The organism is Streptomyces sp. NPDC058240, assembly GCF_042882135.1.
Classification (GTDB): Bacteria; Actinomycetota; Actinomycetes; order Streptomycetales; family Streptomycetaceae; genus Streptomyces.
Genome location: NZ_JBHVWT010000003.1, coordinates 396,040 through 453,710, shown reverse-complemented (window position 1 = coordinate 453,710; position 57,671 = coordinate 396,040). Strand labels below are relative to the sequence as shown.

The 57,671-nt window shown below is 71.2% G+C and carries 45 protein-coding genes; 22 read left to right on the top strand and 23 right to left on the bottom strand.

Annotated features, from left to right (window positions below; all coding sequences use genetic code 11):
• Positions 1-90: 90 nt before the first annotated feature.
• The 4 genes from ACFVX4_RS09855 to ACFVX4_RS09840 are packed head-to-tail and all read right to left on the bottom strand — an operon-like array spanning position 91 to position 4,750.
• Positions 91-1,146: a hypothetical protein gene (locus ACFVX4_RS09855; RefSeq protein ID WP_389973858.1), complete on the bottom strand. Its 1,056-nt coding sequence runs from the start codon at positions 1,144-1,146 to the stop codon at positions 91-93.
• An 11-nt stretch (positions 1,147-1,157) separates the two neighbouring features.
• Complete coding sequence (locus tag ACFVX4_RS09850; RefSeq protein ID WP_383764273.1) at positions 1,158-2,093, bottom strand: N-acetylneuraminate synthase family protein; 936 nt, start codon at positions 2,091-2,093, stop codon at positions 1,158-1,160.
• Positions 2,094-2,144: 51 nt separating this feature from the next.
• Complete coding sequence (locus tag ACFVX4_RS09845; protein WP_389973854.1) at positions 2,145-3,380, bottom strand: cytidylyltransferase domain-containing protein; 1,236 nt, start codon at positions 3,378-3,380, stop codon at positions 2,145-2,147.
• Between the two features lie 20 nt (positions 3,381-3,400).
• Complete coding sequence (locus tag ACFVX4_RS09840) at positions 3,401-4,750, bottom strand: DUF6716 putative glycosyltransferase (protein WP_389973851.1); 1,350 nt, start codon at positions 4,748-4,750, stop codon at positions 3,401-3,403.
• A gap of 209 nt (positions 4,751-4,959) precedes the next feature.
• On the opposite strand from ACFVX4_RS09840, the gene ACFVX4_RS09835 reads away from it, so the two are divergent.
• Complete coding sequence (locus ACFVX4_RS09835; protein WP_389973848.1) at positions 4,960-5,949, top strand: glycosyltransferase family 2 protein; 990 nt, start codon at positions 4,960-4,962, stop codon at positions 5,947-5,949.
• The gene (locus tag ACFVX4_RS09830; RefSeq protein WP_389973845.1) at positions 5,946-7,331 is read left to right on the top strand and encodes a polysialyltransferase family glycosyltransferase; all 1,386 of its coding nucleotides are present in this window, start codon (positions 5,946-5,948) and stop codon (positions 7,329-7,331) included. The genes ACFVX4_RS09835 and ACFVX4_RS09830 overlap by 4 nt, the downstream gene beginning before the upstream one ends.
• Positions 7,332-7,408: 77 nt before the next feature.
• On the opposite strand, the gene ACFVX4_RS09825 is transcribed toward ACFVX4_RS09830, so the two are convergent.
• From ACFVX4_RS09825 to ACFVX4_RS09805, 5 genes are all read right to left on the bottom strand, one after another.
• Positions 7,409-9,820 carry a glycosyltransferase gene (locus tag ACFVX4_RS09825; RefSeq protein ID WP_389973842.1) on the bottom strand — a complete coding sequence of 804 codons (2,412 nt, stop codon included), beginning with the start codon at positions 9,818-9,820 and terminating at the stop codon, positions 7,409-7,411.
• The gene (locus ACFVX4_RS09820) at positions 9,817-11,271 is read right to left on the bottom strand and encodes a hypothetical protein (protein ID WP_389973839.1); all 1,455 of its coding nucleotides are present in this window, start codon (positions 11,269-11,271) and stop codon (positions 9,817-9,819) included. The genes ACFVX4_RS09825 and ACFVX4_RS09820 overlap by 4 nt, the downstream gene beginning before the upstream one ends.
• A gap of 283 nt (positions 11,272-11,554) precedes the next feature.
• The gene (gene leuE, locus ACFVX4_RS09815) at positions 11,555-12,220 is read right to left on the bottom strand and encodes a leucine efflux protein LeuE (RefSeq protein WP_389973836.1); all 666 of its coding nucleotides are present in this window, start codon (positions 12,218-12,220) and stop codon (positions 11,555-11,557) included.
• A 60-nt stretch (positions 12,221-12,280) separates the two neighbouring features.
• Positions 12,281-12,418, bottom strand: coding sequence for a hypothetical protein (locus ACFVX4_RS09810; protein WP_389973833.1), 138 nt, complete (start codon positions 12,416-12,418; stop codon positions 12,281-12,283).
• Between the two features lie 253 nt (positions 12,419-12,671).
• Positions 12,672-14,252, bottom strand: coding sequence for a methylmalonyl-CoA mutase (locus ACFVX4_RS09805; protein ID WP_389973830.1), 1,581 nt, complete (start codon positions 14,250-14,252; stop codon positions 12,672-12,674).
• A gap of 231 nt (positions 14,253-14,483) precedes the next feature.
• Between ACFVX4_RS09805 and ACFVX4_RS09800 the strand changes: the two genes are divergently transcribed.
• A complete protein-coding gene (locus tag ACFVX4_RS09800) occupies positions 14,484-15,398 on the top strand; it encodes a L,D-transpeptidase family protein (protein ID WP_389973827.1) in 915 nt (304 codons plus the stop codon).
• Between the two features lie 273 nt (positions 15,399-15,671).
• On the opposite strand, the gene ACFVX4_RS09795 is transcribed toward ACFVX4_RS09800, so the two are convergent.
• Positions 15,672-16,784: a hypothetical protein gene (locus ACFVX4_RS09795; protein ID WP_389973824.1), complete on the bottom strand. Its 1,113-nt coding sequence runs from the start codon at positions 16,782-16,784 to the stop codon at positions 15,672-15,674.
• The gene (locus tag ACFVX4_RS09790; protein WP_389973822.1) at positions 16,763-17,530 is read right to left on the bottom strand and encodes an RNA polymerase sigma factor; all 768 of its coding nucleotides are present in this window, start codon (positions 17,528-17,530) and stop codon (positions 16,763-16,765) included. Before ACFVX4_RS09790 ends, ACFVX4_RS09795 begins: the two co-directional genes overlap by 22 nt.
• Positions 17,531-18,314: 784 nt before the next feature.
• Here ACFVX4_RS09790 and ACFVX4_RS09785 point away from each other — a divergent pair.
• Genes ACFVX4_RS09785 through ACFVX4_RS09775 form a run of 3 tightly spaced genes read left to right on the top strand, consistent with a single transcriptional unit; the run spans position 18,315 to position 30,321 of the window.
• Complete coding sequence (locus ACFVX4_RS09785) at positions 18,315-19,568, top strand: MFS transporter (protein ID WP_389973820.1); 1,254 nt, start codon at positions 18,315-18,317, stop codon at positions 19,566-19,568.
• A gap of 41 nt (positions 19,569-19,609) precedes the next feature.
• Positions 19,610-23,038 carry a type I polyketide synthase gene (locus ACFVX4_RS09780; RefSeq protein ID WP_389973817.1) on the top strand — a complete coding sequence of 1,143 codons (3,429 nt, stop codon included), beginning with the start codon at positions 19,610-19,612 and terminating at the stop codon, positions 23,036-23,038.
• Positions 23,035-30,321, top strand: coding sequence for a MupA/Atu3671 family FMN-dependent luciferase-like monooxygenase (locus ACFVX4_RS09775; protein WP_389973814.1), 7,287 nt, complete (start codon positions 23,035-23,037; stop codon positions 30,319-30,321). Before ACFVX4_RS09780 ends, ACFVX4_RS09775 begins: the two co-directional genes overlap by 4 nt.
• Before the next feature lie 254 nt (positions 30,322-30,575).
• On the opposite strand, the gene ACFVX4_RS09770 is transcribed toward ACFVX4_RS09775, so the two are convergent.
• The 3 genes from ACFVX4_RS09770 to ACFVX4_RS09760 all read right to left on the bottom strand — a co-directional run bounded on the left by ACFVX4_RS09770 (position 30,576) and on the right by ACFVX4_RS09760 (position 33,853).
• Positions 30,576-31,145 (bottom strand): hypothetical protein, encoded by a 570-nt coding sequence (locus ACFVX4_RS09770; RefSeq protein ID WP_389973811.1) that lies wholly within the window; start codon positions 31,143-31,145, stop codon positions 30,576-30,578.
• A 116-nt stretch (positions 31,146-31,261) separates the two neighbouring features.
• Positions 31,262-32,092 (bottom strand): DUF4328 domain-containing protein, encoded by an 831-nt coding sequence (locus tag ACFVX4_RS09765; RefSeq protein ID WP_389973808.1) that lies wholly within the window; start codon positions 32,090-32,092, stop codon positions 31,262-31,264.
• 153 nt (positions 32,093-32,245) lie between these two features.
• Positions 32,246-33,853, bottom strand: a complete 1,608-nt coding sequence (locus ACFVX4_RS09760) for a glycoside hydrolase family 20 protein (protein ID WP_389973805.1) — start codon at positions 33,851-33,853, stop codon at positions 32,246-32,248.
• A 298-nt stretch (positions 33,854-34,151) separates the two neighbouring features.
• Between ACFVX4_RS09760 and ACFVX4_RS09755 the strand changes: the two genes are divergently transcribed.
• The 6 genes from ACFVX4_RS09755 (at position 34,152) to ACFVX4_RS09730 (ending at position 39,058) form a co-directional block, all read left to right on the top strand.
• Positions 34,152-34,670: a 2-oxo-4-hydroxy-4-carboxy-5-ureidoimidazoline decarboxylase gene (locus ACFVX4_RS09755; protein WP_389974025.1), complete on the top strand. Its 519-nt coding sequence runs from the start codon at positions 34,152-34,154 to the stop codon at positions 34,668-34,670.
• Between the two features lie 206 nt (positions 34,671-34,876).
• Complete coding sequence (gene sdhC, locus ACFVX4_RS09750; protein ID WP_072486591.1) at positions 34,877-35,257, top strand: succinate dehydrogenase, cytochrome b556 subunit; 381 nt, start codon at positions 34,877-34,879, stop codon at positions 35,255-35,257.
• Positions 35,258-35,262: 5 nt separating this feature from the next.
• On the top strand, positions 35,263-35,739 hold the full coding sequence (locus tag ACFVX4_RS09745; RefSeq protein ID WP_389973803.1) for a succinate dehydrogenase hydrophobic membrane anchor subunit: 477 nt from the start codon (positions 35,263-35,265) through the stop codon (positions 35,737-35,739).
• 29 nt (positions 35,740-35,768) lie between these two features.
• Entirely contained in the window at positions 35,769-37,523 is a 1,755-nt protein-coding gene (sdhA, locus tag ACFVX4_RS09740) for a succinate dehydrogenase flavoprotein subunit (protein WP_389973800.1), read from the top strand.
• Entirely contained in the window at positions 37,523-38,281 is a 759-nt protein-coding gene (locus tag ACFVX4_RS09735) for a succinate dehydrogenase iron-sulfur subunit (protein WP_329818763.1), read from the top strand. Before sdhA ends, ACFVX4_RS09735 begins: the two co-directional genes overlap by 1 nt.
• A gap of 177 nt (positions 38,282-38,458) precedes the next feature.
• A complete protein-coding gene (locus tag ACFVX4_RS09730; RefSeq protein ID WP_389973796.1) occupies positions 38,459-39,058 on the top strand; it encodes a hypothetical protein in 600 nt (199 codons plus the stop codon).
• A gap of 233 nt (positions 39,059-39,291) precedes the next feature.
• Here ACFVX4_RS09730 and ACFVX4_RS09725 read toward each other — a convergent pair whose 3' ends face one another.
• Positions 39,292-39,801, bottom strand: a complete 510-nt coding sequence (locus ACFVX4_RS09725; protein ID WP_389973793.1) for a MarR family winged helix-turn-helix transcriptional regulator — start codon at positions 39,799-39,801, stop codon at positions 39,292-39,294.
• Positions 39,802-39,889: 88 nt separating this feature from the next.
• On the opposite strand from ACFVX4_RS09725, the gene ACFVX4_RS09720 reads away from it, so the two are divergent.
• The 4 genes from ACFVX4_RS09720 to ACFVX4_RS09705 all read left to right on the top strand — a co-directional run bounded on the left by ACFVX4_RS09720 (position 39,890) and on the right by ACFVX4_RS09705 (position 42,813).
• Entirely contained in the window at positions 39,890-41,116 is a 1,227-nt protein-coding gene (locus ACFVX4_RS09720; protein WP_389973790.1) for an MFS transporter, read from the top strand.
• Between the two features lie 67 nt (positions 41,117-41,183).
• A complete protein-coding gene (locus tag ACFVX4_RS09715; protein WP_389973787.1) occupies positions 41,184-41,615 on the top strand; it encodes a hypothetical protein in 432 nt (143 codons plus the stop codon).
• 5 nt (positions 41,616-41,620) lie between these two features.
• On the top strand, positions 41,621-42,055 hold the full coding sequence (locus ACFVX4_RS09710) for a thiol-disulfide oxidoreductase DCC family protein (RefSeq protein WP_389973784.1): 435 nt from the start codon (positions 41,621-41,623) through the stop codon (positions 42,053-42,055).
• A gap of 23 nt (positions 42,056-42,078) precedes the next feature.
• Positions 42,079-42,813, top strand: coding sequence for a TetR family transcriptional regulator (locus ACFVX4_RS09705; RefSeq protein ID WP_389973781.1), 735 nt, complete (start codon positions 42,079-42,081; stop codon positions 42,811-42,813).
• Between the two features lie 115 nt (positions 42,814-42,928).
• Here the strand turns inward: ACFVX4_RS09705 and ACFVX4_RS09700 are convergent, their stop codons facing one another.
• The 3 genes from ACFVX4_RS09700 to ACFVX4_RS09690 all read right to left on the bottom strand — a co-directional run bounded on the left by ACFVX4_RS09700 (position 42,929) and on the right by ACFVX4_RS09690 (position 46,270).
• A complete protein-coding gene (locus tag ACFVX4_RS09700; RefSeq protein ID WP_389973778.1) occupies positions 42,929-44,485 on the bottom strand; it encodes an ABC transporter substrate-binding protein in 1,557 nt (518 codons plus the stop codon).
• Positions 44,486-44,672: 187 nt separating this feature from the next.
• Positions 44,673-45,971 (bottom strand): metallophosphoesterase, encoded by a 1,299-nt coding sequence (locus tag ACFVX4_RS09695; RefSeq protein WP_389974022.1) that lies wholly within the window; start codon positions 45,969-45,971, stop codon positions 44,673-44,675.
• Between the two features lie 53 nt (positions 45,972-46,024).
• Positions 46,025-46,270 (bottom strand): SCO4848 family membrane protein, encoded by a 246-nt coding sequence (locus tag ACFVX4_RS09690; protein WP_093549020.1) that lies wholly within the window; start codon positions 46,268-46,270, stop codon positions 46,025-46,027.
• Between the two features lie 121 nt (positions 46,271-46,391).
• Between ACFVX4_RS09690 and ACFVX4_RS09685 the strand changes: the two genes are divergently transcribed.
• Positions 46,392-47,645, top strand: a complete 1,254-nt coding sequence (locus tag ACFVX4_RS09685) for a D-alanyl-D-alanine carboxypeptidase family protein (protein ID WP_389973775.1) — start codon at positions 46,392-46,394, stop codon at positions 47,643-47,645.
• On the opposite strand, the gene ACFVX4_RS09680 is transcribed toward ACFVX4_RS09685, so the two are convergent.
• Positions 47,593-48,522 carry a YihY/virulence factor BrkB family protein gene (locus tag ACFVX4_RS09680; protein ID WP_389973772.1) on the bottom strand — a complete coding sequence of 310 codons (930 nt, stop codon included), beginning with the start codon at positions 48,520-48,522 and terminating at the stop codon, positions 47,593-47,595. The genes ACFVX4_RS09685 and ACFVX4_RS09680 overlap by 53 nt on opposite strands.
• A 142-nt stretch (positions 48,523-48,664) precedes the next feature.
• Between ACFVX4_RS09680 and ACFVX4_RS09675 the strand changes: the two genes are divergently transcribed.
• Both ACFVX4_RS09675 and ACFVX4_RS09670 read left to right on the top strand, forming a co-directional pair.
• Complete coding sequence (locus ACFVX4_RS09675) at positions 48,665-50,014, top strand: FAD-binding protein (protein WP_389973770.1); 1,350 nt, start codon at positions 48,665-48,667, stop codon at positions 50,012-50,014.
• A gap of 64 nt (positions 50,015-50,078) precedes the next feature.
• On the top strand, positions 50,079-50,948 hold the full coding sequence (locus ACFVX4_RS09670) for an SDR family NAD(P)-dependent oxidoreductase (RefSeq protein ID WP_389973767.1): 870 nt from the start codon (positions 50,079-50,081) through the stop codon (positions 50,946-50,948).
• Between the two features lie 43 nt (positions 50,949-50,991).
• Here the strand turns inward: ACFVX4_RS09670 and ACFVX4_RS09665 are convergent, their stop codons facing one another.
• Positions 50,992-51,579 carry a 2'-5' RNA ligase family protein gene (locus ACFVX4_RS09665; RefSeq protein ID WP_389973765.1) on the bottom strand — a complete coding sequence of 196 codons (588 nt, stop codon included), beginning with the start codon at positions 51,577-51,579 and terminating at the stop codon, positions 50,992-50,994.
• A 112-nt stretch (positions 51,580-51,691) separates the two neighbouring features.
• Positions 51,692-52,705, bottom strand: coding sequence for a tryptophan--tRNA ligase (trpS, locus tag ACFVX4_RS09660; RefSeq protein WP_389973762.1), 1,014 nt, complete (start codon positions 52,703-52,705; stop codon positions 51,692-51,694).
• A gap of 140 nt (positions 52,706-52,845) precedes the next feature.
• Here trpS and rocD point away from each other — a divergent pair, with 140 nt between their 5' ends.
• Positions 52,846-54,051, top strand: coding sequence for an ornithine--oxo-acid transaminase (rocD, locus tag ACFVX4_RS09655; RefSeq protein WP_389973759.1), 1,206 nt, complete (start codon positions 52,846-52,848; stop codon positions 54,049-54,051).
• Between the two features lie 266 nt (positions 54,052-54,317).
• Here the strand turns inward: rocD and ACFVX4_RS09650 are convergent, their stop codons facing one another.
• Positions 54,318-54,593 carry a hypothetical protein gene (locus ACFVX4_RS09650; RefSeq protein ID WP_266415265.1) on the bottom strand — a complete coding sequence of 92 codons (276 nt, stop codon included), beginning with the start codon at positions 54,591-54,593 and terminating at the stop codon, positions 54,318-54,320.
• A gap of 126 nt (positions 54,594-54,719) precedes the next feature.
• Here ACFVX4_RS09650 and ACFVX4_RS09645 point away from each other — a divergent pair, with 126 nt between their 5' ends.
• Positions 54,720-55,583, top strand: a complete 864-nt coding sequence (locus ACFVX4_RS09645) for a hypothetical protein (RefSeq protein ID WP_389974019.1) — start codon at positions 54,720-54,722, stop codon at positions 55,581-55,583.
• 4 nt (positions 55,584-55,587) lie between these two features.
• On the opposite strand, the gene ACFVX4_RS09640 is transcribed toward ACFVX4_RS09645, so the two are convergent.
• Positions 55,588-56,991 (bottom strand): PLP-dependent aminotransferase family protein, encoded by a 1,404-nt coding sequence (locus ACFVX4_RS09640; protein WP_389973756.1) that lies wholly within the window; start codon positions 56,989-56,991, stop codon positions 55,588-55,590.
• A gap of 47 nt (positions 56,992-57,038) precedes the next feature.
• On the opposite strand from ACFVX4_RS09640, the gene ACFVX4_RS09635 reads away from it, so the two are divergent.
• Positions 57,039-57,554: a carboxymuconolactone decarboxylase family protein gene (locus ACFVX4_RS09635; RefSeq protein WP_389973753.1), complete on the top strand. Its 516-nt coding sequence runs from the start codon at positions 57,039-57,041 to the stop codon at positions 57,552-57,554.
• Positions 57,555-57,671 lie beyond the last annotated feature (117 nt).

The following is a 57,671-nucleotide window of genomic DNA, read 5'->3' as shown; positions in this document are numbered from 1 at the left end:
GGGATATGACCGAGCCCTCCCACGGGCTTTCCGCGTTCCGGGCGGGGTCTGGCGGGTGGGCGGGGCCAAGGGGTGTCCGCCTGATACGTCCTACGCCTCCGTCACCGCCGTAGCCCGCCAGGGGGCCAGGCGTTGGACGTTGCGGGCAGTCTCCGTGACGCCGCTCAGGAAGCCCTGGGCGCGGGGGGACGCCGTGTCGCGGAGCCATTCCGGGGCGATGTCGCAGACCGCGACCTTCACCTCGGTGCCGGCCAGGGCGAGGGGCAGGGTGTGGACGACCGTGGAGGGGAAGCTGAGGACCGTTCGGCCGATGGGGCCGCGGCGGGCGATGAGTTCCAGGGGGAGGTCGGGGCGGACGATCTCCAGGCCGGTGGCGGCCTCCAGGGCGTGGAGCTTCTCGGTGGACTCGCGGCGGTGTGCGAAGTAGCGGGTCGCGCCGTGGGTGCGGGACAGGGACGCGACGGCCTCCAGGTACTGGTCCCGGTCGACCACGCCCGTCTCGACCAGGGAGGTGCCGACCAGGTCCGCGCCCTTGGTGAGCAGCGGCGGGCCGAAGCGGGCGCGGGTCCAGGCGAAGGTGTTGGGGGTGACGGTCACACCGGGCGGAGCCTCGACCGGCATGGCCGTGAAGACCTCGACCGTACGGTCGGCGGACGGGGTGAAGCGGCTGCGGGCGCGGGCCGTGACCGGGGCCAGGACCAGTTCGCGCGGGCCCGAGCTGCCCTTGCGGTGCCAGCGCACCAGGCGTTCGCCGCGCGCGAGCTGGGCGACGAACTCCATGGTGGCCGTGCCGTCGTCGACCACGGTGAGGCGGCGGGCCCGGACCATGGTGAGCAGGAGTTGTACGTACCGGGAGAACGGGTCGCCGATGACGACGTGTTCCGCCCTGCGGACGAGTCCGGACAGGTCGCGCAGGCTCTTCAGGGGGGCGCCCGCGCCGCCGCGCGCCTCCTGCCAACGGACGTTGACGCCCTCGTCGCGGGCCAGCTCCGCCATCCGGCGCAGCTGACCGCGCGACATCGGGTCGACCGGGGGGAGGACGACGACCGTGATGTCCGTGAGGACCCGGTCGCCGCCTCCCTCTGTGTAGGCCCACTCCAGGACGTTCAGGAGCTGGACCGGGCTCTCGACGAAGGCGAGGTTCACCGGTCGGCCCGTCAGACCGCGACCGGCTCGGCGGCCGGGGCCGCCTCGGCGTTCTCGGCGACGACGCCCGCGACCCGGCGGAGCTTCTTCATCGGGCCGAGCTCGGACTCGTACACCTTCTTGACGCCGTCGCCGAGCGAGGCCTCGATGGTGCGGATGTCGCGGACGAGGCGGGTGAGGCCCTGCGGCTCGACGGAGGCGGCCTGGTCGGAGCCCCACATGGCGCGGTCGAGGGTGATGTGGCGCTCGACGAACGCGGCGCCGAGGGCGACGGCGGCGAGGGTCGTCTGGAGGCCGGTCTCGTGCCCGCTGTAGCCGATCGGGACGTTGGGGTACTCCTGCTGGAGGGTGTTGATGACCCGCAGGTTCAGTTCCTCGGCCTTGGCCGGGTACGTCGAAGTGGCGTGGCAGAGAAGGATGTTGTCCGAGCCGAGGACCTCGACCGCGTGGCGGATCTGGCGCGGGGTCGACATGCCGGTGGAGAGAATGACCGTGCGGCCGGTGGCACGCAGGGCGCGCAGCAGCTCGTCGTCGGTGAGGGAGGCGGAGGCGACCTTGTGGGCGGGGACATCGAACTTCTCCAGGAAGGCGACGGCCTCGGTGTCCCACGGGGAGGCGAACCAGTCGATGCCGCGCTTGGCGCAGTGCTCGGAGATGGCCTGGTACTCGGCCTCGCCGAACTCGACGCGGTGGCGGTAGTCGATGTACGTCATCCGGCCCCAGGGGGTGTCGCGCTCGATGTCCCACTGGTCGCGCGGGGTGCAGATCTCCGGGGTGCGCTTCTGGAACTTGACGGCGTCGCAGCCGGCTTCGGCGGCCACGTCGATCAGCGCGAGGGCGTTGTCGAGGTCGCCGTTGTGGTTGATGCCGATCTCGCCCGTGACGTAGACGGGGTTGCCGGGGCCGGCGGTGCGGGTGCCGAGGGTGCGCAGACGGGAGGTGCTCATGAGGTGTGTTTCCTTAGCTCGGATGACTTGGCGGGTTCGGGGGACCCGGGATCACTTGGGGGACTGTGTGGGATGCGTGGCCGTGAGGGTGGGGCCGAGCAGCCAGGCCGCGATCTCGCGGATGGCGCCGAAGCCGCCGGGGGTGGTCGTGACGGCGCGTGCGGCCGCCCGTACCGAGTCGTGGGCGCTGGCGACGGCGACGGGCCAGCCGGCGAGTGCGAAGCACGGCAGGTCGTTGACGTCGTTGCCGACGTAGAGGACACGTTCGGGAGCGATGGACTGTTCGTCGCACCACTGCTTGAGCGCCTGGTCCTTGCGGTCGATGCCGTGCAGGACCGGGATACGGAGCTTGTGGGCGCGGGCGGCGACGACCGGGTTCTGCTCGCTGGAGAGGATCAGCAGCGGCAGTCCGGTCTTGCGCAGGGCGGCGATGCCCAGGCCGTCGCCGCGGTGGACTGCGACGATCTCGCGTCCGTCGGCGTCGATGAGGACCCGGTCGTCGGTCTGCGTGCCGTCGAAGTCGAGGACGACCGCGTCGATGTCGTCGAGGGTGGGCAGCGGCGAGGGGTCGAGCAGCGGCGCGAGGGCGCGGGCGCGGGCCAGGTCGTGCGGGTCGTCGATTTCCAGGACCCGCGCGGCGTCGGTACGCACCAGGGCGGTGTGGCCGAAGAAGCGGTGGCGGTGGGTGCGGAAGCCCTCGGCGTTCATGGCGTACGCGGTGCCCGTTTCGAGGAGGTCCTCGGGGCGGTCCTGGCGCATCTGCCGTACGGACTTGTCGTGGTTGACGCCGTAGTTGTCCTCCTCGATCGCGCTGCCGTCGCGCCAGAGGAAGCCGTGGAAGGGGGCGACCGTGACCGCCGTGTCGGCGCCGTCGTGGGCGACCGCGGCGGCGACGCCGTCGATGTCCTCCCGTACGACGAAGGGGCTGGTGCACTGGACCAGCAGCACCACGTCGGCCGTCCGCTCGCGCATCGCCTCGTAGGCGTCCAGGGCGTGCAGCACCGCGTCCTCACTGCTGGACTTGTCCCCGGCGATGGCCGCGGGGCGCTGGACGATATGCAGCCGCTCGGGGGCACCCAGCGTGTCGCCCGCGGCGCGGGCCGCATCCGCGATGGCCACGTCGTCGGTCGTCACGACGACGTCCGTGACCTCGCGGGAGGCCAGGCAGGCGCGTACGGCGCGGGCGATCAGCGGTACGCCGCCGACCTGGGCGAGGTTCTTGGCCGGTACGCCCTTGGATCCGCCGCGGGCGGGGATCACGGCGAGCACGGTGGGGGTCGGGGTCATCTCTGCTCCTGAAGTGGTGTTCACAGCTCGCCCATCCGTCGGATCACCGGGGCGACCCGCTGGACGCCCTGCCGGTACGCGCCGCGCGCCGCCTCCCGGACCGCTTCGCGGACCGCGCCGCGCACTCCGCCGGTCTCGCGGGGCCGTTCGGCGCCCGGCAGCGGGTGCCCGTCGGGGGCGAGGTGGTGGCGGGCAAGGATGCCGGGGAGGTAGCCGGGGGCCGTGGCGGGCGTGTAGTAGGGGGCGAGGTCGGGCAGCCGGGCGGCGGCGAGCAGGGCGTCGACGCGGGCGCGGGCGTGGTCGTAGGCCGTGGCGTACGTGCCGTCGGCGGCGACGCCCTGGCCGGCCAGCCACCCCGGGTCGGGCTCCGGGCGGAAGCCGCCGTCCAGGTGGTCCCAGGAGGTGAGCAGGCCGGAGCCGATGAAGTGGTGGTTGCCCAGTGCCTCGCGGACGCCGAGGTCGCTGAGGACCGCGGTCGGAACGCGCCGGTGCAGGGACTCCAGCGCGGCGGTCGAGGAGACCGTGACCAGCAGGTCGGTGCGGTCCAGGACCTCGCCCATGTGCCCGTACACCAGGCGGAAGTTGGGCGGGAGGCCGCCGGGCAGCCTCTCGGCGAGCCGCTGGTACGGGAGTTCCTCGATGTGCGTGGTGTGCTCGCCGGGCTTGGAGCGCAGCTTCAGCAGCACCTCGCGCTCCGGGTGCAGCCTGGCGTGCTCGACCAGCCTGCGCAGCAGGTACATGCGGTCGTCGCGGGAGGCCGGTACGGAGGGCTGGGCGGCGAAGACGACGGTGTCGCGGCCCTCCTGCGGGCGGTGCGGCTCGCCGCCGAGGAACGGCAGGGCGGCCTCGGTGACGGCCGAGGCGTCGGCGCCCACTCCCTCGTACACCGCGCGGAAGCGCTCCGCGTCGTGGCGGGAGTTGGCGAGGACGATGTCGGCGCCGTGCCGCAGCAGCAGTCCGTCGGCGAGCTTCTCGTAGACGACGCCGACGTAGCCGGTGACGACGACGGGCCTGGCGGGCAGCCGCAGTGCGGCGAGTCCGTGCAGCATCGCCTGGACGGCTCCGCCGACCAGGGCGAGGACGACGACGTCGTACCCCTCGTCGCGCACGGTGTGCAGGAATTCGACGGCCGTCACCTCGCGCACCCGGCCGGCCTCGATACCGACGTCGCCGACCTCGGCGAGCTGGCGCGGGGTCGGGGTGGCCCGGCCGCGCAGCAGCAGTCCGCTGATCTCGACGCGCTGCGCCGACTCCCCGGACGCACCGGCGGTGAGGCGGCGCGCGGTGAGCGCGCCCCATTTCCACCGGGTGTCGGAGTCGGCGAGTACGGCTACCCGGAGGGCGGTCGTCTTTTCGGTACGTGGGGGCACGTCCCAGAACTTAGGAAGGCATTCCGATTCGCGGCCCAACGTGACGGCAACAGCTGGTTAACAGCCCGCCGACGCTTGGCGAATCGCCTTCACAAAGGGGACGCAATCGCCCACGATTCGGCCCGGTTCATCATTCCGACATTCGCCGTTCACCCACCGTCCCTCCCGGGGCCAAGGCAAATGACGGGCTCACGCCTAGCGTGAGACGGGTGGTTAAGCTCTCGGTCATCGTGCCGTTCTACAACGTGCAGACATACGCCCCCGACACCTTGAGAAGCCTGCGGGCCAACGCCCGCGAGGACTTCGAATTCATCCTCGTCGACGACTGTTCGACCGACGGGACCGCGGACATACTGCGCCGCGCCGAGGACGAGATTCCGGGGGTGGTCGTACGCAGACACAAGCAGAACGGCGGACTGGCCACCGCCCGTAACACCGGCCTGGACGCCGCGCGCGGCGAGTACCTCGCGTTTCTCGACGGGGACGACTGGCTCGCCCCCGGGTTCTATGCCGAACTCCTTGCCAGGACAGAGGAGTTGGGCTGCGACTTCATCCGTACCGACCATGTCCAGGTCGAGGGCAGGAACCGCAGCGTGCACCGCGTCCCGCACGGCCGGCGCGGCGAGGTGCTGGACCCGCGGGACGCGATCCTGCCCGCCGGGCGGTCCACCTCGGTCGACTATCCGTACGCCTGGGCCGGGCTGTACCACCGGCGGCTGCTGGACCGCGGGCTGCTGCATTTCACGGACGGGCTGCGCACCGCGGAGGACCGCCCGTGGATCTGGCGGCTCCATCGCGAGGCCGATTCCTTCGCGGTGCTGGGGCTTCTCGGAATTTTCTACCGGCGCGGGGTCGCCTCTTCGCTCACGCAGATCGGCGACGTACGCCAGCTCGATTTCATTCGCTCGTTCGACCAGGTCATTCGGGAAACCGCGGAAGATCGTGACGCGCAGGTACTGCTGCCGAAAGCGGTCCGTACCTATTGCGCGATCATTTTCCACCACATGAGCTCGATCGAAAGGTTCGAACCCGCCGTGGCCCGCACACTGAAGTCCATGAGTGGAGCCGCGCTCAAGCGAATGCCGCAGCAGGTGCTCGACGACGCCCTGGACTCGATGGACGTGCAGCGCGCCACCCTGCTGCGCCGGCTGCGCCGCCGTCCGGCCGCCGCGGGCACCAAGGAGGTGGCCGCCGCGTGAACACCGCCCGGTCCCGCACCACGCAGATCTTCCTCGCCTCCACGCTCTACGGCACCGCCACCCTCGCCGCCGCGCTCGACGCGGGCTGCTTCCCGGACGCGGACCGCCGCATCCTGCTCGTCTCGAACAACGCGGCCGTGCCGGAGACGACGGCCTCCCTCGACGCGATGCCCGGGTTCGACGCGCTGCGCGGCCGTTTCGACGACGTGGTGTCGTGGAACACGACGATCGCCCCCTTCCACCCGGGCGGCTGGGCGCCGCGCCCCGACGACGTACCCCTGTGGGAGCGGCATCTGCGCCTGGCCTGGGGGCTCGGCGACGACGACATCGAGCTCGCGGTCGAATCGATCCAGGTCAACCCCGCGCTGGCCGTCGCGCAGATCTTCACCGGTGCGCCGGTCGATGTGTACGCGGACGGGCTGATGAGCTACGGCCCCACCCGCAACAAGATCGACCCGCTGGTCGGTACGCGGGTGCGCCGGCTGCTCCACCTCGACCTGGTGCCGGGGCTGAAGCCGCTGCTGCTCACGGAGTTCGGGGTGGCGCCGCAGATCGTGCCGACCGAGGTGTTCCTGAAGGTGCTCGGTGAGCTGGCGGACGCGCCCGCGGCCCGGGACGGCGTGCCGGCCGTGGAGGCGCCCGCGCTGCTGCTCGGCCAGTACCTCTCGGCGCTCGGGCTGATCAGCGCGGCCGAGGAGGAGAATCTGCATCTGCGGATGATGCGCGGCGCGGTCGCGCTCGGCCACACCCGGATCGTCTTCAAACCGCATCCCACGGCCCCGGCGCAGTGGTCGAGGGCGATGCGCGAGGAGGCCGGGAGGCTCGGTGCCGAGCTGACGGTGCTGGACGAGGGGGTGCTCACCGCACCGGTCCTCGCCGAGGTGCTCTACCAGCGGATGCGGCCCGCGCTGGTCGTCGGCTGCTTCTCGACGGCGCTGCTCACCGCCTCGCAGTTCTACGGGCTGCCGGTGGCCCGGGTCGGCACCGAGGTGCTGCTGGACCGGCTCGCCCCGTACGAGAACAGCAACCGCGTCCCGGTCACGCTGGTGGACGCGCTGGTGCCGGAGGTGACGGACCGGGCGGCCGTCGAGCAGGCGGGGACGGCGCGGGGCGCGGAGCCGGTGGATCCGGCGGAACTGACCGGGCTGGTCACCGCGGTCGGGTTCGCGATGCAGCCGAGAATCTACCCGGAGCTGCGGCCGGCCGCCGAGCGGTATCTGGCCGCACACCTGGACACCACCACATGGCGCTATTTCAAGCGCAGGCGGCTGACCTCGCTGGCACTGCCGGGGGCGGTGCCGGCGCAACTCGCGTTCCTGCCGCGCAACGCGGTGGTACGCAGGGTGGCACGGTCGGTACGACGCCGGGTGGTACGGCAGTAGGCGCCGGGTGCGGGGCCGGTTCGGCGTCGGGTGCGGGGCCGGGCCCGGTTCGGCGCCCCGCCCCGCTCCCGGCGCCGTCAGACGGGCACGCCGCCCTGGATCACCCTCAGGTCCGCCGCGTTGGCCTCGGTGACCTTCCAGAGTTCCCGCTGCCGGCCGTGCACATCGGCGACCGTGGCCGCGTGGTCGTCGAGCAGCCCGGCCGCCCGCTCGGTGAGCCGGGCCCCGAGGTGCCGGTCGTGGACCGAGATGCCCCACTCCGGACGGTCGATGTCGGCCAGGAAGTACGCCATCTTCGGGTGCGAGATCAGGCTGATGATCGGCGTACCGCAGCCGAACGGGATCATCCCCGCGTGCCCGCGCATCCCGATGACCAGCTTGGTGCGGGCGTAGGTGTCCCGGATCTCGTCGTTGCCGAAGTCGTACATCGGGATCACCGGCAGCGCGATCCCGTGCTCGCGCCGCAGGTCGAAGGCGATCCGCTCGTCGTCCAGCGAGTGGGCGACGCACCGGACCTCGGCCCGCTCGCCGAGCTCCCGCACCGCGGTCGCCATCTCGCCCAGGAAGTGCCCGTAGTCGTGCCCGAAGCGGAGCCCGGAACGGTCGTACGCGGCATTGATCAGCACGGTGTCCTCGCGCCGCTCCGGGTCCGTCCAGCCATCCACCAGCTGCCTGGTGACCGTCGTCGGGCAGGGCTGGAAACGCACCTTGTCGTGGAGCGAGGCGGGCAGCAGGTCCCGGACCTTCTCGATGGAGCCGTGGTTGCGCAGCCCGAAGAACGAGGCCCGTTCGACGAGCTTGCGCAGGCTGGAGAGGAACCGGTCCCGCCCGTGCCCGTACGCCTGGCCGTCGAAGGCGTTGAAGCCGACCGCGTACACCATGACGGGGACGTCGATCCGGTCGAGCAGCTCGTCCGGGACGTTCCACTGCCAGCCGCTGTTGCCGTTGGGCGCGGTGTCCGGGATGAAGAGGCCGCCGCCGCCGATGACCAGGCCCCGGCGCTCGTTGACCCGCTCCAGCGCGGCCCCGTCGAAGAGCCGGTGGGCGTGGATGGAGTGCCACCGCCGAGGTCCGGTGTCCCGGCCGAAGGCCAGCCGTACGCTCTCGGGCAGCAGCTTGTCCCCGGCGTTGCCCTGGCGCTCCATGTAGAAGGCGACATGGGCGAGCTGACCGGAGGCGGGGCCCTCCACGGGGGCGGTCAGGTCCGTGGTGCGCTTGTGCATCAGCCGGTTGGCGCGGTGGGTGGGGTCGACCGCGAGACCCTTCAGGGCGTACTCGGCCGCCTCGTCGTCGTCGCCGTGGATCCAGGAGATCTGGGCGAGGCGGGCGAAGGCGGTCGCGGCCCGGTTGGGCGAGGCGGTGGCGAGCAGCAGCCGGGCGCGGGCCTCCTCGTAGCGGGAGACGCTCATCAGGGCGTGGCCGAGCACCTCGTGCGGCCAGGACTCGTCGACGGGGATCCGGACCCGGCCCAGCAGATCGGCCGCCTCCTGGTACTCGCCGGCCGCGATGTGGGCGGCGGCGACCTTGCGGGCGGCCTCCGGGGACCCGGTGCGCAGCACCTGCGGGGTGCCGTAGTGGACCAGCAGGTCGTGGTGCTTGGCGCCGGGCAGCGCCACGTACGCGGAGTGGAACTCGGCGTCGGACAGCTCGAATTCGTGCCAGCGGTTCTCGGCCTCGCGGTAGCCGGCCTCGCCGCCCTGCCAGGGCTTGTGCCGCCCGGTGAAGTGCAGGATCGCGGTGGAGTCGGGGACCGGGAGGTCGCCGGAGAGCCGCCGCTTGACGAAGTTGTAACGGGCGTCGAGCTGGACGAAGTCGCCGTCGAGCACGGCGTTGAGGATGCCCTGGTCGTGCTTGTCGAGCTCGTACGTGCCGGCCCGTCCGACCTCGTCGATCCTCGCGCAGAACGCGTCGCTCAGATACTCGCGCTGGATGACCAGGAGCCCGCTGTTGAGCTTGTGCTGCCCGTAGAAGAACTGCGGTACGGCGGCCAGTCCGTCGCGCAGCGCGAGCAGTTCACCCAGATCGTCGAGGACGACCATGTCGGTGTCCAGGGTGATCACGGTGTCGTAGTCGCGGACCCGGAAGATGTCGAGGATGAAGTAGGCCTTGCGCACCAGGTAGTTGTCCTGGTCACCCTTGGCGTACGAGTCGTAGTGCTCGGCGTCGACCCGGCGGAAGTCGACGCGCGGGTGCAGTGCCCGGATCTGCGCGACGGACGCGGGGCGCAGTCCGTCGTGCAGGACGAGGAAGTCCTCGCAGACGTTCGGGTTGGAGAGGGCAAGGCTGCGCAGCAGGGCGAGGAAACCGGGCAGGTAGTTCTCGTCGACGAAGCTCGCGAAGGCGACCCGGCGCTTGCCGGTGAGTGAATTCGCGGGCGCGGGCGGGACGGGAAGGTCCGTGGCGGGAAGGTCCGTGGCGGGGAGGACCGGGTCGGGAAGGTCCGTGCCGGGGAGGCCCGTGGCGGACGGGGTCGTGGCGGTCGTCGTCATCGCAGTCGGATCCTCATGTCGGTGACGCTCTGGGCGCGTTCCATGACCCACGCCTTTTCGCTGGTGTACTCGTGCACGGAGGTGATGGGCATCCGCATCGCGCCGGGCAGGCGGTAGGCGCCGCTCTCGTAGAAGTCGAAGCCGATCAGGTCGATCCGGCTGCTGACGTCCAGGTGGTCCAGGAGCCACAGCATGTTGAACCCGGTGGTGGGGATGGCCGGCCAGACGTCGGCGCCGACGCGCCCGATGTCGCGCAGCGGCCAGCGCAGCGTCTCGTCGCCCAGGTACTGCTGGGCGCCCGGGACGAGGCGGTTGCGCAGGGAGTGCTTCCAGTCGCCGGAGACCCCGCCGAAGACCAGCCGGGTGTGCACCTTCTGGTCCCAGTTGAAGCCGTGCTTGTGGATGGTGGCGTGGATGTCGGTGCGCCGTCCGGTCGCCGCCGGGTCGATCCGGTACGAGTTGAAGCGGACGACCAGGTCGTAGCCGTCGATCTCGGCGCCCATCGAACTGCTGCCGACGCGCTGGGAGTTGGCGATGAGGCAGATCGACCGGCCCGCGATCCGGTTGCGGAACTCGCCGACCGTGGTCCACTCGACGCCGCCGAAGGTGGGGTCCTCGACCGGGCCGCGCATCCGGCTCCTGCGCTGTTCGGCGTAGAGGCCGACGATCTCGGTGAGCCGGGCCACGGCGACGGGGTCCGTCCCGGCCGCCTCCATGGCCAGCCCGAGGTACTGGGAGGTGGCCTCCTGGAGCTCCGTCACCGGGGCTCCGGTGCGCTCCTGGGCGAGCAGGGCACCGACCAGCCGGGGCTCCGCCCGGTCCCGGTCGCCGCGCGCCTGGAGGGCCAGGCCCTCGGCCCAGGACTCGGTGACGGGGCGGGCGGCGTACTCGGCGGCGGCGGGGCAGTCCCGCTCCAGCCTCCGCAGCAGCTCGTCCTGGAGCCGCGCGCCCGCCCGCAGCCCGACCACCTTGGCCGCGATGCCGAAGCCGTCGTCCTCGGTGAACGAGAGGTAGCGCTCGTACGCCTCGATGGCCGCGGTCTCCGCACCCATCGCCTCCAGCGTCCTGGCCCGCAGCCGCCAGCCGGCCCGGGAACCCTTGCGCTGGGTCAGCACGGTGTCCCCGATGAGCATCGCGAGCTTCAGCTCGTCCTCGTAACCGCAGTCCAGCGCCTTGTTGCCGACCGCGAGCAGCGGGTCGAGCAGCTCTTCGGCGAGGGTCGCGGCGGAGGCCGCGCCCGCCTTGCCGGCGCGCCGCATCAGCGGGATCGAGGACCCGGCGGGCGCGGGTCCCGCTGGCTGCGCCGCGGCGTGCACGGCCAGCAGGTGCCGCAGCGCCTCCGCGAGTGCCGTACGCCGCCGGTCGAGCCCCGCCACCAGCTTGGTGCTGTGCGCGGCACAGGCCCGCAGGCACACATCCACGTCGGTCGGGGTGACGGAGGCGAGCGGCAAGGCGGCGCTCCCGGGCGGGGCCGCGTCACGTTGCCGTGGCCAACGGGTGCGGGCTTCTCTCATGGCGCTCCAAGCGTCTGGTGCCCGTGGGGGGAGGGGGCGTATCCGGATGTGCGGTCACCTGAGCGCGCACGGAGCCCCGCTCCGTCGAGGGGCGGATGCTCGGCGCGCGTGATCGGTTCCGCGACACGCTAAGAAACCTGAGCGGCCGCCGGATGAACTCGCCCTTTCGGTACGGAGAACTGCCACCGCCCCCGGGCCGATGCGCTGCCCGGCGCGACGGTCAGACGCTGCTGAACGAGAGCTTCGCCGCGAACCCGAGGAAGAGCAGACCGGCCGCCGAGGTGGCCCCCGCCGACAGCCGCTTGCGGCGGCGGAACGCGGCGGACAGCCGGGTGCCGCCGAATATCAGCATCGACAGATAGAGGAAGCTGGCGATCTGCAGCAGGGTGCCCAGCAACAGGAAGGACAGCGCCGGATAGGCGTAGGCGGGGTCCACGAACTGCACGAAGAACGAAATCAGAAAAAGAATCGCCTTCGGGTTGAAGAGGCTGACCACCAGCGCCCGCCGGTAGGGCCGTTCCATCGCCGCCGCGGCCGCGGGCCCGGCGTCCTCCTCGGTCAGCTCGGCCATCCGCCGGTGCCGCTCGCGCCACATGGTCACCGCGGCCCGCAGCATGCCGATCGCCAGCCAGGTCAGATAGCCCGCACCGGCGAACTTGACGACGGCGAAGAGCACCGGCGTCGTCTGCAGCAGCGACGAGGCCCCCAGCGCGGACAAGGTCATCAGGACGGTGTCCCCGGTCCACACCCCGGCCGCCGCCACATACCCGGTCCGCACCCCGCGCCGGGCGGCGACGGAGAGCACGTACAGCGAATTCGGTCCCGGCAGCAGGACGATCAGCACCAGGCCGGCGAGATAGGTCGGAAGATCGGTGACACCCAGCATGAAACGGAGTGTCGCACGCGGGTACGACACTCCGTCCGGGGGGTTCGGGAAGGCGCGGGGTCAGTCCTCGTCGCCGTCGAGGAGCCGGTCCACGGAGAGCTCCATCTCGACGCCGACCACGTCCGGCACGGCGAACGAGGTCCCGCGCTTGTGCTGTTCCTGCACGTGCACCTGCTCCTCGTGCTGAATTACGGCCACGGCATCCTCCTTTCGGGGACCACGGTTCATGAGCTTGTCCGCGGTCGCGGACATTCAGCGAGAGATCACCCGTGCGGGTACCCGCCGCCTCAGAGCCTGTCGGGTGACCTCCGACCGGGCGGCCACGCCCTGGCACGCACGCTTCCCGCGTTGTCGTCGGTCGCCAACGCTCCGCGTTGACTCCCTCCTCCGCCTTGGAACCGCACGCACCAGACCGCGTCCGCTATCCGATCCGAGGTCACCCGACAGGCTCTCAGAACGCGTCCGACGGCACATACCTCCCCCACACCTCGCGCAGCGCGTCGCACACCTCGCCCACCGTCGCCCGCGCCCTGAGCGCGTCCTTCATCGGGTAGAGGACGTTGTCCGTGCCCTCGGCGGCCTTCCGCAGCCGGGCCAGTGCGGTGTCCACCGCGTCCTGGTCGCGTCCGGCGCGGAGCTTCGCCAGCCGGGCCGCCTGCTCGGCCTCGATCGCGGGGTCGACGCGGAGCGGCTCGTACGGCTCCTCCTCGTCGAGCTGGAAGCGGTTCACGCCGACCACGACGCGCTCCGCGCTGTCGGTCTCCAGGGCGATGCGGTACGCGGAGCGCTCGATCTCGCCCTTCTGGAAGCCGCGCTCGATCGCGCTGACCGCGCCGCCCATGTCCTCGATCCTGGCCATCAGCTCCAGGGCCGCGGCCTCGACGTCGTCGGTCATCCTCTCGACGACGTACGACCCGGCGAACGGGTCGACGGTCGCGGTGACGTCCGTCTCGTACGCCAGGACCTGCTGGGTGCGCAGGGCCAGGCGGGCGGACTTGTCGGTGGGCAGGGCGATGGCCTCGTCGAAGGAGTTGGTGTGCAGCGACTGCGTGCCGCCGAGGACCGCGGCCAGGCCCTGCACGGCGACGCGCACCAGATTGACCTCGGGCTGCTGGGCGGTGAGCTGGACGCCCGCGGTCTGGGTGTGGAAGCGCAGCATCAGTGACTTGGGGTTCTTCGCGCCGAATTCCTCCCTCATCACCCGGGCCCAGATCCGGCGGGCCGCACGGAACTTGGCGACCTCTTCGAGGATCGTCGTGCGGGCGACGAAGAAGAAGGAGAGACGGGGCGCGAAGTCGTCGACGTCCATGCCGGCCGCGACGGCGGTACGGACGTACTCGATGCCGTCGGCGAGGGTGAACGCGATCTCCTGCGCGGGCGAGGCCCCGGCCTCGGCCATGTGGTACCCGGAGATCGAGATGGTGTTCCACTTCGGGATCTCGGTCCGGCAGTACTTGAAGATGTCGGCGATCAGCCGCAGCGAGGGCGCCGGCGGGAAGATGTACGTGCCGCGCGCGATGTACTCCTTCAGCACATCGTTCTGGATGGTGCCGGTGAGCCTGTCCGCCGGGACCCCCTGCTCCTCGCCGACCAGTTGGTACAGCAGCAGGAGCAGCGCCGCCGGGGCGTTGATCGTCATGGACGTGGAGACCTTGTCCAGCGGGATCCCGTCGAACAGGACCCGCATGTCGTCGATCGAGTCGATCGCGACCCCGACCTTGCCGACCTCGCCGGACGCGATCGGCGCGTCGGAGTCGTGGCCCATCTGGGTGGGCAGGTCGAAGGCGACGGACAGGCCCGTCGTCCCGTTGGCGATCAGCTGCTGGTAGCGGGCGTTGGATTCCGTGGCCGTACCGAAACCGGCGTACTGGCGCATCGTCCACGGCCGGCCGGTATACATCGAGGGGTAGACACCGCGCGTGAAGGGGTAGGCGCCCGGCTCTCCCAGCTTATCGCCGGGGTTCCAGCCGTCGAGTGCGTCCGGCCCGTAGACCGGTTCGATGGGCAGTCCCGACTCCGACTCGCGCGTCATCTGCTGTGCCTCCCGCTGAAGCTGCTCAGTAAAAGCTACTTGCTGGTAACCACGGTTCCCGCGACGGACTGTAGCGGCGGGCGCGAGACCGTTGGAGGGGCAGGGGCTGGGACCTTGCTCACAGCCCTCCCCCACGGCCCTCGCCGCCGCACTCCCCATCATGCGCGGGCTTTGGCAACCGGGCAGAGCGGGAATCCGTCCAAGGGGACACCGGACACACAGGGGGCCGAGATGATGGACAGCACCACCAGGAGCACATCGCGCACCTCGATACGGGGCACGGCACGGACCAGCAGGCGGGGTCGGGCGGGGGCCGCGGCGGTGCTCGCCGTCCTCACCGTCACCGCGGCGGCCGGCTGCAAGGCACAGGCCACCGGCAGCGCACCGGCGGCCCCGTCGGCACCGCCGCGGGCCACGACCACCGACGACGACAAGCCGGCCTCCCGGCCGCCGACGCCCGCCGCGTCCTCGCCGGAGGCCACCGCGTCGCCCACGCCGAAGCCCGACCCGCAGGGCACGACGCTGATGGCGAGCGGTTCCGAGAGCAAGCGGGTGCGGGAACTCCAGGCCCGGCTGCGGCAGATCGGCCATTTCGACCGCAGCCCCACCGGCTACTACGGCTCCGTCACGGTCGCCGCGGTCCAGTCCTTCCAGGGCAAACGCGGCCTCTCCCGTACGGGCAGGACGGACACCCTCACCTGGCAGAAGCTGCTCGGCATGACGCACGAGCCGACGGCCGCCGAGCTGAATCCGCCGACCACCCGGCCGGCCGCCAAGCCGGACAAGCGCTGTATGACCGGCCGGGTCCTGTGCATCAGCAAGAACAGCCGGACGCTGTCATGGATGATCGACGGCCGCGTCGTGTCGTCGATGGACGTCCGCTTCGGCTCCCAGTACACGCCGACGCGCGAGGGCACCTTCTCCGTCTACTGGAAGTCCCGCCACCACGTGTCGACGATCTACCACACGGCCATGCCGTACGCGATGTTCTTCAGCGGCGGCCAGGCGGTGCACTACTCGGCGGACTTCGCGGCCCGCGGCTACAACGGCGCCTCGCACGGCTGTGTCAACGTCCGGGACGAGGGGAAGATCGCCTCGCTCTTCGCCCAGGTGAAGAACGGCGACAAGGTCGTGGTCTACGGATAGGGCCGACCGGCGGGAAGAGGAGGAGAAGAGGCGCGGACGGGACCGGGGGAACGTGTCCCGCCCGCGCCAGGTGCGCTGAGCCGTAGGTACGGGGGGAACCCCGGCTCTGTGCGCTGCCGATGACCAGTCGGCTCACTCAGTACTGCGTCACGACCTCGAAAAACGTCACACCTGGCGGTGGAGGGCTCGAAAAGGCCTGCCGCGTACGGCTCCGCTCAGAGCCTGTCGGGTGACCTGCGATCGGAGAGCGGACAGAGGTCACCCGACAGGCTCTCAGCCGGGGGTCCGGGCCGAGGGCGTCAGGGAGACCGGGGTCGAGGGCAGCCGCACACCGTTGGCGAACCGGATCGCCGAGGGCGCGCCGAAGCCGCTGCCGCTGTTCCAGTTCGAACCGTCGTTGCCCTGCTCGTCGCCGTCGCCGTCGTCGCCCTGGTTGTTCTGGCCCTGGCCGGATCTCGCGATCACCCGGTCACAGAACCGGTCCAGGTTGCGGGCGCCCTTCGCCAGCGCTTCGAGCTTGCGTCTGCGCTTGTCGTCCAGGGTGCCGTCGCGGTACTCGCGGCAGGCCTTGAGCGCCTTGGCGTACCACTCGCCGGAGCCGGTTTTCCCGGGGCTCTCGGGCAGATTGCCGTTCCGGGGGCCGGCCGTGGAGCCGGTCGCGGCGCCGCCGGGCTTCCGGTCGTCGCCGCCCTTGTGCTTCTTCGCCCGGCCCGATCCGCCGGGATCCGGGTCACCGGCCGGGGTGGAGGGGGCCGCGGGGGGCGTGGAGGTGTCCGCGCTCGGGGAGGCGGACGGCGGTGGCTGCGGGGTCTCCTCCTCGGTGAGCCCCGAACCGAGCTCCTCGGGTGTCGCCGCTGCCGAGACGGAGGTGGCCGGCAGGGGGGCGTGCCCGCCGAACGGGCCGGGAAGCATCCCGGTCCCCGCCGCCACGGCCACCCCGCCGAGCGCACAGCCCGCGAGGGAGGCGACCAGACCGAAGCGGACGGGCCGGCTCCAGCGCGAGGAGCGGATACGGCGGGAGTCCCCGGACGGGACGGAGCCGACGAGCGTGGCCCCGATGCGTACCGGTTCGAGCATCTCGGCACCCGCCGGCCGGCCCGCCTTCTCGGTGGCGCCCCTCGGCTGCGCGTTCGCCCGGGTCCTGGCACGCGCGGAGTGGGTGGCCGTGCGGAAGGCGGCCAGCGCCGCGGCCTCGCCAGGCAGTTCACCGGTGGCCGGGCGGGCGGTCCGTGCGGCTGCGTCCAGCGCGGCGACGAGCCTCTCGGCGTCCGTACACGATTGACCGCCGACGGGATCGACCGGCTCGCCGCGGAGCAATCTCTCCGCGGCGTCCTTGTCAAGCCATTCGTACCGCTCGTCGGCCATCACATGTCCCTCTGCGTCCACGGACGCGAATGCGTCACACCCGCCGGCGCCGCCAGACCGTTGCGGGCGGGGCGCTGGGCGGGCACCGCGTCGAGTTCCGCCGTCCGGCCCGCCGCGCTCCGGTGCGGGGCGGACGGGTCCGCCGGATCCCCTGCGGGGGCGGCGTCGTCGGAGTCCGTTCCGCCGGGGTGGGAGTCGGTGCTGTCGGTGCTGGCGGCGTCCGTACGCAACAGCTCGGCCAGCCGCTTCAGTCCCCGGTGCGCCGCGGTGCGTACCGCCCCCGGACGCTTGCCCAGCGTCTGCGCGGCGCTCTTCGCGTCCAGGCCCACGACCACCCGCAGCACCACGGCCTCGGCCTGGTCCTGCGGCAGCTGGGCGATGAGCGACATCGTGCGGCCGGTGGCCAGGGCCTCCATCGCCTCGCCGGCGGTGTCGGACTCGGCCGGCCGCTCGGCCAGCTCCGACTCGTCGCCGCCGACCGCGGGGCGCCTGCCGCGCATCCGCAGATGGTCCAGCGCGCGGTTGCGGGCTATGCGCGCCGCCCAGCCGCGGAAGCGGTCGGCGTCGCCGCTGAACCGGTCGAGGTCGCGCGCTATCTGCAGCCAGGACTCGGACGCCACGTCCTCGGCGTCCGGCTCCCCCACCAGTGTCCGTATGTAGCCCAGCAGCCGCGGCTGCACAGCGCGGTACACAGTACGGAAGGCGTCCTCGTCCCCGTCCTGTGCCGCGAGTACCGCGGCAGTGAGCTCCGCGTCGTCCCCCAGCACTCCCTCAACCTGCCCTGCTGTCCCGAATCGCAGCTGGTCATCACTGCCGCGCCACCCTGCGCGACTCCGCACGCTACGTCCTCGGCGGGGGTCGCGTCCATGTCTTGTACAACCCGCAACATTCCCCGGACTCCTGGTGGTGTGACAGAAAACGCAGCGACGGCGCTGAGTGGAGTACGGGGTCGTCCTACGACCCCGCGGAAGACGACCGGGGCCTCTCCTGTGGGGGGTGGCGGCCCCGGTCGTCCTCGTTCTCTCCACCCCTCCCGACGCGCACTTTTGACGTGAGCAGACCACTCGCGTGACCAACGCGCCGGCTGGTTCGTCCGAGCTTCGCCGGAGCGACGCGCCGCGCCGTCCCCGGAACCGGCTTGCGAGCCCCCTCGACTCGACGCCTTCCGCATGGGGACATCGCGTGCCCCGGAGAGTGATGCCGGACGTCGGCACCCACTCCCACCGTTCTCACCCGTCCCCAGGTCGTTCGTGACCTCGCCGTGCCGCCGGTCGTGGCCGCGGAACCGGGCGGGACACCCGTGGCGGTGCACGTCGCCGGCCCCATTGCCGTGATCACCCGTGCGTCCACGGATCGATCGGAGCCCGGAAATGTCAGCGGCCTGGTGTGAAGCCTGTGACAGACGGGCAAGGCTTGACGGAATTGGCAGGTACATGTGGCGAACCAGTGAACTCCTTGAGGGGATGGGGTGTTGGGCGACCGGTCCAGCGCATGAGGCTGGGGCAGCGGGCGATCGGCGCCTGCTCCCCTCGTGGTTCCGAAAGGGTGTGCATGAAGCATTTCCGGCTGCTCGTTCTCGGTAACGGCGTTTCTGCGTACGGCAGTTATCTGAACATGGTCGCGCTGAACGTCTTCGTCTACGACGTCACCGGGAGCGCCCTGGCCGCAGGGCTCTTCATGGCGGTACGGCTGGGGACGAGCGTGGGGGCGGGCTTCGTGAGCGGGCGCCTCGTCTCGGCGTACGACCGCAAACGTCTGATCGTCGGCGCCGACCTCGGCCAGGCGCTGGCACTCCTGGCGCTGCTCCTGGCTCCGGAGGCCGGCCGGGTCTCCCTGCTGTACTGCCTGGCCGTGGTCACCGGGGGCTGCTCGACGCTCTCGCAGGTCGCTCTGCGCAGCAGCATCCCGGAGATCGTGGGGGCCGAGCACCGGACCCGAGCCAACGGGCTGCTGGTCACCGGCCGTTCCCTCGCCATGATCGCGGGCTTCGCCTCGGCGGGTGTGGTGGTGGCGCAGCTCGGATACACGGCGGCGTTCGTCCTGGACGCGGTCACGTTCCTGTTCTCCGCGTCGGTACTGCTGATGCTGCCGATCCGCACGAGGGCCCGGTCCGAGGGACCCGAGGGCGCCGAGGACGGCACACCGAGCGCCGGTCACCATTCTCTCCGGTTGCTGTGGGCCGGCGCGCCGGTGCTGATGGCGATGATCGCCGTGCGGGCCGTCGACGGGCTGGGATCCTCCTCGCACAACGTCGCGCTGCCCGTCTACTCCAGCCTGCTGGACCCCGATCATCCGGCCACCTTCATCAGCCAGTTCTGGGCCACGTGGGCGGTCGGCACCATCATCGCCCAGCAGGTGCTCGCCCGGCACACCCGCCGGACCGGGCACACCTTGGGCGAGCGGGCCTTCGCGGTCGGCGCCTGCGTCATGTCAGGAGCGTTCATCGTCGTGTTCAGCGGGCTGCCCACCGTACCGACACTCGCCACGGCACTCGTCGCCGGAGCGGCGGACGGAGTCACCGAAATCGTTTACGTGTCACGGCTCCAGGCGGTCCCCGACGAGCAGCGCGGACGCCTCTTCGGGCTCTCCGCCTCGGCCGAGAACGCCGGGTTCGGACTGGGGATGCTGATCAGCGGATCGCTGCTGGAGTCCTTGTCCCCGTTCCAGGTGGTCGCCTCCCTGCACGGCCTCGCCATCGTTCTGTGCCTGGCCCTGCTGACGCTGCTCGTGCTGCGCCGTTCCCCGGCCGGGCCCGACCGGGTGCGACAGCCCGGCAGCGGCACCCTGCGCGAAGGGCGCGGCTGATGGGCGGCGGCGGGCAGGACCCACGCATCGCCGTGGTCGGGATGTCCTTCCGACTGCCAGGGGCCGACACGCCGGAGGACCTGTGGCGCATCATCCGCAACGGCGAGGACCGCTTCACCCGCTTCACGAAGGACGAGCTGAAGGCCGCGGGCGTCCCCGAGGAGCTGTACCGGCGCGACGACTTCATCGGCGCCTCGGCCGTCCTGGACGACATCACCGGGTTCGATGCCCGGCACTTCGGGATGAGCGCCCGCGAGGCCCGCCTGACCGACCCCCAGCACCGCCTGTTCCTGGAGTGCGCACAACACGCCCTGGAGAACGCCGGCTACCCCGACGAGCGGGACGGAAAGCGGATCGGGGTCTATGCCAGCACCGGCTACCACCTGTACAACATGCAGTCCTATCTGCTCAACAACGTCCTGCCGAACGAGGACATCGCCGACTGGCTGGCCGGCATGCAGGTCCTGGTGGGCAACTACACCGACTTCAACGCGACCCGGGTCGCCTACCGGCTCGGTCTCACCGGCCCCGCCGTCAACGTACAGACGGCCTGTTCCAGTTCGCTGGTGGGGGTACACCTGGCCGCCCAGTCCCTGCTGCTGGACGAATGCGACATCGCACTGGCCGGCGCCGGCGCCATCCATGTCCCGCAGGTCCTCGGCTACCACTATGTCAAGGGCTCGATCCTCTCCAGGACCGGCCGGCTCCGGGCGTTCGACGCGGCCGCGAACGGGACCGTCGGAGGCACCGGTGTCGTGGCCGTCGTACTGAAGCGGCTGACCCGTGCGCTCGCGGACGGCGACACCGTGCACGGCGTCATCCGTGGCTGGGGCATCTGCAACGACGGCGCCGGCAAGCAGGCGTTCGCGGCACCCAGTGCGCGGGGCCAGCAGGAAGCCGTACGCCGGGCGCTGGACCACGCGGGCGTCGGGGCGGACACCATCGGGTATCTGGAGACCCACGGCACCGGCACCCTCAAGGGCGATCCCATCGAGCTGGAAGGGGCGGGCGCGGCGTACCGGCAGGACACGGACCGGACCGGCTACTGCGCTCTCGGAGCCGTCAAGACCAACATCGGGCACCTCGACGTGGCGTCCGGACTGGCCGGTCTCGTCAAGGCCCTGCTGGTGCTCAAACACGGTGTGATCCCGCCGATCGGGGGCTTCAGCGATCCCAATCCGCTGCTCGGGCTGGAGGACAGCCCGTTCTACGCACCCCGTGCCCTCCAGCCGTGGCCCGAGAACGGCACCCCCCGGCGGGCGGGTGTCACATCGCTCGGGATCGGCGGCACCAACGTCCACCTGATCCTCGAGGAAGCCCCCGAACCCGGGCCGCGTTCCGCCACCGCGGCCCCGCCGGACGTGCTTCTGGTCTCCGCGACGAGCCGGGAAGCCCTCGCCGACAACGTACGGTCCCTGCGCGACGTGCTCCGCAGGCGGACCGCTCTGCCCTTGGCGGATCTCGTCACGACCGCCGCCCTCGGGCGCTCGCACGGCCGGCACCGGATCGCGGTCCGGGCAAGCACACCGTCCGCGCTGGCCGATGCTCTCGAGGCCTGGCTCTCCGGCCCCGCACCGCTCGCGACCGCCGCGGGCCCCGTGTCGCCGGGGGACGCGCCCGCCCGGGTGGTGTTCCAGTTCACCGGCCAGGGTTCCCTCCGCCCCGGAGCGGCGGCGGCCCTGTACGAACGGTTTCCCGTCGTGCGTGAGGTCCTCGACGCCTGCGAGGCGTGGCATCGCCGTCTCACCGGTGAACCGATGCTGGCCGGACTCCTCACCGAGGGGGCGGGCACACCCGGGGCTGTCTGGCCGACCGCGACCGCGCAGCCGGCCCTGTTCGCCCTGCAGTGCGCCCTGGTCCGGCTGTGGGAGGAGTCGGGTATCAGACCCTGGGCCGTGACGGGCCACAGCGTCGGTGAGTACGCGGCGCTCTTCGCAGCCGGGGCGCTGTCGCTCGCGGACGGCCTGGAACTCAGCACGCATCGGGGCCGGTTGATGCGGGATCACTGTGCGCCGGGCGCCATGGTGGCGGTAGCACTGGAGCGGGAGTCCGCCGCGGAGCTCGCCGCCTCGCAACCCGGGCTGGAGCTCGCCGTGACCAACGGGGAACGCTCCCAGGTGCTGGCCGGTCCCGTCGCGGACGTGGACCGGATGTGCGCCGTGCTCGATGACCGGGGCACCCCGTACGAACGCCTCGCGGTGGACCGGGCCTTCCACACCGCTGCTACGGAGCCGATGCTCGACGCGTTCGCAGTGGTACTGGCGAAGACCCCCTTCACACCGATACGGACCCGCTTCATCAGCTCTCTCGACGGCCGGACCCGTGAGCCCGGCTGGGTGCCGGACCCGGAGCATCTGGTCCGCCATGCCCGCGAGCCGGTGCGCTACGACGCGTCGCTGCGTGCCGTCGCCGGTGAACGGCCCGACGTGCTCCTGGAGATCGGACCGCACACCACACTCAGCAGCCTGGCCCGCCGCTCCCTGCCGGCGGTGCGGGCGACTCCCTCCCTGCACCGGAACACCGGACTCACGGCACTCTTCGGCGCCGCGGCGGCTCTGCACTGCGCGGGAGCGGATGTCCGCTGGGAGACGTTCCTGGCCAGCACCGGAGGACGGCGCGTCCCGCTGCCCGGCTACCGCTTCCAGCACCGACACCACTGGGTCGGGGCCCCACCCGGGCCCCGCGGACCCATTTCCCCGGCGAGAGAGGAACGCACCATGACGTCAGAAGCGACGGAGACCAGGCACCTCCTGGACAGCATCCTCGGCGTGCTCTCCAGAACCTTCGGAGAGGACCTCACCTCGGTCCCGGCCGACACCCCGTTCTTCGATCTCGGCGCGGACTCGCTCCTCATGATCAACGCACTCCGGGAGATCGAACAGGAGCACCACGTCAAAGTCACGATGCGAGAGCTGTTCGACGAGACGGGAACGCCCCGGCTCCTCGCCGAACTCGTCGCTGCGCGGCTGCCCCGACAGCCCGGGACCGCCCCGCTGCCGGCCACCGCACCCGCCACCACCGGACCGGTGTCCGAAGAGCTGACCGCCGCACCGTCCTTCGGTCCGGCAGCGGCCACCGCGCAGCCGTCCATCCCGCAGCCGTCCATCCCACAGCCGTACGCGACGGAGCCCCCCTCCGCCGGACCGGTGGCACCGGCCACCCAGCAGCCGGCCGCCCGCGCTCCTCAGCCGTTCGCCCCCACGCCGATACCCGTGCGGCGCACCACACCACCCTCCCCCGGCGTACTGCCTGTCCACACCGCGTCGACCGGCGGGGCACCGCCGGTCGAACACGCCGTCGCGGACACCGGTTTCGTCACCCGGCAGGAGCTGCTGGAGCTGGCCCAACGGGTCCAGCAGCTGTCACAGATCCAGCTCCAGATGCTCACCCAGCTCTCCCAGATCTCCCAGTTGCTCGCACTCCGGAGCAACGCGACGGCGGCCCTGACGAACGACGAGGTGGTCCGGTGAACGAGCAGAAGAGCCTCACGGCCGGCCTGGACCGGGACCTGGCCGCCATGGCCGGACTCGCACAGCGCATCACCGAACAGATCGACGCCGGGCGAGCCATGGCCGGCAGTGCACCACAGCCTCAGGCACACGGGCCGCGCGTGGTGATCGCCCCCGATGCCGGCATGGTCCGCTCCACCTCACCCCGCACTCAGCAAGAGCATCTCGACGACCTCGTACGCCGGTACACGGCACGGACGGCGGCCTCCAGGCAACTCGCCCAGCGCCACCGTCGAAGACTCGCCGACAGCAGAGCGGTCGTCGGATTCCGCAAGTCGACCAAGGAGATGCTCTATCCCGTAGCGGCCCGTCGCGCGGAGGGCGCACGGATCGAGGACATCGACGGCAACAGCTACACCGACATCACCATGGGCTTCGGAGTGCTCCTCTTCGGCCACGAGCCCGGCTTCGTCCGGGAAGCCGTACACGAACACCTCTCCCGAGGCATCCGGCTCGGCCCCCGCAGTGTCGAGACGGGCGGGGCCGCCGAGCTGCTGTGCGAACTGACCGGGATGGAACGGGTGGCCTTCGCCAACTCCGGTACGGAGGCCAACGCGGCGGCGATCCGTCTCGCCCGTGCCGCCACCGGCCGCGACCGGATCGTCACCTTCCAGGGCTCCTACCACGGTCATGCCGACCAGGTGCTGGGCCGGCTGGCCGGCCACGGTGCCCAGGAGGGGACCGTGCCCGTCTCCCGGGGCATCCCGCACAGTGCCGTCTCCGAGCTGACCGTCCTCGAATACGGCAGCGAGGAGGCTCTGCACGCGATCGAACGGGACGCGTCGCGGATCGCGGTGGTCATCGTCGAACCGGTGCAGAGCAGGCATCCCTCGCTCCAGCCGGCCGCGTTCGTCCGCAGGCTGCGCGAACTGACCGCCCGTCACGGCATCGTGTTGATGTTCGACGAGATGCTGACCGGATTCCGCCCCGCTCTCCGTGGCGCGCAGGAGCTCTACGGCGTCACCCCGGATCTCGCCACCTACGGGAAGCTCCTCGGCGGCGGATTCCCCATCGGCGCGGTCGCCGGCCGCTCCGACATCATGGACGGGATCGACGGCGGCTACTGGACCTACGGGGACGACAGCGGCCCGACCGCCGACACCACCTTCTTCGGCGGCACCTACCTGCAGCACCCCGTGTCGATGACCGCGGCGCACGCCGTACTCACCCATCTGAAGGAACACAGTCCGCACCTGCAGGAACGGCTCAACGCCCGGACGACCGAACTGGCCACCGGGCTCAACGACTTCTTCGAGGCCGAGGAATTCCCCCTGCGGATGGGCTGGTTCGGCTCCCAGTTCCGCTTCGAGCACCGCGCCGACATGGAGCTCCTCTACTACCACCTGATGCTGCGGGGCGTGCATGTATGGGAGTGGCGCAACTTCTTCCTCTCCACGGCTCACACCGACGGCGACATCGAGCATGTGGCCGACGCCGTGCGGGGGTCGCTGAGGGACCTGCGGCAGGCCGGCTTCTTCCGCACCGGCACAGCCCCGTCGCGGAGGCCCGCTCCCGGCCGGACAGCCGTCACACCGACGGCGGCCCTCCCGGTCCCGATGGCCGAAGCAGTGGCCGAAGCGGTGGCCGACGCGCCCCCCGTTCCCGTGGCAGATACGCCCCCCGTTCCCGTGGCCGCCCCGGATTCCGCGGCGCTCACGACGCCGCGCCGCGCGGACTTCAGCCTCTACTTCTTCGGCGACTACCCGGACGACGGACCCGGCCCGAAGGAGGGCCGCTACGAACTGCTCATGGAGGCGGCCCGGTTCGCCGACCACCACGGGTTCGAGGCACTGTGGATGCCCGAACGGCACTTCAACTCGTTCGGCGGCCTCTTCCCGAACCCCGCCGTCCTGGCCGCGGCGCTGTCCCGGGAGACCCGGCGCATCCGCCTCAACGCCGGCTCGGTAGTGCTCCCGCTGCACGACCCGATCCGGGTGGCGGAGGAGTGGTCCATGGCGGACAACCTCTCCGGCGGACGCATCGGCCTCGGTGTCGCGAGCGGGTGGAACGCCAACGACTTCGTCTTCTTCCCCGAGCGCTTCGGGCCGCACAAGCAGGAGATGTACGACCGGCTGGAACAGGTGCGGAGCCTCTGGCGGGGCGAGCCACTGCGCCGCACCACCGGGGACGGCGAACGGGAGATCCGGCTCTTCCCGCGCCCCGTCCAGACGATGCCGCCGCTCTACACCGCGGTGGTCGCCAACCCGGAGTCGTACGAACGCGCCGCCGCGCACGACCTGGGCATCGTGACCAACCTGATGACCCAGGACATCGACCAGCTCAGGGACAACATCGCCCGCTACCGCCGGGCCCGTGCGCGGCACGGCCTCGACCCGGACGCCGGGCGGGTCGCCGTCCTGCTGCACACCTATCTCGCCGAGGACCACGACACCGCCCGGTCCGAGGCCTTCGCACCGATGGCCCGCTACATGCAGGCCTCCCTGTCCCTGTTCAGCGGCGTCACCAACAGTCTCGGTGTCACCACCGACCTGAGATCGCTCAGCGAGGACGACCTGGACGTGGTCTTCCGGCGCGCCTACGGCCGCTACTGCGACCAACGTGCCCTGATCGGCGATGTGGACACCGTCCTGCCCGTGGTCGAGGCGGTGGTCGACGCGGGCGCGGACGAGATCGTCGCGCTGGTCGACTTCGGCGTCTCCGCGGACCGACTGCGCGCCGGTCTCCCCCGGCTGGACGCCCTCCGCCGCCGGCACCGGGAGCGACGGACACCCGACCCGGGTGCGCCCCTGTCCCCGGGCCAGGAGCGGATCTGGTTCCTGGAACGCCTGCTCCCGGGACGCACCGCCTACAACGAGGTGAAGGCGATCCGGCTGCGCGGTGCGCTCGACACCGAGGCGCTGCACACCACGCTGCGTCGGCTCGTCGCCCGCCACGAAGGGCTGCGCACCGTCTTCCGGCAGGCCGGCGATTCGGCGGTCCAGCTGGTGCGGGAGGCCGCCGAGCCCGACTTCGAGGTGGTGGACGGCACACTCCGGGCCGAGGCCGCCGTACAGGAGGCACTGGCGACGGAGAGCGCCCGCCGTTTCGACCTGGAGAACGGCCCGCTGTTCGTCAGCAGGGTCGTGCGTACCGCGGTCGACGAGCACGTGCTGGTCCTGTCCTTCCACCACATCGTGGTCGACGCGGCCTCGGCGACCGTCCTGTGCCGGGACCTCTCCGCCTTCTACCGGGCGGAGCGCGACGGCACGGAGGCCGGTCTGCCCGCACTGACCTGGAGCTACGCCCGGCACGCGCGGGAACAGCGCGCGGCGGCGGACGGCCCCGACACCGCGCAGGACCTGGCCCACTGGCTGCGCGTGCTCGGCGGTGACCTGCCGGTCCTCGAACTGCCCACCGACCGCCCCCGGCCGGCGGAGATGACCTCCGAAGGCCGCGCCGTCTTCCGCTCCCTCGACCCCGGCCTGTCCGAACAGGTCAGACAGCTGAGCCGCGGCCACCGCGCCACCCTGTTCATGACCCTGGTGGCCGGCTGGGCGGCGATGCTGCAACGGGTCACGGGGCAGGAGGACATCGTCATCGGCATCCCGGTCTCGGACCGGCCGCAGCGGGCCGAGGAGCTGATCGGCTTCTTCGTCAACACCCTCGCTCTGCGGGTCGACCTCGCCGGCGATCCCGGGTTCGCGACGCTGCTGGACCGGGTGCGTACCGTCGCACTCGACGCCTACGACCACGCGGGGACACCCTTCGAGAAGGTGGTGCGCGTGCTCGCTCCGCCACGCAGGACGGACCGCACGCCGGTGTTCCAGGTGTGCGCCGAGTTCCAGTCGGCGGAGCCGTTCCGCCTCGACCTCCCCGGCATCGAGGCAGTCGCACTGGACGCGGGCCCCGACAAGGCGCTGACCGACCTGACGGTCTACTTCACCGACCGGCCGGAGGGCGTTCGCTGTCATCTGGAGTACAACGCGGAGCTGTTCGAGCCGAGCACCATCGACATGTTCTTCACGGTCTTCCGCGACCTTCTGGCCGCCGCCGTCGGCAAGCCCGGCACACCGCTGTCCCTGCTCGCGCGTACGGCGGTCGAGGGTGACGAGGTGCCGGAGAGCTGGGAACACGGCCCGGTCCGGCCGGTCGCGGACACCACCGTGCACGGCTGGATCGCCCGGCAGACGGCAGAGCACCCCGCGCGGACCGCGGTGGTGGGCGAGGACGCCGTACTGACCTACCGGGAGCTGGACGAGCGCGCCGGCCGGCTCGCCGCCGTGCTCGCGGAACACCGGGCGGACGGTGACCAGGAATCCTTGGTGGCGGTGTGGCTGCCACGCTCCGCGGAGCTCGTCGTGGCGCTGCTCGCCGTGCTGCGGGCCGGTTGCGCGTATGTGCCGCTCGACCCGTCGCTCGGTGCCGTCCGCGCCAGGCAGGTGATCGCCGAGAGCGGCGCCCGCACGGTGATCAGCGGCGCGGACGGATCGGAGGACCTGCGGCTGCCCGGATCGGTGACCGTCGTCGCACCGGACGCCGCCCCGACGGGAGACCCCGGGTCAGGCACCCGGCCGGCAAGCGGCACCGGGGGCTCGTCCCCTTTCTCCGCGTGCTCCGTCATCTACACCTCGGGCAGCACCGGCACGCCCAAGGGTGTCGTGCTCACACACCGCGGCCTCGTGGACCTCTGCCAGTGGCACCACGAACGCTTCGCGTTCACCGGCGACGACCGGAGTGCCGTCGTGTGCAGCCAGAGCTTCGACGCCTCCCTCCTGGAGATCTGGCCGGCGCTGACGGCGGGCGGCACGATCGTGGTGGCCGGTGAGCCGATCCGCCGCGATCCGCTCGCCCTGGCCCGGTGGTACGCGGACCAGGACATCACCTTCAGCGTCCTGCCGACGGCCCTGGGCGAACAGGTGCTGCGCCTGCCGGTGGCCGATCAGCCCCCGCTGCGCCATCTGCTGCTGGGCGGCGAGGCGCTCCGGAGCCGCCCCGGGCCCGAGGCACCCTACGAGACGGTGAACATATACGGCCCGACCGAGACGACCGTGCTGTGCGTCGTCGATACGGTCTCGCCCGGGGCCGACGGGCCTGTCCCGGACGAGGGAGCGGACATGATCGCGATCGGGCGTCCGGCCGACAACGTGACGCTGCGCGTGGTGGACGCGTCGGACAAGCCTGTGCCCATCGGTGCGGTGGGGGAGCTCCTCGTCGGTGGTCCGGGGGTGGCCGCGGGCTATCTGCACCGGCCGGACCTCACCGAGGAGAGGTTCACGTCCGCCCCGGAGGGCGGGGCGGAGACCCGCTACTACCGCACGGGGGATCTGGTCCGCTGGACGGCGGACGGGCGACTCGTGTTCGTGGGCCGTACCGACGACCAGGTGAAGATCCGCGGATTCCGGATCGAGCCGGAGGAGGTGGCGCGGGTGCTGGGCCGTCTCGACGGTGTCCGCCAGGCGGCCGTCGTCGGCCGGCGCCGTGCGAACGGCGAGGCCTTCCTGGCCGCCTATGTGGTACCCACCGAGCCCGGCTGCGGCAGTACGACGGAGCAACGGTCCCGCACGGACCGGTGGGCCGAAGAGCTGCACCACCACCTGCCGGAGTACATGGTGCCGCGCGCCTGGCGGGTCCTCAGCGAACTGCCGCTGACCGGTAACGGCAAGTTGGACCGGACGCAGCTCCCGTCGGCCGATCCCTTCCTCACGGCGGACGGAGAGGGGGCCCGCCGGGCCGACGGCCCGTCGCCGGAGGCCGAACCCCGCACCGCAGTGGAGAACGGACTTCGTGATCTCTGGGCGGCCGAGTTCGGCCTCACCGCGTCGGGCGTCGATCCGGATGTCTCCCTCTTCGACCTGGGCGGACACTCGCTCACCGCGATGAGGCTGGTCAACCGGATCAGAGAGGCGTGGGGCATCGAGTACCCGCTTTCGCGGCTCTACCAGGAGCCCACACTGCGCGCCATCACGGAGTTCGTGCGCGGCGCCGGGTCGAGAAGGGTCGTCCGCCGGGGCCCGGCCAGCCAGCAGCAGTCGCGCTTCGCCACCGTGCACGCCCGTCACGCCAAGCCGCAGGTCTTCAACGTCGCCCTGCGGATCACCTTCTCCGGCCGGCTGGACCCCGGATCGCTCCGCACCGCACTCCAGCAGCTGACCGAACGTCATGAAGCGCTGCGTACCCGCCTGGTACGGGAGGGCCTCGGCTCCTGGCGACAGGAAGTGCTCGAACCCCGCCCCCTCGACCTGCCCGTCGACGACCTCACCTCACAGCCGGAGCCGGAACGGCAGGCCGAGGTGGGACGGCTCGCCGAGCAGGCGGCGGAGACGCCGCTCGACCTCTTCGAGGGGGACGTACTCTCCACCCGTCTGCTGCGCACCGGCGCCGAGGAGTGGGTGCTGCTGCTCGTGCTGCACCACTGCACCTGCGACGGGTGGGCCCTGACCACGCTGCTGAAGGAACTCGCCGCGCTCTACCGTACGGCTGTCACCGGAGCCGGACACGGTCTGTCACCCGCGGCGCCGCAGCAGGTGGAGTACGCGCACTGGCAGGTCGCCCACGCGGCGGCGACCGGTGGGCGCCGCACGGACTACTGGCTGGAGGAACTCGCCGACGCGCCCTTCACGGTGGATCTGCCGCTGGACCGGCCGAGGCCCGACACGCTCAGCGGTCGGGGCGGAGTCGTCGAATTCACCGTGCCCGCCGAGGTCCGGGCCGATGTGGAACGGCTGGCCGTCCGGCGGGCGACCACGCCCTTCGTGGTGACCGCGGCGGCGCTCGGCCGGCTGCTGGCGGCCAAGGCGGAGCAGGAGGACGTGGTGATGAGCATCTCCTACGCGGGCCGGGAAAGCCGCGAGTTCGAGTCCCTGGTGGGCTGCACGGCCATCGGGTTCGCCCTGCGGGTCCGTGACGCGCGCGCCGGTTCCTTCGCGACGCTGACGGACCGGGTCACCCGTACGACGGTCCTGAGCATGGAGCACGCCATGTCGCCGCGCCAGGTGGCGCCGGCGATGCGGGAGCGCAGGGGCGTCGAAATACCGGACGGCCTGGCCATCGGTCTGGCCTACGAGAGTTCGCTGGACACCGGGATCGAACTGCCGGGACTCACCACCACGGTGGCGGAGATCGCCCCGGCCGCGTCCCGGTCGGAGTTCATCATGGTGCTGACCCCGGCCGGGGACGTTCTGGAGGGTGCCGTGGAGTACTCGGCCGACCTGTGGGACCGGGCAACGGTCGAGACGTGGACACGGGAGTACGTGCGGCTGCTGCGGGACGAGGTCAGGGAGGCGCTCGCCGACGGAGCGAACTGACCCCGGGGTGTCCCGGGACGACGGGGGGTGTCCCGGGACGACGGGGGGTGTCCCGGGACGACGGGGGGTGGGGGACGGCACGCGTGACCAGCCGCCGCCAGGAACAGGCAGAAACACCTGGCCGGGGGCTGGCCCAGGCGGTAAACGAGAACCTCCACCCGGACGACAAAATGCCTGTTCAGAGGCACTTTATGGCTCAGCCGGGCCAAGGGTGGCGGCCCCGGTCGTCCTCGTTTCCCCGGGCCGGACAGGCCCTACCCCCGCCCGCGCGCCCGCCGCGAAACCGCCGCCCGCAGCACCCGCTGTCCCTCCGCCGATACGTCCAGCACCTGGCGCAGCCCGACCCCCGCCGCCGGTACGTCCGCGGTCTCCGCCAGCAGCTCCAGGATCCGGACCTGGCGGCGCAGTTCCCCGGCCGGCAACGGACCGGCCCCGTCCGTACCGGCCTCGCGGCAGCGGCGCGCCGTCTCCGCGTCGGCGGCCGACGCCGCTTCCGCACCGAGGTGGACCTCCAGGGCCAGCAGCGAACACGCGTCGGCCCAGTCCCGCAGCCCCGGCGCCGCCCGGCCGGCCAGCGCCTCGCCCAGCAGCTTCCGGATCCGCGGGGCCGCGCCCTCCTCGTCGGCCGCGGCGTCCAGCACCGCACGGACCTCGGCGAGACGGTCCGGCCAGAGCACGGGGTCCGCGCACGCCGCCCAGAGCGGACGGAGCGGATCCGGATCCGCTCCGTCCGGGGGCTGCGGCAGACAGCGGTCGAGGCAGGCGACCGCGCTCGCGGCGAGCCCGCGCTCGTCGGCGGCGGCGATCAGTTCCAGCAGGCTCATCGGCGTCTCCCGTCGGCACGCCCCCGTGCGCGCACATGGGGACGAGGCGCTTCCTGTTACCGCGTTCAGCGCCAGATGGCTCAAAACCGTCACTGCCGAGGGCCGAATTGCATCGCTCAGTGGGCGCGGCCCCAGTGGGCGCGCTCCGTCAGACCCGGCGCGCTCAGCGGATACACGCCGAGGGCCGCCCGCTCCCCCTGCATCCGGGTCAGCTTGCGCACGAAGAGGACGGCGAGCGCCGCGGCCACGATGTCGAAGGCGTCGGTCGCCACCAACAGGCCCGTCGTGTCCAGGATTTCCTGCGGCTGCTCGGCCCCCCAGTACCGCCGGGCCGTGTACTGGCTGATGATCTGCGAGCAGACCCAGGCGCCCCACCACAGGTTCATCACGGTGGCCGGGACCGTGCGCCGGCTGCCGTCGGTGTTGGTCTGGGCGCTCGCGGTCCAGATGCCGCCCGCGATCCGGCGCGGCAGCACCAGGTTGCCGATCGGGACGAACCACGCCCCGACGGCCCAGCCGGGCCGCATCGACTGCATGCTCGGGTCGAACACCTCGGCGTTGAGCCGTACCCGCCGGAACCAGATGATGAAGACGACCCCGGTGGCCAGGTTCGCCAGGGTCTGCAGCGAACTCGCGGCCGCGTACAGATCGTCCGCGAAGGTCACCGCCGCTTCGTCGTACGTCGCGAAGTCGTTCGCCGGCCCGGCCGCGAGCACCCGGCGGGTGTTCAGCCCCGCCGCCACGGCGAGCACATCGGCCACGGCGACGACCGCCAGCAGCACGACGACGGCCTTCGCGAGCCCCTCGGGCGAGCGCAGGTACTGCTGCGGCGCGAAGAAGGCCGGGGCGGGCGGCATCGGGGCCGCCGCCCCGGCCGGGCCTGCGCAGAGCAGGCAGCGTCCGTCGGCGGTGACCGGCGGTCTGAGACGGCAGGTGGAGCAGAGCATGAAGTGGAACCCCCCAAGGTTCTGAGCGCGAGCGCGAGAACGCGCGCCCCTCCCCGGAACGCGCGGCAAGCGGAACCTAGCCCCCGCCCACCCCGCTGTCCACGCCGATTCCGCTCAGCCCGCCCCGCCGATGCCGTCCACGCGGATTCCTGCTCAGCCCGCCCCGTCGATCCGTGCGGCCAGGGCCCGGAACCTGTCCCAGCTCAGCGCCGGCTTGCCCGGGACCCACAGCTTCTGGGCGGTCGCGCGCAGCGGCATCCGGATGCCCTGCGCCACCTGCGCCGGAGTCTGCGCCTGCGGAAGGTCGCCCCAGACCGCGAACCGGCCGCCGAGGATCTGGCCGGAGTAGCGCGCCGGGACCGGCTGGGTGCCGCGCAGGACGAGCGGGGTCCACTGTTCGTAGATCCGCTCGCCCGTCGGGTAGACGAAGTTGTTGGGCTGGCCGAGCACGTAATAGAGGAACTCGTCGTTGAGGTTCACCACGCGCCGTCCCTCGCGCAGATACTCCTCGGGCTGCCGGGCGCCGTACTCCTTGCCCGTCCAGTACTCGACCTCGATGTCCTTGTCGGCGTGGACGATCCCGTCGCGGAAGAAGCCGTCGTTCCAGGCCTTGGGCCGTTTGCCGTGCGGGCGCACCACCGCCGCGCGGTCGTTCAGCCAGCCGGTCGTCAGGTCCTTGATGCCGGCCTGTGCTCCGTACTTCTGCTGGGCGGCCCGCTGCAGCTGCGGATACGAGGCGGCCGGGTTCCGTGCCATCAGCGCGAGGTACTCGTCGGCGCCCAGATGCCAGTACGCGCCGCCGAACAGCTCGGTGTACTCGCCGAGGAGTTCGTCGATGAGCTTCGCCGAGCCCGGGTTGGAGATGTCGAGCGACCCGGGCGAGCGCGTGCCCGACACATTGCGCAGCTGGAGGTCGGGGTGGGCCCGCAGCACCGCGCCGAGATGCCCCGGCGAGTCGATCTCCGGGACGACCTCGATGTGCAGCCGGGACGCGAGACCGACGATCCGCCGCACCTCCGCCTTGCTGAGGTGCTCCGGCGACACCACCTCGGGGTGGGTGTCGGACTCGATGCGGAAGGCCTGGTCGTCGGAGAAGTGCAGGCCGAGCTGGTTGAGCTTGAGGTCGGCCATCTCGCGCAGCCGGTCCTCGATCCAGGCGGCGGTGTAGTGCTTGCGCGCGATGTCGAGGTTGAGGCCGCGCTGCGGCCGGTCGGGGCGGTCGCGCACCTCGCCCTCCGGCATCGCGCCGTCGGCGCGCACCGACTGCTTCAGGGTGCGGGTCCCGTAGAAGACCCCGGCCTGGTCGGGTCCGCTGATCCTGACCCGCCCGTCGTGGACGTCGAGGGTGTACGACTCCGGTGTGCCCTTGCCCGGGACGAGGGCCAGCTCCACATCGCCCGCGCGGGCGGGGACGGCGCCCCGGTAGTGGATCTTCAGCTCCTTGGCCAGCAGCTGTCCCTCGTCCGCAAGCGTCCCGCTGCCCTCGGCGACGACGACCCCGCCGTCCGGGCCGGGCCGCCAGCCGGGGCCGCGGGCCGCGATGTGCTCCCGTACGGCGGGGATGGTGCGCGGGGCGGTGGAGAGCGGGTAGCTCCGGGTGGGCGAGGGGGCGGCCGAGGAGGGCGCGGGGGTGCGGGCGTCCGACCCCTGGCCGGCGAGTCCGCTGTCGGAGCCTTCCGGCCAGACGACGACGGCGATCGTCGCGGCAGCCGCCGCGGTGAGGACCGCACCGGCCACGAGAGCGCCACGTGAGGGCGACATCGGTCAGAAACCTCCGTTGTTTACGGAAAACAAGGCAGAAACAGTGGGACAGCCGGGCATTCTCCTTTGATTACGGTCCATCAGGCGTTCCGTAACTCTCCCGTCCGGGTGAAGTTCGCGCATTTGTCGGACATCCGTTGCCCCTCCTCGCTACCTTTGAGGCACATTCGTCTCTCCCTTCACCCCGCATCTGCCTGGTCTCATCCGTCCTTTCCTGCTCCAGGGTCACAGATGCCGCTGATCCGAGGAGCCCACGCTGTCCAGGTCCAGCGAGTCCCACGCCGGCCTCCCGGAGCAACTGCGGCAACCGGCCACCCGGACGGTCGTACCCGTCCAGAGCTCCGGAGCCGCGCACGCCCCGGGCCTCGACCGCTTCAACACCGTGCCGCCCGCCGAGGCCGAGGCGGCGCTGCTGGACTGCTGCGGAAGCCACCGCTGGGCGCAGCGGCTGACCGCCCACCGCCCCTATCCCGACCTGGACGCGCTGCTGGCCGCGGCCGACGAGGCGGGCTACGACCTGTCCCCGGCGGATCTCGCCGAGGCGCTCGCCGTCGAGGTCTCCCCCGGTCTGCACCACGCCGCGCCGCACTCCGCCCATCTCGCGCTGCGGGCCGCCCACGCCGCGTACGAGTGCCGCTTCGGCCATGTCTTCGTGATGTGCGTGGACGGACTGGAGCCGGCCGAACAGCCGGACCAGGTGCTCGCCGGGATCCGGGCCAGGCTGGGCCATGAATCCGACCAGGAACGGGTGGTCACCGCCGACGAGATGCGCCGACTCGCCCGGGGCCGCATCATCGAGCTGGTATCGGGTTCATAACGGAACGGGCTCGACGGACGGGGCGAGCAGCCTTTTCTAGCCCGTCCGTGCCTGTTTGATTGCCACTTTGATCACACCGCGGGCCCCCGCGCGAACGAACCGACAAACCGTCGCTACGATGGCCGGGGCCGGTGGACCGTACCCGGCCGGGTCAGACCGACAGTCAAGCCGGCCGGCCCCAATCCCCGCTCCCGGAGGGTTCTTCCGTGCCGGCTGGAACGCTGTACCGCGGCCGGGAAGGCATGTGGTCCTGGGTGGCTCATCGAGTCACCGGTGTCCTCATTTTCTTCTTCCTGTTCGTACACGTCCTGGACACCGCTCTCGTCCGCGTCTCCCCCGAGGCCTACGACGACGTCGTGGCCACGTACAAGACGCCGATCGTCGCGCTCCTCGAATACGGCCTGGTGGCCGCCATTCTCTTCCACGCGCTGAACGGTCTCCGTATCGTCGCCGTGGACTTCTGGGCCAAGGGCCCGCGCTACCAGAAGCAGATGCTCTGGTCGGTCGTGGGCATCTGGGTCGTGCTGATGGTCGGGGCTCTGTACCCGGTCCTCGGCCACGCCGTACGCGAAGTCTTCGGGAGCTGAGGCCAATGTCCACCGAGTCCTCCGCCGCGATCGGCTCCGTCGAGGGCGTCGGCCTGTACGACGTCGACAACCCGGCCCCGGTCATCGAGCCGCCGCGCAAGCGGACCGGCAAGACCCCCAAGGGTTCGCGCACCAACTTCGAGATGTACGCCTGGCTCTTCATGCGCCTGTCGGGCATCGTCCTGGTCGTCCTGGTCCTGGGCCACCTGCTGATCCAGCTGGTGCTGGACGGCGGTGTCTCCAAGATCGGCTTCGCCTTCGTGGCGGGCCGCTGGGCCTCGCCGTTCTGGCAGCTCTGGGACCTCGGGATGCTGTGGCTGGCCATGCTGCACGGCGCCAATGGTCTCCGTACGGTCATCAACGACTACGCCGAACGGGAGAACACCCGTTTCTGGCTGAAGATGCTGCTGTACACCGCCACGGTGTTCACCGTCCTGCTGGGCACGCTGGTGATCTTCACCTTCGACCCGAACATCCGCTAGGCGCCGGGCCAGAGGGACCAGAGGAAATCATGCAGATCCACAAGTACGACACCGTCATCGTCGGCGCCGGCGGCGCCGGTATGCGCGCGGCCATCGAGTCCACGAAGCGCAGCCGTACCGCCGTGCTCACGAAGCTGTACCCGACCCGCTCCCACACGGGCGCCGCGCAGGGCGGCATGGCCGCCGCGCTCGCCAACGTGGAGGAGGACAACTGGGAGTGGCACACCTTCGACACCATCAAGGGCGGCGACTACCTGGTCGACCAGGACGCCGCCGAGATCCTGGCGAAGGAGGCCATCGACGCCGTCCTCGACCTGGAGAAGATGGGCCTGCCGTTCAACCGCACGCCCGAGGGCCGCATCGACCAGCGCCGCTTCGGTGGTCACACCCGTAGCCACGGCGAGGCCCCGGTCCGCCGGTCCTGCTACGCCTCGGACCGCACCGGCCACATGATCCTCCAGACGCTGTACCAGAACTGCGTCAAGGAGGGTGTGGAGTTCTTCAACGAGTTCTACGTCCTGGACCTGCTGCTCCAGGACGTCGACGGGGTCAAGAAGTCCGCCGGCGTCGTCGCGTACGAGCTGGCGACCGGTGAGATCCACGTCTTCCAGGCGAAGTCGATCATCTTCGCGTCCGGCGGCACCGGCAAGTTCTTCAAGGTGACGTCCAACGCGCACACCCTGACCGGTGACGGCCAGGCCGCCGCCTGGCGCCGGGGCCTGCCGCTGGAGGACATGGAGTTCTTCCAGTTCCACCCGACGGGTATCTGGCGCATGGGCATCCTGCTGACGGAGGGCGCCCGCGGTGAGGGCGGCATCCTCCGCAACAAGGACGGCGAGCGCTTCATGGAGAAGTACGCGCCGGTCATGAAGGACCTCGCGTCCCGTGACGTCGTGTCCCGCTCCATCTACACGGAGATCCGTGAGGGCCGCGGCTGCGGTCCCGAGGGCGACCACGTCTACCTCGACCTCACGCACCTGCCGCCGGAGCAGCTGGACGCCAAGCTCCCGGACATCACCGAGTTCGCGCGTACGTACCTCGGCATCGAGCCCTACACGGACCCGATCCCGATCCAGCCGACCGCGCACTACGCCATGGGCGGCATCCCGACCAACGTCGAGGGCGAGGTGCTGGCCGACAACACCACCGTCGTCCCGGGCCTGTACGCCGCCGGCGAGGTCGCGTGCGTCTCCGTGCACGGCGCCAACCGGCTGGGCACCAACTCGCTGCTCGACATCAACGTCTTCGGACGCCGCTCGGGCATCGGCGCCGCCGAGTACGCCGTGAAGAACGACTTCGTCGAGCTTCCCGAGAACCCGGCGCAGATGGTCGAGGAGCAGATCGAGCGGCTGCGCGACTCGACGGGCACCGAGCGGGTCTCGACGATCCGTCTGGAGCTCCAGGAGTGCATGGACGCCAATGTGATGGTGTTCCGCACCGAGCAGACCATCAAGACGGCCGTCGACAAGATCGCCGAGCTGCGCAAGCGCTACCTCGACGTGTCCATCCAGGACAAGGGCAAGCGGTTCAACACGGACCTCCTGGAGGCCGTCGAGCTGGGCAACCTGCTCGACCTGGCCGAGGTCATGGCGACCTCCGCGCTGGCCCGCAAGGAGTCCCGCGGCGGTCACTACCGCGAGGACTACCCGAACCGCGACGACGTCAACTTCATGCGCCACACCATGGCGTACCGCGAGGTCTCGGCCGACGGCACCGAGTCGATCCGGCTCGACTACAAGCCGGTCGTCCAGACCCGCTACCAGCCGATGGAGCGTAAGTACTGATGGCAACCCCGATTCTGGACAAGGTCGAGGCGGAGTCCGCCGCCTCCCCGTACATCACGGTCACCCTCCGGATCCGCCGCTTCAACCCCGAGGTCTCCGACGAGGTCCAGTGGCAGGACTTCCAGATCTCGATCGACCCGAAGGAGCGTGTGCTCGACGCCCTTCACAAGATCAAGTGGGAGACGGACGGCACCCTGACCTTCCGCCGGTCCTGCGCGCACGGCATCTGCGGCTCCGACGCGATGCGGATCAACGGCAAGAACAGGCTCGCCTGCAAGACGCTGATCAAGGACATCAACCCGGAGAAGCCGATCACGGTCGAGGCCATAAAGGGCCTCACGGTCCTCAAGGACCTCGTGGTCGACATGGACCCGTTCTTCCAGGCGTACCGCGACGTCATGCCCTTCCTCATCACCAAGGGGAACGAGCCGACCCGTGAGCGTCTGCAGTCCGCCGAGGACCGCGAGCGCTTCGACGACACCACCAAGTGCATCCTCTGCGCCGCGTGCACGTCCTCGTGCCCGGTGTTCTGGAACGACGGCCAGTACTTCGGCCCGGCGGCGATCGTCAACGCGCACCGCTTCATCTTCGACTCGCGCGACGAGGGCGGCGAGCAGCGCCTGGAGATCCTCAACGACCGTGACGGGGTGTGGCGTTGCCGCACCACCTTCAACTGCACGGACGCCTGCCCCCGTGGCATCGAGGTCACCAAGGCGATCCAGGAGGTCAAGCGGGCGCTGATCACGCGCCGCTTCTGACCCCCACCGGCACAGCAGCCGCATCGAGGCCCCGTTCTCCGCAGGAACACTGCGGGAAGCGGGGCCTCTTGCTGCGCCGTCCGGGTCTTGGCGGTACGGTCGTGCGGAACCGGGCACCGGTTCGCCACCGGCGCAGCAGGGCCCGGGGCGCACAGGCTTGATCGAGAGCGGGGAACGTTGAGCGATCCGAATCCGTACGCGGACGACTCATACAAGTGGGGGCCGGCTCCCCAGCAGCCGGGCAATCCGCCCACCGTCGCGGACGGCCAGGGACACCCCGGCCCGGCCACCCCCGCGTACGGCTACCCGCAGCCGCTGCCCGAGTCCGCGGCCCAGCTTGGCCCCGGCTACGGCTACCCCCAGGGCGTCGCGGCCCAGCCGACCATGCCCGGTCACGGCTTCCCGCAGCAGCCGGGCGCCCCGATGGGCGCCGGTATGCCGGTCCTGACGTTCGGTGACATCGCGGTCATGCAGGACCAGATCGTGACTCCGGCCGGTCCGATGCCGCTCAAGGGCGCGGTGTGGACGGCCACCGACCTGACGCGCACCGAGGAGAAGATCCCGACGGTGGGGATCGTGCTCGCGATCGTCTTCGCGCTGTTCTGTCTGGTCGGTCTGCTGTTCCTCCTGATGAAGGAGAAGCAGACGACCGGCTTCGTCCAGGTCTCGGTGACCAGCGGCGGGCGGCACCACTCGACGATGATCCCGGCGCTCGGCCCCGACACCTTCCCCATGGTGATGGCCCAGCTCAACACGGCCCGTGCGATGAGCATCTGACGGTCCGCGTTGATGGGCCCCGAGGGCTCGGGTTCGCTGCGCCGCATGTCGGGCAGGGCCTCGCTCGACCTGGCCGCCCGGCGGGCGGCAGCCGCTCCCGCGCCCGGGTCACCCCCGGGCCGGCCGGCCGCGTCGTGACCGATCCCGACGGCCGGCCGGCCGAGGCGGCCGACGGGGCCCGCTGGGCGCCCGCGGCTCCGCGCCCGCCCGATCAGAGGTCACCCGACAGGCTCTCAGTCCCAGGCGGCGCCGCCCCGGTCCTCGGCGACCACCATGACGCGCCGCAGCATGTCGTTGAGCAGCGTGCGTTCGTCCTTGTCGAGGACGCCGAGCAGCCGGTACTCCTCGTGGCCGAGGACGTCCATCGCGCCCAGCCAGGTCGAGCGGCCCGCGTCGGTGAGTTCCACGTCGACCCGTCGGCGGTCGGTGGTGGAGGGCGTACGGCGGACGAAGCCGCGCCGCTCCAGCGCGTCCAGCCGGCCGGTGACGGAGGCGGGCGCGAGATCGAGGTCGGCGGCGAGCTCGGAAGGGGCCGCCTTCCCGCCGCGTCCGGCCAGCTTGTGGAGAGTGTCGAACTCCTGGCGGTCCAGGTCGAAGTCGACCAGGGACTGTTCGCGTACCCGGCGCAGATGGACGGAGAGCTTCTTCATGCGGGTCACCGCACCCTCGACATCGGGATCGAGGCCGGGAAGCACGGGCTTCCAGCGCTCCACATGTCCGTCGGTCCAGTCGCGTCGCTTCACGGGGAAAGCCTACGCCTGGCCTCCAAGTAACCTTCGGTATCGAATATTTCACTTGACGAATAATTCGGTATCGAAATAACTTTCGCGCATGCCGCACCCCCTGCGCACGCGCGCCTTCCGCCTGCTCTTCATCGGACGCACCCTCTCCCTCCTCGGCGACGCCGCCATCCCCACCGCCCTCTCCCTGGCCGTCTATCTGGCCACCGGCTCGACCGGGGCACTCGCCCTGGTCCTCGGCTGCGCGATGGTCCCCAAGCTGCTCCTGCTGCCGTTGGGCGGCGTCGTGGGCGACCGCTTCAACGCCCGTACGGTCGCGCTCACCACCGATCTCGTACGGTGCGTGACCCAGCTCTTCGTCGGCGCGGAGCTGCTCGGCGGCTCCCCGGCCCTCTGGCAGATCGCGGTCGCCGAGGCGATCGGCGGCGCCGCCGGGGCGTTCGCGATGCCGACCGTGTCCCCGCTGATCCGCGGCACCGTGGCGGAATCGGGGCTGCTGCGTGCCAACTCGCTGATGGCGGTGGTCAACAGCGCGACCCGGCTCGGCGGCCCGGCCCTCGCCGGAGCCCTGGTCCTCACCGCGGGCCCGGGCTGGGCCTTCGTACTGGACGGCGCGAGCTTCGCGGTCAGCGCGGCGCTGCTGTCCGCCATGAAGGTCCGGCACGTGCCCATTCCCCGGCGCTCCCTGCTCACCGACCTCAAGGAGGGCTGGAGCGAGGTCCGGGGCCGCGACTGGTACTGGACGAGCCTGATCGCACACGCCGCCTGGAACGGCGCGGCGGCCGTCCTGATGACGGTCGGCCCGGCGCTCTTCGTCCGGGAGCTGGGCGGCAAGGGCGTCTGGGTCGCCCTCCTCCAGACCGGCGCGGTCGGCCTGCTCCTCGGCTCCCTGCTGGCCGGCCGGGCCCGCCCCCGCCGCCCGGTCCTGGTCGCCAACCTGGGGCTCGCCACGTACGCCCTGCCGCTCGGCCTGCTGGCCGCCCACGCACCCGTCGCGCTCACCATCGCCGCGTACGGCGTCGCCCAGGCCGGCCTCGGCTTCCTCGGCCCGGCCTGGGAGACCTCGGTCCAGTCCGCCGTACCGGCACACGCCCTGGCCCGGGTGACCTCGTACGACTGGCTGCTCTCCCTCGGCGCGATGCCGCTCGGCTACGCCCTGGCCCCGCTCGCGGCCTCGGCCTGGGGCGCCGAAGTGCCCCTGACCGTGGCCGCGGTGGTGGTCGGCGCGGCCTGCCTGGGGACGGCGGCGGTGCCGGGCGTACGGCGCTTCGGGGCGCCGGGCAGGCAGGCGGAGCAAGTCGCCGCGACTCCGGCTTGAACATGTTCAAAAGCAGGTCTACAGTCCATGACAACTGCTTTTGAACGCGTTCAAGGGAGGGTGGGGCATGGACCTCACTGTTGTCGCGTATGTCATCTACCTGCTGATCAGCGTGGCGCTGACCGTCTGGGTCGCGCGCACGCTCGGCCGCAACGGCAAGGTGTTCCTCGCCGATGTGCTGCACGGGAACGAGAAACTCGCCGATGCCGTCAACCATCTGCTGGTGGTCGGCTTCTACCTGGTCAACCTGGGCTTCGTCACCCTCTACCTGAGGAACTCCGACGGCGTCACCGACGCCCGCGGGCTCTTCGAGGCACTGTCGGTGAAGCTCGGCGTCGTCCTGCTCGTCCTCGGTGTGATGCACCTCGGCAATGTCTATGTGCTCAACAAGATCCGCCGCCGCGGTCTGATGGAGCGTGAGCAGACCCCGCCCGTGGCCCCGCAGGGCTGGACGGGACCGGGCAACGGCCCGTGGGCGGCGCCCGCCCCGAGGGCCTGAGCGCCATGACGGACGGACCGGGCGGGCAGCGGCTCTCCGTCGAACGCCTCACGGTGCTGTACGACGCGCGGTGCTCGCTCTGCCTCCATCTGCGGCAGTGGCTGATGAAGCAGCGTCAGCTCGTTCCGCTCGACCTCGTCCCGGCGGCCTCCGAGGAGGCACGCCGCCGCTTCCCCGGGCTCGACCACGCCGGGACGCTGGACGAGATCACGGTGATCGGCGACCGGGGGCAGATCTACCGCGGGACCTCCGCGTGGATCGTCTGCCTCTGGGCGCTGGCCGAGCACCGGCCCAGGGCGCACTGGCTGACCACCCCGGCGGGCCGCCCGTTCGCCCGAGCCACCGTGCTCGCCGCCGCGAAGTACCGGTCCCTGACCGCTCCGCCGTGCGGCGAGGGGGGCGGGGACGGTGCCTGTACGGTCCCCGGATCCGAGGGCTGACCGGGCCGGATACCCTCGGGGCTGTGGTGAAGGAAGCGAAGGACGTGAAGGAAGCCAAGGCTCCCAAGAGCGAGCAGACCCGCACACTCATCCTCGAAACGGCGCTCCGGCTCTTCCAGGAACGCGGCTACGACAAGACGACGATGCGGGCCATCGCCCAGGAGGCCGGCGTCTCCGTGGGGAACGCCTACTACTACTTCACGAACAAGGAGCACCTCGTCCAGGGTTTCTACGACCGGCTCGCCGCCGAGCACGCAGCGGCCGTGCAGCCGGTCCTGGACGGCGACCGGGACCTCGCGGTGCGCATGCGCGGGGTCCTGCTCACCTGGCTGGACGTGGCGGAGCCGTACCACCGCTTCGCCGCCCAGTTCTTCAAGAACGCCGCCGACCCGGAGAGCCCGCTCAGCCCGTTCTCGGCGGAGTCGGTCGCGGCCCGCGAGGCGGCGATCTCCATCCACCGGCGGTGCCTGGCCGGGTCGGACACCAAGACCGACCCCGAACTGGCCGGGCTGCTGCCGCAGTTGATGTGGCTGATGCAGATGGGCCTGGTGCTGTACTGGGTGTACGACCGGACGGAGCACACCGGACGCAGCCGCCGCCTGGTCGAGCGCTCCGCCCCGATCGGCGCCCGCGCCATCGCGCTCTCCCGGTTCCGGGTGCTGCGGCCGCTGGTGCGGCAGATCCACGACGTGCTGGAGGAGTTCCTCCCCGGCACCGCGAAGCCCGGGGGGCCGGCCCGGCCCGGCGCATCGGACTAGGAACGCGGCGGGGCGGCCGGCCGGCAGCGCCGGTACGACCGCCCCGCGTCCGGTCGGACGGTCCGTCGGACCTCAGAACCATCCGGTCCGACAGACCGTCAGGACCTCAGGACCGTCAGATCCGCTTCAGTTCCCAGAGCCGCCAGAGACCGGTGCCGTCCGAGAGGTACTGCGAGCCGGAGACATCCGTCGTGCTGACGACGTAGTCCTTCTTCTGCCACAGCGGGACCAGCGGCACGTCCTCGCCGACCTGTGCCTGGAGCTCCTTGAAGTCGGCCGCGGTGCGCCCGCGGTCGCTGTACTGCAGCGTGGAGCTGATCAGGCTGTCCACCTTCTTGTTGGAGTAGCCGTTGTGAAGGCTGTTGTCGCGGCCGACCAGCGGCTGGCTGAAGGTGTCGGAGTCCGGGTAGTCGGGGAGCCAGCCGACCGTGTACGCGTCGTACTTGCCGGCCGCGTACTCCTTCTGGAACTTCATCCAGTCGACGGCGTGGACCGTGACCTTGAACAGCCCGTCGGCCTCCAGCTGGCGGCGGAGCTCCGCGGTCTCCTTGGCGTACGTCTCGTCGCCACCGCGGTAGCCGAAGCTGATGTTCAGCGGCGTCTGCACGCCGGCGTCCTTCATCAGCTTCTTGGCGCGCTCGGGGTCGGGCGAGGGGTAGGCATCGAAGAACGGTGTGCTGTGCCCGACGTAGCCCTGCGGGATCAGCGAGTAGAGCGGCTCGACCGTGCCCTTGTAGATACCGCTCACCAGCGGCCCGCGGTCGATGATCGAGGCGATGGCCTGCCGGACCCTCTTGTCGGCCAGCGGAGAGCTCGGCCGGACGTTGAAGACGAGGTTGCGGATCTCGGCGCTGTCCGCCTCGGTGACGCGCAGGTCGGGGTCGCCGGGGTTCAGCTCGGCGAGCGTGGCCGGCGGCAGTTCGCGGTGCGTGACGTCGAGCTGCTTGGCCTTCCAGGCGGCCTGGAGTTCGTCCGACTTCTTGTAGTAGTGCACGGTGACCGGGACACCGGTCTTGCTCAGCGCGCCCCGGTACAGGGTGTTGGGGACCAGTTCCGCGATCTCGCCCTGCCGGTACGACTTCAGGAGGTACGGGCCCGAGCCGTCGACGGTGTTCCCCTTGCGGAGCTTGTTCGGCGGGTACGACTCGCGGTCGACGATCGAACCGGCTCCGGTGGCGAGCTTCTGCGGGAAGGTCGCGTCGCGCGAGGAGAGGTTGAACGTGATGGTACGGCCGTCGGCCACCACGTTCTTGAGGCTCGGGAACAGGATCCACGGACCGACGTCCGTCTTGATCCTGATCATGCGCTCGATGGAGTACTTGACGTCCTCGGCCGTGATCTTCCGGCCGTTGGAGAAGGTCAGGTCGTCACGCAGCTTGCACTGGTACGTCTGGAGCTTCTGGCCTATGAACCCGCAGCTCTCGGCGGCGTCGGGTTCGGGGACGATCGCCCCGGACTTGAACGTCATGAGGGACTGGTAGATGTTGCTGTACATCGCCCAGGAGCCGGCGTCGTACGCACCCGCCGGGTCGAGCGAGGTGACCACGTCGGTCGTGCCGACCGCGACCGGGTCGTTCTTCACCTCGTCCGAAGGAAGCAACTGCCAGGCGACGACGCCTGCGATGACCAAAACCGCGAGAATCGCGAGAATCCGTAGCCGGACCGACCGCATTGACGTGCTCTCCCTTACCAGCCCCACCTCGGCATTGTGCTCAGATCCGCACATCACCGCATGCTCACGATCAGCCAATCACACGAATTTCACATCTGGAAGAGCAAAACTGTGACTCATAGCCTTTTGTTCGGCAGTTGAAACCTTGGGTGCATCTGGACGTCCGGAACCTGTCGTCGACGGAGAGTCACGCCCGGAGGGAAGCGAGCTCCACGACGGTGATGTCGGACGGCGCGCCGACCCGTACGGGCGGGCCCCAGGCGCCCGCGCCCCGCGATACGTACAGCTGGGTGTCGCCGTACCGGTCGAGCCCGGCGCCCGTGGGATTGGCCAGATCTGCGATGTAGTTGCCCGGCCAGAGCTGGCCGCCGTGGGTGTGACCGGAGAGCTGGAGGTCCACGCCGTGGGCGACGGCGTCATGGATGACGACGGGCTGATGGGCCAGGAGGACGGCGGCGCGGGTACGGTCCCGGTCGCCGAGCGCGCGGTCGAAGTCGGGGCCCTGCCCCTCGCTCTCCCCGGCGACGTCATTGACGCCCGCGAGATCGAATCCGCCGATCTCGACCCGGGCGTTCTCCAGTGGGTGAAGACCCAATTCCCTCACCTGGTCGACCCATTGGGCGGCGCCGGAGTAGTACTCGTGATTACCGGTGACGAAGAAATTCCCCTGCCGGGAACTCAGCCGGGCGAGCGGCTCCGCGGCCGGCCCGAGGTCGGCGACGGTTCCGTCGACGAGATCCCCGACGACGGCGACCAGATCCGGCTGGGTCCGGTTGATCGTGTCGACGATCCGCCGGGTGTGGGCGCGGCCGAGGATCGGACCGAGGTGGATGTCGCTGACGACGGCGATCCGGAAGCCGTGTGCGGAGCGCGGCAGTTTGGCGAGCGGGACGGTGATCCGCTTGACCCGCGGCCCGCGCAGCACCCCGTAGGTGCCGTAGCCGACCGTGCCGAGCCCTGCGACGGCGGCGGCACCGCCGACGGCGCGGGCGACGAACAGGCGCCGCGTGGGGGCGTCAGGACGGTGCGGGGCGGGGGCGTCGGCGACGAGGGTGGCCGGTGCGGCGGCACCGGGAACCGGTGGAGCGGAAGTCTCGGCATCCGAGGGGAGATTCAAGGGATTTGTACTATTTGGGCGATCTGCCGGGGATGCGTCGTCTGCTGACGCCACGTCCGCGCCCTTCGCCCGGCCCGCGAGCACCCGGCGCAGAACCGGCCGTACCGCCTCCCCCACCAGCAGCGCCAGCGTCAGGTACAGCACGGCGGCCAGCCACAGATAGCCCGGCCAGGCCAGCACCCGCTGGAGCCAGAAGGGCGCACCGGTGCGGCCGGAGACCAGCGCGCCGATGCTCAGCAGGGGCAGGACGTACGCGGCCACCGTGCCGGCCGTGCGCAGGACGCCGCCCTCGGCCGTCGTGTCACCGACGAGGCGGCGCCAGAGATAGCGGTGCACGCCGGCGAGCAGTGCGAGCACCACGATCACCATCACCGCGAGACCGGCCACTGCCACTTGTTCTCCCCCGCCCGTCGTACGGCCTGTTATGCGCGTTCGCGGCGCAGGGCCCTGACGCCACGGAACCCGATCACACCAACAGCCGTCCCCAGGAGAAAGGACGTGATGGCGAGCAGCAGATGCACCCAGAAGTACGCAGTCGGGTCACCCGCGTCGTCGAAGGCGAGTCCGCTGCCGTCCTTCCACAGGTTCTTGACGAAAGTGATCCAGATGAACCAGCTCCACACCCCGAAGGCGAGCAGGAACCAGGAGACGGGGCGGCTGAGCTTCATGGACTCAGTATCTCCGCCGCTCTCCGGCAAAGCCGCCCGGGGTGGGCTGTCCCGGCGGTACACCCGGCGGGTCAAGCCGTCCGCACCCATTTTCATATCTTCTACCTGTACGTTTCCGACCGTGCCTGCTCTAAAAAAGACCGCACTGACGGTCATCTCTGCCGCCTTGTTGTCCACTTTTGTTGTCAGCCCGGCATCGGCGGTCGGCAAGGACACCTCCGACGACCAGCCGAAGCCGCCTGCGGGGATGTCCCAGGTCGGCGGCGAACTGCTGGGCCGGACCGGCACGCAGGTCAAGCTGGGACCGGACGCCCCGGTGCTGCCGAAGGACCTCACGGGCAGGTCCTGGATCGTCGCGGACGCGGAGAGCGGCCAGGTCCTCGCCTCGCACAACCCGCACTGGCGGCTGCCCCCCGCCTCCACCCTGAAGATGCTCTTCGCGGACACCGTGATGCCCGCGCTGCAGCCGAAGACCCAGAAGTACACGGTCAAGGACGAGGATCTCGCCGATCTCGGCGAAGGCAGCAGCCTGGTCGGCGTCAAGGAGAAGCTCACCTACACGGTCCACGACCTGTGGCTCGGGGTGTTCCTGCGGTCGGGCAACGACGCGGTGCATGTGCTGTCCGCGATGTACGGCGGCGTCCCCAAGACCGTCGACGCCATGCAGGCGCACGCCGAGGAGTTGCAGGCCCTCGACACGAAGGTGGTGTCGCCCGACGGGTACGACGCGCCCGACCAGGTCTCCAGCGCGTACGACCTGACGCTGTTCGCCCGCAGCGGGCTGCAGAAGGCGGACTTCCGGGAGTACTGCTCGACGGCCGAGGCGCAGTTCCCCGGGGCGGAGAAGAACGGGAAGCGCGAGAGCTTCGGCATCCAGAACACCAACAAGCTGCTCACGGGCGCGGGCGGCGTCAAGCCGTACAAGGGCATCGCGGGCGTCAAGAACGGCTACACCACGCACGCCGGCAACACCTTCACCGGTGTCGCCGAACGCAATGGCAAGGTGCTGCTCGTCACCGTCATGAACCCGTCGTCCGAAAAGCCCCACGCCGTCTACGACGAAGCCGCCGACCTGCTCGACTGGGGCTTCGACGCGAGCGGCAAGGTGACCCCGGTCGGCGAACTGGTGCCCCCGAAGTCCGCCACCACCGGAACCGGGAAGGGCCCCGCGGCCGAGCAGGGCAACGGCGAGGGCCGGAACGGCCCCGCGCAGACCGCGAAGGCCGCCGCCGCCGCGGCCGAGGGCGGCGGCGGGGGCGTCGGGATCGCGCTGGGCATCGCCGGAGGCGTCCTGGTGCTGCTGGCCGGCGGGGTGTTCCTGGTCAACCGGCGCTGGCCGCTGCCGGACCTGATGCGCCGCCTTCCTCGCCGCTGACGGCTTCGGGCGCCTCCCCGGTGTCCTCGCTGTTCTGCGTCGCCGTCCAGGCGGCGCAGAACAGCAGCAGCTTCGCCGAGAAATTGATCCACAGCAGCAGCGCGACCGGCACTCCGAAGGCGCCGTACATGCTCTTCGACGCCACGCTCTGCATATAGCTGCCGAGCAGCAGCTTGAGCAGTTCGAAACAGACCGCGCCGATCACCCCGGCGACCAGCAGCCTGCGCCGCGGGGGCTCGACCCCGGGCAGCAGGGTCAGCAGATAGAGCAGCAGCAGGAAGCCGGCGAGCGCCCCCACGACCATGGCGGCCACCCGCAGCACCACACCGCCCGCACCCCGGTCCGAGATGCCCAGCAGATCGGCGGCCCAGCCGACGGCGACGGAGCCGACCGACGACACGGCGAACGTGGCGAGCGCCGCCCCACCGAGGCCGAACAGCAGCCCCACGTCCTTGAGTTTGCGCAGGACCGGATTGCCCAGACCCACATCGTCCAGGCCCCAGACGGCACGCAGGCAGTCCCGCATCGAGCCGATCCAGCCGATACCGGTGAAGAGCAGCAGCGCACCGGCCACCAGTCCGACCGTCCCCGCGTGGGTCACCAGGTTGTCGATGCCGAGCTGGTCGGAGATGCCGGGCACCTGCTCGGCGAGCTTGTCCTCGATCTTGTGGAGCTGCTCGGTGGAGAGCAGCGCGGCACCGATCGCCGCACCGACCGCGATCAGCGGGAAGAGCGCCAGAAAGCTGATGAAGGTGATCGCGGCGGCCAGCCTGGCCCAGTGGACCCGCTCCAGCGTTTCGTAGGAGCGCCAGGCGTGCGTCGTCATCAGCCGGGAGACGATCGGCCCGATGACGGGGAGGTTTTTCAGCCAGTCCATGACGTACGACTACCCTCCCGGGCGCGGAAAACCGGCACCGGGCCCTGCTGCCGTACGGACTGACGCGTCCTCAATCACCCATTTCGGTGAGTGTTGTAACAAATACCTCGAAAGGGTTTTCTCGGGCGATACGGTCACCGTCATGTCTGTCGACACCGTGTCCCTGACCGGCTGGGGCCGCACCGCCCCGACGACCGCCCTGCGTTTCCGCCCCCGTTCGTACGAGGAGGCGGCGGCGACGGTACGCGGCTGCGGACCGCGCGGCTCCATCGCCCGGGGCCTCGGCCGGGCCCATGGTGACGCGGCCCAGAACGCGGGCGGCTCCGTCCTCGACATGACCGCGCTGAACCGGATCCGCACCGTCGACGCCGGGGCCGGACTCGTGGTCTGCGACGCCGGGGTCAGCCTGCACCGGCTGATGGAAGTCCTGCTGCCGCTCGGCTGGTTCGTCCCCGTCACGCCCACGACCCGTTACGTCACCGTGGGCGGCGCGATCGGCGCCGACATCCACGGCCACAACCAGCACCGCTCCGGCTCCTTCTCCCGGCACGTCCAGGAGCTGGAGCTGCTGACCGCAGAGGGCGAGATCCGTACGGTCCGGCCCGGCACCGGTCTCTTCGAAGCGACCGCGGGCGGCCTGGGTCTGACGGGTGTGATCCTCTCGGCCACGCTCCGGTGCCACCGCGTCACCAGCTCGTGGATGTCGGTCGACACCGAACGCGCCGTCGATCTGGACGACCTGCTGGAGCGGCTCCGTGCCGGGGACCACCGCTACCGCTACTCGGCCGCCTGGATCGATCTCCGCGCCCGCGGCCGGGCGACAGGGCGCTCCGTGCTCACCCGAGGAGAGCACGTACCCCGGTACGCGCTCCCGGCGCACGCCCAGCGCACACCGCTCGCGTTCCGCCCGGGGCCGCTGCCGGCCGCCCCCGTCCTCGTACCGGAAGCACTGCTCGGCGGCGCCCCGGCCACCCTCTTCAACGAGCTCCGGTACCGCGGCGCGCCCCGGTACCGGATCGGCGAACTCCAGAGGCTGGGCGCGTTCTTCCACCCCCTGGACGGCCTGCCGCAGTGGAACCGGGTCCACGGGCGGGCCGGATCCGTGCGGTACCAGTTCGTCGTCGGACCCGGCCAGGAGGAGGTGCTGCGCCGGATCGTGGGCCGGATCTCCCAGCGGCGCTGCCCGACGTCGAACGCCGTGCTCAAGCGGTTCGGCGCCGGCGACCCGGGCTGGCTGTCGTTCCCGATGCGCGGCTGGACGCTCGCCCTCGACCTGCCCGCCGCCCTGCCCGGCCTGGCCCGGTTCCTGGACTCGCTGGACGAGGAGGTGGCGGCGGCCGGCGGCCGGGTCTGCCTGGCGAAGGACTCCCGGCTCCGGCCGGAGCTGCTGACCGCGATGTATCCGAGGCTGGCCGACTTCCGGTCGCTGCGCGCCGAGCTGGACCCGGGCGGGGCCTTCCGCTCCGACCTGTCGCGCCGGCTGTCGCTCTGACCGCCGCCGTCCTCCGCCCTCCCGATCCCACCCCCGACTCCCTACGCCTGCAAGGAGTGTTCCCGTGAAGGACGCCTTCGGAGCCCCGCAGTCCCTGCTCGTCCTCGGCGGCACCTCGGAGATCGCCCTGGCCACCGCACGGCGGCTGATCGCCCTGCGGACCCGCACGGTCCGGCTGGCCGGACGCCCCTCCCCCGCCCTCGACGCGGCCGCCGCCGAACTGCGCGCACGCGGCGCCGACGTCCGTACGGTCGACTTCGACGCCCTCGACTCCGCGTCCCACGAGACCACGCTCGGCGCGATCTTCGCCGAGGGCGACATCGACATGGTGCTGTTCGCCTTCGGCATCGCGGGCGACCAGGGGCGCGACGAGGAGGAACCGCTCTCCGCGGTCCGGGTCGCCCAGACCAACTACACGGGGGCGGTCTCCGCCGGCCTGGTGTGCGCCGGCGCGCTCCAGGCGCAGGGGCACGGCTCGCTGGTGGTGCTGTCCTCGGTGGCGGGCGAACGCGTCCGCCGCGCCGACTTCATCTACGGGTCCAGCAAGGCGGGGCTGGACGCGTTCACGCAGGGGCTGGGTGACGCGCTGCACGGGACGGGTGTGCATGTGATGGTCGTGCGCCCCGGCGTCGTACGGCCGGAGCCGGCCGCGGAAACGGTGCCGGCGGCACCGGCCACGCCACCGGCGGCCCGGGGCGGGGCGGCCCTGCTCGCGCCCTCACGGATCACCGCGGCACGGTCCGCCTCGGCCCGGTTCGCCTCGGCGCCACTGGAGGCGTCGCCGCTCACCACGACTCCGGACGCGGTCGCGGAGGCCATCGTGACGGGGCTGCGGCGGCGTTCGGAGACGGTGTGGGTGCCCGGGTCGCTGCGTGCGGTGATGTCGGCGCTGCGGCATGTGCCGCGCCCGCTGTTCAGGCGGCTGCCGCTCTGAACCGGGGGCGCCGGGGCGCTCGGCCCGGTCGCCGGGGAGGTGCTCAGTGCAGGGAGGGCTCGTCAACGGAGGAGCCGCCCTGCGCGGGCACGGCGGACGCCCCGCTCCCGGCGCCGAACGGGAACTCGTTGATCTTGCGCCAGATGCTGTCCGAACCCTGCTCGTACAGCGCGAAGGAACCGCAGCTCCAGGACGCCTCGTAGTCGGCGAGCTCCGCGTACGCCCGGTCCATCGCCTCCTCGGCGATGTCGTGCGCCACGGTCACGTGCGGGTGGTACGGGAACTGGAGCTCGCGCACCAGCGGCCCGGAGGCGTCCCGGACCCGCTTCTGCAGCCAGGTGCAGGCCGAGGCGCCCTCGACGACCTGGACGAAGACGACCGGCGAGAGGGGACGGAAGGTCCCGGTGCCGGACAGCCGCATCGGGAAGGGTCGGCCGCCCGTCGCGATCTGGGCGAGATGCGCCTCGATCGCGGGCAGGTCGGCCGCCTCGGCCTCGGTCGGCGGGAGAAGGGTGACGTGAGTGGGAATGCCGTACGCGGCAGGGTCCCCGAAGCTCGCGCGCCGCTCCTGGAGCAGACTGCCGTAGGGCTCCGGGACCGCGATCGAAACGCCGAGCGTTACGGTCCCCACGTCGTCCTCCTCAATCCTCGATGGTCAGTGGCCTACTTTCGGCCACCGACCGGTTCGGCTTCCCATCGCCAGTGTGACGCCTGCGGCCGCGAAACCGCCAGGGTCCTTGGACTCAGTGCTTCGCGGGCAGAAAGCCCATCCGGTCGTACGTCAGGGCCAGGGTCTCGGCCGCGACGGCACGGGCCTTCTCCGCGCCCTTGGCCAGGATCGAGTCCAGCGTCTCCGGGTCGTCCAGGTATTCCTGGGCGCGGGTACGGAACGGTGTGACGAACTCGACCATGACCTCGGCGAGGTCGGTCTTGAGCGCACCGTAGCCCTTGCCCTCGTACTTCTGCTCCAGATCCGCGATACCGGTCCCGGTCAGTGTCGAGTAGATGCTCAGCAGATTGCTGACACCGGGCTTCTCGGCCCGGTCGAAGCGGATGACCGTGTCGGTGTCGGTGACCGCGCTCTTCACCTTCTTGGCGGTGGTCTTCGGCTCGTCCAGGAGGTTGATCAGGCCCTTCGGGGTCGGCGCCGACTTGCTCATCTTCGCCGACGGGTCCTGGAGGTCGTAGATCTTCGCCGTCTCCTTGAGGATGTACGGGTCCGGCACGGTGAACGTGTCGCCGTAGCTGCCGTTGAACCGCTCGGCGAGGTTGCGGGTCAGCTCCAGGTGCTGGCGCTGGTCCTCGCCGACCGGGACCTGATCGGCCTGGTACAGCAGGATGTCGGCCACCATCAGCATCGGGTACGTGAAGAGACCGACCGTGGTGCGGTCGGCACCCTGCTTGGCGGACTTGTCCTTGAACTGCGTCATGCGCGACGCCTCGCCGAAGCCGGTGAGGCAGTTCATGATCCAGCCGAGCTGGGCGTGCTCGGGGACATGGCTCTGGACGAAGAGCGTGCAGCGCTCCGGGTCGAGACCGGCGGCGAGGAGCTGGGCGACGGCGAGCCTGGTGTTCGCGCGCAGCTCCGCGGGGTCCTGCGGGATGGTGATCGCATGCAGGTCCACGACCATGTAGAAGGCGTCGTGGGATTCCTGCAGCGCCACCCACTGGCGGACCGCACCGAGGTAGTTGCCGAGGTGGAACGAGCCTGCGGTGGGCTGGATTCCGGAGAGCACGCGGGGGCGTTCAGAGGCCATGGAACTCATTGTCTCAGGTGCGGGCGGCGACCCCCGACCGGCCTGGCGCGCCGCAAAACACAGGTTTCCTCACCACGGATCCGACCGACGATACAAAGTGGGCACCACCCCGCCCACGCCGCACGACGAACGGAGATCCCGTGTCTGCCACGGAAACCGCCATCGCCTCCGCCGAGGCGCACAGCGCGCACAACTACCATCCGCTGCCCGTCGTCGTCGCCACGGCGAACGGGGCCTGGATGACCGATGTCGAGGGCCGTCGTTACCTCGACATGCTCGCCGGCTACTCGGCGCTCAACTTCGGTCACGGCAACCGGCGCCTGATCGACGCCGCCAAGGCGCAGCTGGAGCGGGTGACCCTGACCTCGCGCGCCTTCCACCACGACCGGTTCGCCGACTTCTGTACGCAGCTCGCCGAGTTGTGCGGCATGGAGTCGGTGCTGCCGATGAACACGGGTGCGGAGGCCGTGGAGACCGCGGTGAAGACGGCCCGCAAGTGGGGTTACCGGGTGAAGGGCGTCCCGGACGGCATGGCGAAGATCATCGTCGCCGCCAACAACTTCCACGGCCGGACGACGACGATCATCAGCTTCTCCACGGACCAGGAGGCACGGGAGGACTTCGGCCCGTACACACCGGGGTTCGAGATCGTGCCGTACGGGGATCTCACGGCGCTCCGGGAGGCGATGACCGAGAACACCGTGGCGGTGCTCATGGAGCCGATCCAGGGCGAGGCCGGGGTGCTGGTGCCGCCGCCGGGCTATCTCCTCGGAGTGCGCGCGCTCACGCGCGAGCGGAACGTGCTGTTCATCGCGGACGAGATCCAGTCGGGCCTGGGCCGGACCGGCAGGACCTTCGCCTGCGAGCACGAGGGGGTCGTGCCGGACATGTACGTGCTCGGCAAGGCGCTGGGCGGTGGTGTGGTGCCGGTGTCGGCGGTGGTCTCGTCGCAGGACGTGCTCGGGGTGTTCCGGCCCGGTGAGCACGGTTCGACATTCGGCGGCAATCCCCTGGCCTGCGCGGTCGCGCTGGAGGTCATCGCGATGCTCCGCACCGGCGAGTTCCAGCAGCGGGCGACCGAGCTGGGCGAGCACCTGCACCAGGAGCTGCGGCTGCTGGTGGGCGGCGGCGCGGTGGAGGAGGTGCGCGGCCGCGGGCTGTGGGCGGGGGTCGACATCGCTCCGAGCCACGGCACGGGCCGGGAGATCTCCGAGAAGCTGATGGGCCGCGGGGTGCTGGTCAAGGACACCCACGGCTCGACGATCCGGATCGCCCCGCCGCTGGTGATCAGCAAGGAGGACCTGGACTGGGGCCTCGAACAGCTCCGCGCCGTCCTGCGCGGCTGATCCCCGCACCCGCTCGCCGGGCAGGCCCGGGGCCTGTCCGGCGGCCCGCCCTGGCAGACTCCGTCCCGTGAGACCTGACCTGACACTGCTGCGGGACCTGGTCGAAGGGGCACCGGGCTTCGGCCGCGGGCCCGCGTCCGCCGTACCGGAGGCACTGATCCGCGAGGCCGAGGCCCGCGTCGGCCCGCTGCCGCCGTCGTACCGCTGCTCCTCCACCGTGCGCTGCCAGTCGGGGCGCGGCCGCATGGTGCGGCGTTCCATGCCGGTCAGCCGCCGCCGGTGCCCGAGCAGCCGAAGCCGCCGCGTTCGACCGCGGACTTGTTGAAACTGCCGCCCTGCACCTTGCCGTTCTTGCTGCTGCCGCCGTAGTAGTACGAACCCTTGCCGTCGCTCTTCTTGCACTCGTAGCTCGGCAGTCTGTCCTGGGTCAGCGGGTCGACGCACCGCTTGTCCGGCTCCGAACCGCAGGAGGTGATCATCGCCGCGAGCACTCCCATGCCGCCGAGCACCACGGTGCTCGACCTCAGCCTGCGTGTTGCCATGTTTCCGTCTCCCCCGCCATACGAATCAAGCCAGTGTGGCCATTCGTCAGATCAAAGGGCCGCCGGGTGCGGCTGGAAGCGGGGACACCGAACGTCCCCAAGTAGAGTCCCCCTGTGCTTCTCGGGATGATCTGCGCGCTCGGCGCCGCCGTCTGCTTCGGTACCGCCTCGGTCCTCCAGGCCGTCGCCGCGCGGGCCGCCGCCGAGCCGGGGTCGGACGCGGGGGTCGATCCGGCGCTGCTGCTGCGCGCCCTTCGCCAGTGGCGATACATCGCCGGACTCGCCCTGGACGGCTGCGGTTTCGTCCTCCAGATCGTCGCCCTGCGCGCGCTGCCGATCTACGCGGTGGGCGCGGCGCTGGCCGCGAGTCTCGCGGTGACCGCGGTGGCCGCCGCCCGGCTGCTGAAGGTGCGGCTGAGCGCCGTCGAGTGGTCCGCGGTCGGCGTCGTCTGCGCCGGCCTCGGCATGCTGGGGCTCGCCTCCGGCGGTGAGGGCCACGGCACCGGTTCGGCGGCCCTGGGCTGGTGGATGCTGGGGATCGCCCTCGGTGTTCTGCTGATCGGCGCCGCGGCCGGGCGGCTCCCGGAGAAGCCGCGGGCGCTCGTGCTGGGTCTCGGCGCGGGATGCGGCTTCGGGGTGGTGGAGGTCACGGTCCGGCTGATCGACGACGTGTCGCCGTCGGCGCTGCTCGCCAACCCCGCCGCGTACGCGCTGCTGTTGGGCGGCGGTTCGGCGTTCCTGCTGCTCACCTCGGCCCTGCAACGCGGTTCGGTGACGACGGCGACGGCCGGCATGGTGCTCGGCGAGACGATCGGCCCGGCGCTGGTGGGCGTCGTCTGGCTCGGCGACCGCACCCGCGAGGGCCTGGAGTGGCTGGCGGTCGCCGGTTTCGTGGTGGCGGTGGCGGGCGCGCTGGCCCTGGCCCGGTTCGGCGAGGCCCCGGCGGACGCCCCGGATCCGGCCGCCCCCGAACGCATCCAGGGCGCGTAGGACCTCAGGGCAGCACCCGGCAGAGTGCGTCCAGGGCGCCCGCCCAGGCACTGTCGGTGGGTGTTCCGTAGCCGATGACCAGCGCGTCGCGGCCCGGCGCCGCCTCCGGGTGCCGGAAGCGCGAGATCCCCTCCAGCGCCAGCCCCTGCCACGCCGCCGACCGGAGCACCGACGCCTCGCTGCCCTCGGGCAGTTCGAGCACGGCGTGCAGCCCGGCCGCTATGCCGCTGATCCGGACACCGGGGGCCCGCTCCGCCAGTACCGCGACGAGCTGGTCGCGGCGGCGCCGGTAGTGCAGCCGCATCGAGCGCACATGACGGTCGTACGCGCCCGACGCGATGAACTCCGCGAGCGTCAGCTGGTCCAGCGCGCTGGACGACCAGTCGCTCATCCCCTTGGCCTCGGACACCTCCCCCACCAGCGCCTCCGGCAGCACCATCCACCCCAGGCGCAGCCCGGGTGCCAGCGACTTGCTCGTCGTGCCCAGGTGCACCACGCGTTCGGGGTCGAGGCCCTGGAGCGCGCCGACCGGCTGCCGGTCGTAGCGGAACTCGCCGTCGTAGTCGTCCTCCAGGATCAGCCCGCCCGTGCCGCGCGCCCAGTCCACGGCCGCGGCCCGCCGGTCGGGGTGGAGCGGCACCCCCGTCGGGAACTGGTGCGCGGGCGTCATCAGGACCGCGCCCACGCCGCGCAGACCGGCCAGTTCCCCGGTCCTCGCCCCGAGTCCGTCGACCGGGAGGCAGGGCAGCCGCAGCCCGGCGTCCGTGAGCAGGTTCCAGTGCACGTCCAGTCCGTACGACTCGACGGCCACCTCCCGCACCCGCCGCTTGCGCAGCACCGGCCCCATCAGCTTCAGCGCCTGCACGAAACCGGCGCAGATCATGATCCGTTCCGGGTCCGCGTACACCCCGCGGGCCCGTGCCAGATAGTCGGCGAGCACGGTGCGCAGCTCGATGCGCCCGCGCGGATCGCCGTATCCGAAGGCGTCGTTGGGCGCAGCCGCCAGTGCGCGCCGGGACGCCTTGAGCCAGTCGGCGCGCGGGAACGTCGAGAGGTCGGGCGACCCGCCCAGCAGGTTGTGGGCGGGCCGGGACCGCACCGCCCGCGCCCGCGTGGTCCTGGCGGCCGGGGTGCGCGGCTCGGCCCGCTGCGCCACCCGGGTGCCCGAGCCCTGCCGGGCGGTGAGCCATCCCTCGGCGACCAGTTCCGCGTAGGCGTCGGCGACGGTGTTCCGGGCGATGCCGAGGTCGGCGGCGAGGCCCCGGGACGACGGCAGCCGGGTGCCGGGCACCAGGCGCCCCGTCCGTACGGCCTCGCGCAGGGCGTCCATGAGTCCGGCCCGCAGCCCTGTCGCACCGGTCGTTTCGAGATGCAGGTCGGCACCGAAAGTGGCCCATGAGTCTGTCACAGAAATGGACCATACCGTTGCGCCATCCACCCCGTAACGTCGTAGCCATGACGACGAACGACCACAGCCACCCGACGACCGGCCTCAACCCCGAGCACGCCCCGCGCATGCAGCCCTGGGCCGAGCTGGCCCCCGATGTCTACAAGGCCATGGTCCGGCTGGACGCGGCATCCCGTAAGGGCCTCGACCCGGTCCTGGCGGAGCTGGTGAAGATCCGCGCCTCGCAGCTGAACCACTGCGCGTTCTGCCTCGACATGCACACCAAGGACGCGCTCGCGGCCGGTGAGTCCATCGAGCGGATCGTCCAGCTCAGCGCGTGGGAGGAGTCGCAGCACTTCTACACGCCCAAGGAGATCGCGGCCATCGAGCTGACCGAGGCGGTGACGGTGCTGACCGACGGCTTCGTGCCGGACGAGGTCTGGGAGAAGGCCGCGAAGCAGTTCGACGAGACCGAGCTCGCCCATCTCATCGCCGCGATCACGACGATCAACGCCTGGAACCGCTTCGCCGTGACCACCCGTATGGTCCCCGGTCACTACAAGTCGGGCGACATCAAGCACTGACCCGGCGGGCCTGCCGGGCCGGCCCGGCAAGGCCGTCCCCCCACCCCCCCCCCCCCCCCCCCCCCCCCACGCTCCCCCTCTCCTCTTCCCTTCCCCCCCCCCCTCCCCCCCCCCCCC

Excerpts from the sequence above, each read along its gene's own strand:
- trpS (WP_389973762.1), bottom strand. The coding sequence starts at position 52,705 with ATGGCCTCTGAACGCCCCCGCGTGCTCTCCGGAATCCAGCCCACCGCA.
- leuE (WP_389973836.1), bottom strand. The coding sequence starts at position 12,220 with ATGCTGGGTGTCACCGATCTTCCGACCTATCTCGCCGGCCTGGTGCTG.
- ACFVX4_RS09800 (WP_389973827.1), top strand. The coding sequence starts at position 14,484 with ATGATGGACAGCACCACCAGGAGCACATCGCGCACCTCGATACGGGGC.
- ACFVX4_RS09745 (WP_389973803.1), top strand. The coding sequence starts at position 35,263 with ATGTCCACCGAGTCCTCCGCCGCGATCGGCTCCGTCGAGGGCGTCGGC.
- ACFVX4_RS09850 (WP_383764273.1), bottom strand. The coding sequence starts at position 2,093 with ATGAGCACCTCCCGTCTGCGCACCCTCGGCACCCGCACCGCCGGCCCC.
- ACFVX4_RS09720 (WP_389973790.1), top strand. The coding sequence starts at position 39,890 with ATGCCGCACCCCCTGCGCACGCGCGCCTTCCGCCTGCTCTTCATCGGA.
- ACFVX4_RS09680 (WP_389973772.1), bottom strand. The coding sequence starts at position 48,522 with ATGGACTGGCTGAAAAACCTCCCCGTCATCGGGCCGATCGTCTCCCGG.
- ACFVX4_RS09845 (WP_389973854.1), bottom strand. The coding sequence starts at position 3,380 with ATGACCCCGACCCCCACCGTGCTCGCCGTGATCCCCGCCCGCGGCGGA.
- ACFVX4_RS09635 (WP_389973753.1), top strand. The coding sequence starts at position 57,039 with ATGACGACGAACGACCACAGCCACCCGACGACCGGCCTCAACCCCGAG.
- ACFVX4_RS09650 (WP_266415265.1), bottom strand. The coding sequence starts at position 54,593 with ATGGCAACACGCAGGCTGAGGTCGAGCACCGTGGTGCTCGGCGGCATG.
- ACFVX4_RS09645 (WP_389974019.1), top strand. The coding sequence starts at position 54,720 with ATGATCTGCGCGCTCGGCGCCGCCGTCTGCTTCGGTACCGCCTCGGTC.
- ACFVX4_RS09690 (WP_093549020.1), bottom strand. The coding sequence starts at position 46,270 with ATGAAGCTCAGCCGCCCCGTCTCCTGGTTCCTGCTCGCCTTCGGGGTG.
- ACFVX4_RS09760 (WP_389973805.1), bottom strand. The coding sequence starts at position 33,853 with ATGTCGCCCTCACGTGGCGCTCTCGTGGCCGGTGCGGTCCTCACCGCG.
- ACFVX4_RS09695 (WP_389974022.1), bottom strand. The coding sequence starts at position 45,971 with ATGGTGATCGTGGTGCTCGCACTGCTCGCCGGCGTGCACCGCTATCTC.
- ACFVX4_RS09715 (WP_389973787.1), top strand. The coding sequence starts at position 41,184 with ATGGACCTCACTGTTGTCGCGTATGTCATCTACCTGCTGATCAGCGTG.
- ACFVX4_RS09710 (WP_389973784.1), top strand. The coding sequence starts at position 41,621 with ATGACGGACGGACCGGGCGGGCAGCGGCTCTCCGTCGAACGCCTCACG.
- ACFVX4_RS09735 (WP_329818763.1), top strand. The coding sequence starts at position 37,523 with ATGGCAACCCCGATTCTGGACAAGGTCGAGGCGGAGTCCGCCGCCTCC.
- ACFVX4_RS09805 (WP_389973830.1), bottom strand. The coding sequence starts at position 14,252 with ATGACGCGCGAGTCGGAGTCGGGACTGCCCATCGAACCGGTCTACGGG.
- ACFVX4_RS09765 (WP_389973808.1), bottom strand. The coding sequence starts at position 32,092 with ATGCTCTGCTCCACCTGCCGTCTCAGACCGCCGGTCACCGCCGACGGA.
- ACFVX4_RS09825 (WP_389973842.1), bottom strand. The coding sequence starts at position 9,820 with ATGACGACGACCGCCACGACCCCGTCCGCCACGGGCCTCCCCGGCACG.
- ACFVX4_RS09785 (WP_389973820.1), top strand. The coding sequence starts at position 18,315 with ATGAAGCATTTCCGGCTGCTCGTTCTCGGTAACGGCGTTTCTGCGTAC.
- ACFVX4_RS09780 (WP_389973817.1), top strand. The coding sequence starts at position 19,610 with ATGTCCTTCCGACTGCCAGGGGCCGACACGCCGGAGGACCTGTGGCGC.
- ACFVX4_RS09675 (WP_389973770.1), top strand. The coding sequence starts at position 48,665 with ATGTCTGTCGACACCGTGTCCCTGACCGGCTGGGGCCGCACCGCCCCG.
- ACFVX4_RS09770 (WP_389973811.1), bottom strand. The coding sequence starts at position 31,145 with ATGAGCCTGCTGGAACTGATCGCCGCCGCCGACGAGCGCGGGCTCGCC.
- sdhA (WP_389973800.1), top strand. The coding sequence starts at position 35,769 with ATGCAGATCCACAAGTACGACACCGTCATCGTCGGCGCCGGCGGCGCC.
- ACFVX4_RS09700 (WP_389973778.1), bottom strand. The coding sequence starts at position 44,485 with ATGCGGTCGGTCCGGCTACGGATTCTCGCGATTCTCGCGGTTTTGGTC.